Source organism: Microbacterium sp. B35-04 (genome assembly GCF_010634885.1).
Lineage (GTDB): Bacteria > Actinomycetota > Actinomycetes > Actinomycetales > Microbacteriaceae > Microbacterium.
In genome coordinates this window covers 56,770-108,878 of the sequence record NZ_MWLP01000023.1, presented here as the reverse complement: position 1 = coordinate 108,878, position 52,109 = coordinate 56,770, and the positions used below count along the sequence as shown (strand labels likewise).

The following is a 52,109-nucleotide window of genomic DNA, read 5'->3' as shown; positions in this document are numbered from 1 at the left end:
TTCCGGGCGTTTCGTCTCGCTCGTTCCTCGCTCGCTCAACGACCGGAAGTTGGGCCTGGCCGATCGCTGCCTGAGCCCGGCCGGCGCCGCGCTGCCGGGCGGCATCCAGCACGTCGAACACATCGTCGGTCGCGGCGATGCCCTCGGCCGCCGCGTGGAACTGCACGCCGACCTGCCGGAGCGGCAGGTACGCCTCGGGCGCCAGCAGCAGCACGAACAGGCCGACCGCGAGTGTGAGCGACCCGTCGATGAGGCGGAACCCGATCGACACCGCGACGATCGCGACCGAGATCGACGCGAGGAACTCCAGCGCGAAGCCCGACAGGAACGACACGCGCAGCACGCGCATGGTCTCGCGGCGGTAGTCGTCGGTGACGCGCTCGATGGATGCAGCGGCGCGATGCTGGCGGCCGAACACCTTGAGCGTCGACAGCCCCTGCACGGTGTCGGCGAAGCGTGAGGCCAGGCGCTGCAGGGTTCGCCACTGCCGCTGCTGCACCGTGCGTGTCGCAAGGCCGATGAGCACCATGAAGATCGGGATGAGGGGGAGGGTGAGCACCACCGTCAGCCCCGAGATCCAGTCCTGCCACCACATCACTGCGACGATCAGCGGCGTCGCCACCACCGTCTGCACCAGCTGCGGCAGGTAGCGGCCGAAGTACGCCTCGAGCGCGTCGAGGCCGCGCCCCGCGGTGATCGCGAGGGCGGCGGAGTTGCGGGAGCCGAGCCACTCCGGCCCGAGGACGCCGATCGCCGCGACGAGCGCCGTGCGCAGCTGCGTCTGCACTCCCGCGGCAGCGCGGGCGGCGACCGCCTCGCGGGCCCACAGCAGCGCGGCACGCAGCGCGACCGCCAGGGCGAGGGCGCCGAGCGTGGGCAGGAGGTCGGCCGGCGGCATCCCGTCGATCGCTCCGGTGATCGCGCGCGTCAGCAGCCACGCGAACGCGACGATCACGGCCGTCTGGGCCACGGCGATCGCACCGATCGCGACGAAGAACCACCGCGAGGCGCTCGCGTACCTCAAGAGCCGCGGGTCGACAGGCTTGCCCGAGGTCTGGCCCGGGCCGCCGCCGTTGTTCTCGTCCATCGCTCCTCCGACCCTACCGATCCGCCCCGCGCTCCCCTCCCACCCCGTTCACTTGCGCTGAACGTACGGGATGCGGTGCATTTCGCGGACGTTCAGCGCAAGTGAACTCGTCACGACGAGGGTGACGGATGCCGCGGGCCGCGGCATCCGCTCTCGACAGGTCAGTGCGCGGGCGCCGCCGCGGCCGCCTCGATGTGCGAGCGGGTGATGCGCTTGCGGAAGATCCAGTAGGTCCAGCCCTGGTAGGCGAGCACGAGCGGCAGGAAGATCAGCGCCGCCCACGACATGATCGTCAGCGTGTAGTCGGTGCTCGAGGCGTTCTCGATCGTGAGCGAGCCGGCCGGATCGCCGGTCGAGGGCATCACGAACGGGAACAGGGCGAACCAGACGGCGAGAACGGCGCTGACGATCGTGAAGGCGCCGAAGCCGAAGGCCCAGCCCTCGCGGCCGCGGGCGTTGGAGATCCACGACGCGATGAGCAGCACGGCCGCCGCCGCCGACAGGGCCGCCGTGACGAGGGCGAATTCGCGGTCCTCGCCGAACGCCATGCCGACCGTCCACACCAGGAAGATCGCGGCCACGACGATCGTGAGAAGACCCGAGCGGCCCGCCAGCCGGCGCGCGTCGGCGGCGACCTGGCCGTCGGTCTTCAGCGCCACGAAGTACACCCCGTGCGTGAAGAAGAGCAGCAGCGTCGTGAGCCCGCCGAGCAGCCCGTACGGGTTGAGCAGGGTCAGGAACGACCCGATGAACTCGTGGTCCGCGTCCAGAGGCACACCCTGCACGATGTTGGCGACCGCGACGCCCCACAGCAGCGCCGGCACGGCGGAGCCGACGACGATCATCGTGTCGAAGCCCCTCTTCCACCGCAGCGAGTCGCGCTGATGGCGGTACTCGAACGAGACGCCGCGCAGGATGAGCGCCAGCAGGATCAGCAGCAGCGCGAGGTAGAACCCGCTGAACAGCGTCGCGTACCACTCGGGAAAGGCGGCGAACAGGCAGGCGCCGGCGACGATGACCCAGGTCTCATTCAGGTCCCACACCGGGCCGATGGTGTTGATGACCTGGCGGCGGCTGACGTCGTTCTTGCCGAGGAACGGCAGCGACATGCCGACGCCGAAGTCGAACCCGTCGAGCACGAAGTAGCCGACGAAGAGGAATCCGACGATCCAGAACCAGAGGTAGGCGAGATCCATGACGTTTCTCCTGGGCTCCTAGTAGACCGTGGTCGGGGTGTCTGCGACCGCGAGTTCCCGGGGGTCGGGGTCATCCGGGCCGGGCAGTGGATCGGGGCCCTGCTTCGAGGTCTTCATGATGAGCCCGAACTCGACCACCGCCAGCGCCGCGTAGATCAGGGTGAACGCGGTGAGCGAGATGAGCACGGTCCATCCCGGCACCGACGGCGAGACCCCGTCCTCGGTCAGCATCAGGCCGAACACGATCCAGGGCTGGCGGCCCATCTCGGTGAAGACCCAGCCCACGAGGATTGCGAGGAGGGACGCCGGCCACGCCCAGATCGCCAGTCGCCAGGCCCACGCGGGCACCTCGCGCTTGGCGTTCTTGCGGGTGAACCAGAGGCCCGCCACCGCGACGAGCGCGGCGACGCCGCCCAGGCCGATCATCCAGCGGAAGGCCCAGTAGGTGACCCAGAGGATCGGTGCGAAGTTGCCGTCGACCTGGTCGGCGAACTGCGGGAACAGCTCGGTCGTGTACTGCATGTTGAGGTCGTTGATGCCCTCGACGCAGCCGTCCAGCGAGTGCGTCGACAGCAGTGCGAGGAGGTAGGGGACGCGGATGGAGAACAGCTCGCTCGTGCCGTCGGGTGTGCCGAGGGTGAAGATCGAGAACGAGGCATCCGCTCCGCACACGGTGTTGAAGGTCGCCTCGGCGGCGGCCATCTTCATGGGCTGGGTGGCCACCATGACGAGGCTCAGCTGGTCGCCCGAGAGCGCGACGCCTGCGAACGCGGCGATCAGCCCCCAGAGGCCGAATTTCAGCGACGACCGCATCATGTCGACGTTCTGCCTGCGCAGCAGATGCCAGGCAGAGATCGACACGATGACGCCCGCGGTCATCATGAACGCCGCGAACAGCGTGTGCGGCAGGGCCGCCAGCGCGACCGGGTTGGTCAGCACCGCGAAGAAGTCGGTCATCTCGGCGCGCGAGCCGTCCTCGGCCATCTTGAAGCCGACGGGATTCTGCATGAAGGCGTTGGCGGCGAGGATGAAGTAGGCCGAGAACCAGGCGCCGATCGTGGCGATCCAGATACTCGCGAGGTGCAGCGCCTTGGGCAGCTTGTCCCACCCGAAGATCCACAGGCCGATGAAGGTCGCCTCGAAGAAGAACGCCATCAGGCCCTCGAAGGCGAGCGGTGCTCCGAAGACGTCGCCGACGAACCGGGAGTAGGACGACCAGTTCATGCCGAACTGAAACTCCTGCACGATGCCGGTGACGACGCCCATCGCGAAGTTGATCAGAAAGATCTTGCCGAAGAACCGCGTGAGGTGCAGCCATTTCAGCTTGCCGGTGCGGAACCAGGCCGTCTGGAAGATGGCGACCGTCAGGGCCATGCCGAGCGTGAGCGGCACGAAGAGGAAGTGGTACAGCGTCGTGAGGCCGAACTGCCAGCGCGCCAGGAGGAGGGGGTCCAGCAGATCCACGATGCGTTCTCCGATCGCTACGGGATTCCGTGTGGTCCGACCACAGTAACATGTGGTCAGACCACAGGGCGTGGCACTCCCGGGAAGCCGTACCCTCCTACAGGTTCCCAGCAAGCGAGCGCGGCGACGAGCCGTTGGCGCCGTGAATAAACCGTTGCACCGGAGCCGGGCGGGCTGTCGCGCGACTACCCTCGAATCATGGCGCCCCGGCAACAGCGAATGGGAGCGCCCGCGTGACCGCGATCCCGGTCACGATCGGGCGACGGCCCCTGCTGTCTCCGGCGGCGGGGGGCGCGGCTGTTCCCGCGGCACGCGCCGGCATGGACGCTTTCGCTTCCGGCCATGCACCGGCCGGCGACGCACCCACGGGTATCGGCGCGCCGCTCATCGACACGCACGGACGCGTGCACCGTGATCTGCGGATCTCGCTCACCGACCGCTGCTCGCTGCGCTGCACGTACTGCATGCCCGAGCAGGGCAACGAGTGGCTCGCCCGGACAAGCATCCTGACGCTCGACGAGATCGAGCGCATCGCCCGCCTGGCCGCGGCCGACGGCATCACGACATTCCGGCTCACGGGCGGTGAGCCGCTGCTGCGCAACGACATCGTCGAGGTGGTCCGCCGCCTTGCCGCGATCACGGGACCGGCCGGCGCTCCGGTCGAGATCGCGATGACGACCAACGGCATCCGCCTTCCCGAGCTGCTGCCCGGTCTGATCGAGGCGGGTCTCAACCGCCTGAACATCTCGATCGACACGCTGCGGCGCGACCGCTTCCACGAGCTCACGCGGCGCGACCGGCTCGATGATGTGCTCGAGGGGATCGCGGCGGCCGCGGCATCCGCTCTCCGGCCGCTGAAGCTCAACGCCGTGGCGATGCGCGACGTCAACGACGACGAGCTCGTCGACCTCGTGGAGTTCGCGATCGCCCACGACGCGCAGATGCGGTTCATCGAGCAGATGCCGCTGGACGCCGGTCACACCTGGGATCGCTCGCGGATGGTGACGCAGGACGAGATCCTCGCCGCGCTCGCCGAGCGGTGGACGCTCGCCCCGGTGCCGGGTCGTGGCGGCGCCCCCGCCGCGCGGTGGACGCTCGACGGCGGTCCGCATTCGGTGGGCGTCATCGCGTCGGTCACCGCGCCCTTCTGCGGCGACTGCGACCGCCTGCGGCTGACGGCCGACGGCCAGCTGCGCAACTGCCTGTTCTCGACCACCGAGTACGACGTGCTGCCAATCCTCCGCGACGGCCGCGGGGACGAGGCGGTCGACGCCGGCATCGACGGGATGCTGCGCTCCTGCGTCCGCGGCAAGCTGCCCGGGCACGCGATCAACGACCCGTCGTTCCTGCAGCCGGCGCGCGGGATGAACGCCATCGGGGGCTGACATGGGCCGCCTCACGACGCGCACGCCGGTCACCCGCATCTCGCTGAACGACGGCGACTTCGCGGTCCGCCGCCGCGCCGACACGCTCGTCGTCGAGGAGCCGCTCGAGATCCGCATCCTCGGCGAGGCGCTGACGGTCACCATGCGCACCCCCGGGCACGACCTGGAGCTGGCCGCGGGGTTCCTGGTGTCGGAGGGCGTCATCGCCACGAGCGGAGACCTCCGCTCGGCCATCCATTGCGGCGGACCCGGCACCGGCCCGGCCGCGGCGACTCCGCTGCTGACCATCGGTCCCGCGGCGGTCGGTACGCCGGCGTCGACCGAGAACACGTACAACGTCCTCGACATCGCACTAGCGCCGGGACTCGAGCCGCTGGTCACCGACATCGCCCGCAACTTCTACACGACCAGCTCGTGCGGCGTGTGCGGCACGGCGTCGATCGAGGCGATCGAGAAGCAGTCGCGCTACGACGTGGCGACGGATGCCGCAGCCGTCGACGCCGCCGTGATCACGACCCTTCCCGACGCGCTGAGGGCCGGGCAGGCGGTGTTCGAGAAGACCGGCGGCCTGCACGCCGCGGCGCTGTTCGACGCCGGGTCGGGGGAGCTCCTCGTGCTCCGCGAGGACGTCGGCCGCCACAATGCCGTCGACAAGGTCATCGGCTGGGCGGTGCTCGAAGACCGGCTGCCGCTGACCGGAACGGTGCTGCAGGTGTCGGGCCGGGCGAGCTTCGAGCTCGTGCAGAAGGCCGTGATGGCCGGCATCCCGATCTTGTCCGCCGTGTCGGCGCCCTCGTCCCTCGCGGTGGAACTCGCCGCAGCCTCGGGACTCACGCTCGTGGGGTTCGTGCGCGGATCCTCGATGAACGTCTACTCGCACCCCGAGCGGGTGCGCGTGCCGGCGGCCGCCGAGCTCTGATCCCTCCGGCCCCGACTCAGTGTCGCGCGGCGGTGAGGTGCACGACGCACTGCGTCGGGTCGCACGAGGCGGCGATGCCCTCGACCCGCAGCGGGCCGCCGGCCTGCGCCAGCACGCTGTCCATGAGGCCTACGTGCACATCGCACAGGACGCCGCGATGATCGGCCGCCGGCGCGTGCGGGCACGGCGTCAGATCCACCGTGAGCCCGCGCTCGTCGACAGCGGGGTCGAAACCGGCGTCGTTCAGGTCTTCCACGAGAGCGTCGAGCTGGTGGAGGGCGTCGGCGCCGAGCTCGGCATCCGTGTCCGATCCGTACACGCGACGCAGCAGGTCTCCGCGCCGCGCCGCGGCCTCGGCCCGGCGGATCGCCACCGGGCTGGAAGCCTCGCCCGCGCCGGTCGCCGCCGAGTAGAGCACGCGTGGGCGCCCCCGCGTGGTGCGCCGCTCGGTCTCGGCGATCACGTAGCCGGCATCGATCAGGCGCTGCACGTGCTCGCGCACCGTGTTGGCGTGGAGACCGGTGGCCTCGACCAGCTCCGAGATCGGCCGGTGCGGGCGCTCCTGGAGCAGGTGCATGATCTCGACGCGCGAGTAGCTCGAGATCGCGCTGTACCCGGCCGTCATGCACCCATTATCGCGGGAGCCTGCCGCCGATCGGGTCGCGCGGGCGCGGAGCGGATCAGAAGAGCTGGCCGAAGATCAGGATCGCGATGAAGAACACGGCCAGGATGGCGACGATGATCCCCAGCGTCCGGCCGGAGAGCTTCGCGACGCCCCACCCGATGAGCACGGGCACCGCGAACAGGAAGATCGCGACGATCCACCAGAACGTCGAGTATCCGGCGTTGCTGGCCTCTTCGAGGCGGCCGCCGAAGAGCTCCTGCGTCGCAGGGTGGGTGGCGAAGCGCACCGCGATCGAGATGGGGACCGCCACGAACACGAACACGACGAGCCCGATGAGCCAGCCCCAGAGGACGGGGCTGCCGTTGCCCGCGAGGACCCCGCCGTGAAGTTCGGGTTCGGGCTGGTGCTGCTGCTTGCCTGATGCCATGGGCATGACTCTAGCGGCGCGCGGCCGCGTCAGTCGCGAGTTGCGCCCGGACGTGGCGCTGCCCGCCGCTCATGGGGGAGGAGGCGGGCAGCGTCGGGGCGCCTGGGATCATCGCCTGGGGGTGCGATTCTCCGCGCTCACCATCCACGAGAGCTGCTCAACACGCTCGAGGACGGCGTGGAGGATGTCTGCACTCGTGGGGTCTTCTTCGTCGACGGCGTCGTGCACGTCGCGGCACGTTGCGGCCACGTCGTCCAGTCGTTCCGTCATGAGATCGATGACTTCCTTGGTCGCGATCTCGCCCTGCGGGAACTCCGGCAGGGTCGTGGTCTGTGCGACGACATCGCTGCGGCCGTCGGGGAGGGCGTGCAGCGAGCGCATCCGCTCGGCGACGGTGTCGGCGAAGTCCCGGGCCGCTTCGATGATCTCGTCGAGCTGCTGGTGGGTGTCGCGGAAATTGCGGCCCACGACGTTCCAATGCGCCTGCTTGCCCTGCAGTGAGAGCTCGATGAGGTCGACGAGCACCTTCTGCAGGTTCTCGCTGAGCGTCTCGGACGCCGTGAATCCGCGCTCGGCGTTCTGCTCGGGGGTGAGCTCCGCGCCCACTCCGCCGCGCGCCGTACGGCGCCTGCTCTTGGCCGTGCCGCTCGCGCTGCTCTTGCCGGCCGCACTCTGCGAGGTGCTCTTCTTCGCGGTGGTCGTCGCCACTGTCGCTCCGTTCCTGAGGCGCACCGGTTGGGGGACCGTCCTGGCCCGCCGTCGGGCGCCCTCGTCCAAGGATCCGCTGGGGCTAGCGGATGCCTCGACGGTAACCGGGTGGCGTCCTGTGCGCGCGGGGGTTGCCCTCCTGGCAGACGCGTGCTAGCCGTCGCCGCCGACCCGCGGTGCATGGTGGGATGGGATCGCCATGACACCGCCGAACCCCGTGCCTGACTCTGCCGGAGCGATCGCCGCCGCCGTCCGCGCCGGCGAAGCGTCCGCCCTCGAGATCGTCGAGAGTCACCTCCGGCGCATCGCCCGTTTCAATCCCGAGGTGAACGCGCTGAGCGTCGTCTTCGGCGATCGGGCGCGTGCGGCCGCCGTGGAGGTCGACGCGGCCCTCTCCGCGGGCGACGACCCGGGTCCGCTGGCGGGCGTGCCGTTCTCGGTGAAGGAGAACATCGACCTGACGTGGTCGGCGACGACGAATGGCTGGCGCGGGCTCGCCGACGCGGTGCCGGAGCGCGACGCCACGATCGTGCGCCGGCTGCGGCGGGCCGGCGCCGTGCCCGTCGGCCGCGGCAACATGCCCGACTTCGGCATGCGGTGGGACACCGACAACGATCTCTTCGGGCGCACCCTCAACCCGTGGAACCGCGACCGCAGCGCCGGCGGATCCAGCGGCGGCGACGCCGTCGCGGTCGCGACGGGCATGAGCGCGCTCGGGCTCGGCAACGACTTCGGCGGCTCGCTGCGTCTTCCCGCCTACGCCGCCGGTGTCGTCGGCCTGCGTCCTTCGCAGGGCCGGGTGCCGCGCGCGGCCGTCCGCGGGCAGTCGGTCGCACTCACGCTCCAGCAGTTCTCAGTCAACGGGCCCCTGGCGCGCACCGTCGGCGACGCCGCTCTCGCGCTCGGCGTGCTGCAGGGGTGGGATGCCGACGACCCGATGTCCGTCGTCGCCCCGCCGCCCTCGATCCACGTGCCCCGCCGCGTCGGCGTGGTGCGCGAACCCGGCGGGGGCGGAGTGCATCCCGAGGTGGCTGCCGGGATCGAACGGGCTGCGGCATCCCTCGCCCGCGACGGCTGGGATGTCGTCGACGTCGAGGCTCCGCACCTCGAGGAGGCAGCTGTGCTCTGGCGGCGGCTGTCGTGCACCGACATGCTGATGTCGCTCGATCCCGCTGTGCTGGGGCAGCCTCTCGGACGCTCAGCGACGTCGTTCCTGCGCGACAGCACGGCGGCAGCCGGCCCCTACGAGACGGCGCGCGAGTACGCCGAGGCGTGGGCGCGGCGGGCCGCGATCGCCGCGGACTGGCGCCGTCTGCAGGTCGATGTTCCGCTCCTTCTCGGCCCGGTGTCGACGTCGCGCATGCGGGAGCCCGACCACGACCTCGGCGGGCAGGAGCCGGCTGACCGTGCGTGGCGTGACCTGTGGCTCACGGTCGCCGCGAACTTCCTCGGACTACCCGCCCTGGCGCTTCCGACGGGACCCGGGACGGATGGGATGCCCACCGGCGTGCAACTCATCGGCCCGTCGTTCGGAGAGGACCTCCTCGTCGAGGCCGGACGTGCGGTAGAGGCAGGGGTGCCGCCGCTGGCCGCACTGCCGGGGCTGAGCCTGGCCTGACAGCGGCACACGCGGCTGACTACTCGCCGGCCAGGCGCCGCTGACGGCGGAGCGCGCCGGGCTCTCGGCACGGTGGCATCGGCGCGTCGACGGCGCCACGATGGGGGAGGGAGCGCGGCGTCGTCGGGTATCACAGGCACCCGCCGGTCCTCTTCCGAGACGGACAGCCGAACGGAGAGCCCATGTCTCGCACGCCCGCATCGCCGGTGGCGAGGTCCGACCTGCGCGGGCGCACCGCGCTCGTCACCGGCGCGAGCGACGGCGTCGGCGTCGAGATCGCCCGGGGCCTCGCTGCGGCGGGGGCGGACCTGGTGCTGCCGGTGCGCAACCGGGCGAAGGGTGAACGGGCGGTCGAAAGCATCCGCGCGACCGTGCCGGGCGCGCGCGTGAGCCTGCGCGACCTCGACCTCGCCCGGCTGGAGACGGTGCGCGCGCTCGCCGACGAGCTGCGCGCCGAGCGCGGCCCGCTCGACATCCTCGTGCTCAACGCGGGCATCGTGCTGCTCGGCGATCCCGAGCGCCACGTCAGCGTCGACGGGTTCGAACTGCATTTCCAGACGAACTTCCTCGGACACTTCGCGCTCACGACGGCACTGCTGCCCCTGCTGGAGGAGCGGCGCGCGCGCGTCGCCGTGCAGCTGAGTCTCGCCGCGGGCGTCTCGAGGGTGCTTTGGGACGACCTGCAGAGCGAGCGCCACTACCGCCCACTTCGGGCGTACGGCGCCTCGAAGGTGGCACTCGGTCTGTTCGGGTACGAACTGGCACGTCGCTCCCGGGCGCGCGGGTCGGACGTCACGGTCGGTTTCAGCCATCCCGGCGTCGTGCCCGGCACCGCGATCGCGCCGGCGATGCGGGCGCGCGGGGGCAACAGCGCCGGCCGCGCACTCAGCGAGCGACTCGGGGGAACTCCGGCTCAGGCTGCGCAGTGCGCGCTGCTCGCGGCGACCGCCCCCGCTGAGGAGGCCCCGAGCTTCTTCGGCCCTTCGGGCGTGTTCCACTTCGGCGGTCCCCCCGCGCCGCAGCGGCCGTATCGCCGGCTCGCCGATCCGGCGGACTGCGCCCGCCTCTGGGGGCTCGCCGAACGCCTTCTGGGCGAGCGCATCGGCACGACCGCCCCCTGACCGACGACAGCATCGTTTCGCTTGCGCTGCTTGCACGCCCCGCCCGTCTGAATCCGTACGTTCAGCGCAAGTGGATCGACTCAGTCGGGCACGGGCAGGCGGAGGTTCGCGATCTCCGCGCTACGGGAACGGCGTCTCCGGCGTCTGCGGGAACGACGGCTCCGTCGGATGCGGCGCGAGCGGCTCTTCCGGCCAGGGCGCCGGTGGTTCGGCCGGCTGGTCCGGCATGGGCTGACCGGGCGCCGGCTGGTCGGGCGCCGGTTGGTCCGGAGGCGTGGTGCCCGGCGGCATCTCGCCCGGAGGGGGCTGGCCCGGGAACGGTTCGGGGACGGTGGGATCGGTCATGGCGAGTCCTCCAATTGTTCGGGCGCGTGTCGCCTCAGGGTCGGTGCCAGCATCCCGCTTCCGAGGGTGCGCTGTGAGGGCCTTGACCGCGTGCGGCAGAGGGACTACTACGCGTCGCGCGTGCCATCGTCTCGGAGCGCGCCGTGGGCGGCCGAGTCCCCGTCGAGCGAACCCCGAGTCTGCCCTCGACGTTCGTCATAAGGGTGCAGCGGAGTCGTCGCCGGGGACGAAGACCACGCGGCGTGGGGGATCGTCGAAGTGGGCGCGGCCGGCGGGGCTGGTCCACTCGAGGGTGCCGCCGGGGAGTTGGCGGACCTTCCATTCGGTGGCGTGTTTCAACGTGTGGTGCCGAGCGCACAGGCAGGCGAGGTTGCGGATGTCGGTGGGTCCGCCGTGCGCGTGGTCGAGGGTGTGATCGTGGTCGCACCGCCGGGCTGGTCTTCGACACCCTGGGAATCGGCAATGCTGATCGCGCGCGTTCAAGAATCGCTGCTGCGCCGCGGTGGGTTGATATCGGTCGACGGCGAGCACCATCCCGGTGACAGGATCGGTCATGACGCGGTCCCACCCCGGTGCGGTGCCGGCAAGGCGGCGAGCCGTCTCGGTATCGACCGGCGCCACGCCGTCGAGTTCTGCGCCGCTGCTCGTGATTCCGGTGAGCGTCATCACCGGAACGGTGATCTGCACGATCGCGCGGATCGCCCCGAGCCCGCCGGGGGTGGCGTCGACGGTCGGGTCGATCCCCGGTGTGCCGGTCAGCAGCATGTCGGCGACGAGGTCAGCCCGGATCTGATCGATGGTCCGTTCGTCGAACCACACGTCGTCTTCCACAGCCGAGTCGCCGACGCCAGGGCCGGAGCCCAGGGCCTCACCGCCGACCTCAGCGCCGCCGACCTCAGCGCCGCCGATCCCGGCGCCGCCGATCCCGGCGCCGCCAGGTTCGGTGTCGCCGGAGGTGGACGTGGCTGGGGCCGCGGCATCCGTCCCGCCGTTCGTCGCCAGCACGGCACGACGCCGTGCGGCGTCGGTGCGCTTGATGAGTTGCGCCTGGCGCGTGGTGCGCTCGATGATGCCGTGGGCGATGACGGTCGGCAGAAGCTGGCACAGCACTGACATGCCGTCGTCGACGTCGGTGACCCAGATGCGGCGCCCCCGCGCGGCGAGGTCGTGGCGTTCCTGCATGGTAAGTGGGTTGTGGATGTCGGCCTGTTGCTTCGCGTACGCGCGCGTGCGGGTGGGCGTGGTGGTCTCGGCGTAGTCGAGGACGGCTCGTTCGAACGCGGCGCGCGCGGCGGGGTCGTCGAGTGCGGCGCCGGTGTCGAGGATCGCGCTGACATGTCCGCGCGAGATGCGGCCCTGTTCGAGGGCGGTGACCGTGGACGGGAACGACGTGGTCAGGCGGTGCGCATCCCACATGTGCGACTGCATCATGCGGTCGCCGGCCCGGACGGCGAGCCCGAGCTCGGCCGCCAGCGCCCGCAGCGGCATGTCGCGCTCCTTGGACCGCGTCGATGGGATGCGAGCCTTCTGCGTCTCAGCGAGCGCGAACGCCTCGGCCAGCAGACGAAGCCTGCGGGCGTGGAGGGCGGCCTCCTCGTCGTGGAGGCGGCGCAGCTCATCGGCCAGGGCGCCGGCGCGTTGCGCCTCGACCTCGTCGCGTTGTGCGTCGTCCACGTTGTGCCCTTTCGCCGCGCAGCGCGCGACCGCGATCCTGATGGGGATCCCACCATGCGACACGCGGGGCACAACGTGTATCGCGTCGTTCGAAGCCACCGGATCACCCGTCGCTTCGAATAGTTCCATCATGCCGGGGGCCTCCGACATGGCCGTTTCCGCGTGCGTGCCGAGGCCCAGCGCCGCCGCGGCCCCGCGGCGGAGTCATCCCAGCCCGCCAGCCGGCTGGGCCAGCGACATCCACCTCACTCATCCGAAGCACTCCCGCGCCGAGCGCGTGCAGCGCGGCATCAGCCCGGCTGACCGTTCGAATCTGGCGTGCGCCAGGCGGTGCAGCGTCAGGACGACGGTGCCCGGCTCCGGCCGTTCGCACGCCGTGGCGTCCGTAGGCTGGAGGGGTGGCATCCGTTCTCAACATCTCGGCGTATCTGTTCACGCGCATCGCCGACGCCGCCGAGCTGAAGCCGGTGCTGCGTGACCGCGCGGTGGCCGCCGGGCTCAAGGGCACGATCCTGCTCGCCGAGGAGGGCATCAACCTCTTCCTCGCGGGCGATGCCGATGCGGTGCGCGACTTCGTCGACGCGTTGCGTGCGGACCCGCGATTCGCGGGGCTGAGGACGAAGGAGAGCTGGTCCGAGACGCAGCCCTTCGGCAGGATGCTCGTCAAGGTGAAGCGCGAGATCATCCGCATGGACCACCCCGCCATCCGCCCCGAATCTGGCCGCGCGCCGTCGGTCGCGCCCGCGACGCTGCGCCGCTGGCTCGACCAGGGCCGAGACGACGAGGGGCGCGAGGTCGTGCTGCTCGACACGCGGAACGCCTTCGAGGTGGACTACGGCTCATTCGTAGGCGCACTGGACTGGCGCCTCGAGCGGTTCACCCAGTTCCCGGATGCCGCAGCCGCCGCCGCGGCGGACCTCGACGGCAAGACCGTGGTGAGCTACTGCACCGGCGGCATCCGCTGCGAGAAGGCGGCGATCTACCTTCGCGAGTCCGGCGTGGACGCGTACCAGCTGGACGGCGGGATCCTCGGCTACTTCGAGCAGGTCGGCGGCAACCACTGGAGCGGGGACTGCTTCGTGTTCGACGAGCGCGAAGCGCTCACCCCCGGCCTCGCTCCCCGGCCGGAGGTGCGCGCATGACGGGCGCCGCCCCGACGGCGCGTGCGACCGAGCGCCCCGCCCGGCGTGCGGTGGCGCTCGCGCTCGGGCTCGACATCGTGCTCGTGATCGCCTTCGCCGCGGTCGGCCGCGCGAGCCACGACTCGGACGCGTGGACGGGCCTCGGACAGACGGCGTGGCCGTTCCTCGCCGGCCTTGCGGCGGGCTGGCTCGTCACACGGGCGTGGCGTGCACCCGCAGCGCCCGTGCGGACCGGTCTCGGCGTGTGGGCGGTCACCGTGGCCGGAGGGATGCTGCTGCGCGCGGCATCCGGTCAGGGAACCGCGATCGCGTTCATCGTCGTCGCCGCCGTGACGCTGCTCGTCGCCCTCGTCGGCTGGCGCGTCATCGCCGCCGTCGTGCGCCGCGCGCGCCGGCGCTGAGACGCACAGCCCTTCGCGCAGCCGGGCGACCGAGGGGCGGCATCCGCTGTCTGCTGTCCGTGTGAAGCCGGGCGTCTGCCGACGCGCGTGGCAGCTGTTCACCTTCCGTTCCATTCGCGGTCCGGCGGTCTCGTAATTCGCCGTCACCTCGACGGGTTTGCATACCGGTGTTCTCGAAAATCCCCAGAACTCCGGAAGGAACCCCCTCATGCGCCGCGTCGCAACCCCCGCACTCGGACTCCTCAGCATCGCCGCCCTCGCCCTCACCGGCTGCTCGGCCACGGCCTCGGCCTCGGGCTCCGACGCCACCGCGGACGCCCCCATCACCGTCGCCACGCTCCCGCTCGGCGACGACCCCACCGCTGAGAACCCGATCGAGGCGTTCGCCGCCCTGATCGAGGAGGAGACCGGCCGTACGGTCGAGGTCACCGACGTCCCGGACTACCTGAGCGTCGTCGAGGCGATCCGCGCCGACCACGTCGACATCGGCATCATGAGCGGCTTCCCCTCGGCCCTCGCCGTCAACACCGGCGAGGTCGACGCGCTGCTGGCGTGGAAGGGCGACGACACCCCGGTGTCGACGTGCGTCGTTCTCGACGGCTCGCCGATCCAGGAGGTCGACGACCTCGCGGGCAAGACCATCGCGTTCGCCGACCAGGCGTCGAGCTCCGGCTACTTCATGCCGGTCTACATGCTCCACGAGGCCGGACTCGAGCAGGGCGAGGACTACGAGGCGATCTTCGCCGGCGGGCACGAGGGCAGCTTCGCCGCACTCGAGCAGGGCCAGGTGGATGCCGCCTGCACCGCGATCATGCTGACGCAGATGGGTGCTCCGTACTTCCCGTTCGCCGACGGCGAGTGGCGGGGCGTGGGTGAGAGCCCGTCGATGCCGGTCGCCGGCACGGTGCTCGTGCGGCAGTCGATCGACGACGACACCCGGACCCTACTGGAGGAGGCGCTGCCGAAGGTCTTCTCGGAACCGAACGCCGAGGCGCTCGGCGCGCTCGGAGAGGGCTTCATCGGCCGCGAGACGATCATCGCGCCGGAGCCCGGGCTCTTCGAGGGCTTCGTCGACATCGCCGCCGTCGCGGGCGTCAAGCTCGAGGACCTGCGGTGACGGTGCTGACGGCGAGGACGGTGCCGACCGCGAAGACGGATGCCGCGCCCGCCGCGCCCGGCAGGTCGAACGGGGAGCCCGCCACTGCGCCGGTGCGGCCTGAGGCTCCGCAGGACGCGCCGACCACCGCCCCGGTGGTCGCCGTCCGCGGCCTCGCGGTCACGTACGACCGCACCCCTGTGCTCAGCGACGTCGATCTCGACCTGCACCCGGGCGAGACCGTGGCACTGCTCGGCGCTTCGGGATCAGGCAAGTCCACGCTGATGCGCAGCCTCACCGGGTTCGCGCCGATCACCGCCGGCAGCGTCCACGTCGCGGGGCACGAGGTCGCGTCGATGCGCGCCGGCGATCTGCGCGCCCTGCGTGCGCAGATGGGCCAGGTCTTCCAGCAGTTCAACCTGATCCCGCGTCTCAGCGTGCTCACGAACGTGCTGACCGGGGGACTCCACCACGCGGGGCCGCTCAACCTCGTCGGCGGGTTCACGCGTGAGCAGCGCACCCGCGCCCTCGAACTGCTCGACCGGGTCGGCATCGCCCACAAGGCGACCGAGCCTGCGCGTTCTCTCAGCGGCGGGCAGCAGCAGCGCGTCGCGATCGCGCGGGCGCTCATGCAGCGGCCTCGGGTGATCCTCGCCGACGAGCCGGTCGCCTCGCTCGACCCGAAGCTCGCCGACTCGGTGCTCACCCTGCTCCGCGGCATCGCGCGGGAGGACGGCATCCCGGTGCTCGTGAGTCTGCACGTGCTACCGCTGGCGCTCGCGCACAGCGACCGGGTGATCGGCCTGAAGCACGGCGAAGTCGTCGTCTCGGCGCCGACGTCGCGGCTCGACGCCGCCGCACTGTCGGTGGTCTACGACGACGAGGAGGCGAACGATGACGACGACCACTGACCGCCCGGCCGCGGGTACGACCGGCCCGGATGAGAGGACCGCGAGCCGGCAGCGGCCCGTGCGCGACACGCAGGCGCCTCAGTTGGATCCCCACGAGCGCGAACGCCTCGAGCACGCGTTCCGCGTGCCGCGAGCCCGCTTCCTGCTGGGTGTCGTCGTCGCCGTCGCGGTGCTCATCTGGTCGTTCCAGGGAGCGGAGTTCAACTTCGCCAAGCTCGCCGAAGGCGCGGTCAACATGACCGAGTTCCTGGGACGCCTGTTTCCCCCCGACTTCTCGGACTTCGGCACGATCGTGGCGCTCCTGATCGAGACGCTGCAGATGGCGATCGTCGGAACGGTGCTGGGCGCGGTGCTGTCGCTCTTCGTCGCTTTCGCGGCCGCTTCGAACATCGCGCCGAAATGGGTGTACTACCCGGCGCGGTGGCTGATGAACATCATCCGGTCGGTACCCGACCTCGTCTTCGCGCTCATGTTCGTGTCGGCGGTGGGCCTCGGTCCGTTCGCGGGCATCCTCGCGATGACCCTCGGATCGCTCGGCTCCATCGGCAAGATCTTCGCCGAGGCGATGGAATCGGTCGATCGCGGGCCGATGGTGGCGATGGAGGCCGTCGGCGCCTCGAAACGGCAGATCATCCAGTACGGCATCCTGCCGCAGTCCGCGCCGCTGCTGGTGTCGTACACGCTGTTGCTGTTCGAGGGCAACGTGCGCGGCGCGACCATCCTCGGGCTCGTCGGCGCCGGCGGCATCGGCCTCGAGCTCACCACCGCGATGCGCATGTACGACTACGGACACCTCTGCGCGATCGTCATCTGCATCATCGTCCTGGTCACAGCGATCGACCAGGGCAGCGCATTCATCAGAAGGAGAATCACATGACCATCGCAGCCATCGACATCGAGCTGAGCGCCCCCGTGAACCTGCGCGACCTGGGCGGCATCCCGGTCGCAGGTGGTGCGCTGCGTGAAGGCTTCGCGATCCGCACCGACGATCTCGCCTACGTGACCGACGAGGTCGCCGAGCAGCTGGTCGGCGACGGCCTCACCGCGATCATCGACCTGCGCTCGCCCCTCGAGGTCGGCGTCACCGGTCGCGGCCCGTTCGCCGCGCACGCCGTGTCCTACCACCACCTGCCGCTCATCGCCAACGTGGGCGAGTCGATGGCGGCGGAGCGTCCGAGCTTCAGTCATGAGGCGATGGGCCAGATGTACGTGAACATGGTCGAAAGCGCGGCACCGCAGCTGGTCACGGCGTTGAACATCATCGCGTACACCCCGGGAACGACCGCTTTCCACTGCGCCGCCGGGCGCGACCGCACCGGGGTCCTCGCCGCGATGCTCCTGCTGGTGCTCGGCGCCGCCGACGACGATATCGTCGCCGACTACGCCCTCACCGGCGACAACATGGCGGCGATCATGCGGCGCACCCGCCCGGTGATGGCGGCGATGTGGAAGGCGTTCGGCTTCGACCCGGAGGCGGACGACGCGACGTCGTCGCTGTTGGAGGGGTCGATGGCCGTGTCGATGAGCCTCCTGCTCGCCACGCTGCGGGAGCGCCACGGCGACGCCCTCGCTCCGCTGCGCGCCGCCGGCCTCAGTGAGGCCACGGTCGCGCGCCTGCGGGAGCGGGCTGTCGCGGCATGACGGTCGTCGAGGCATCGTCCGGGACCGCGGTTCGCCGCGGTCCCGGCCGTCCCCGGGACGCCGACCTGGACGCGCAGATCCTGGCGGGCGCACTCGCCCTGATCGACGAGGGCGCGACGGTCACGGTCAGCCTCCTGGTGGCGCAGAGCGGGGTGAGCCGGGCCGCGATCTACCGGCGATGGCCGTCGCTGACGGCGCTGGTGGCGGCGGCGCTGGATGTCGGGCGCACTGTGCCGCCCGACATCCCCCTCACCGGCGACCTGCGCGATGCGGTGAGCGGTTCGCTGTTCGGCGGACAGCGCGTCAGCGTCGTCGGCTACTCCGAGGAGCGGTTCCGGCAGCGCATCCGGCTGGCGATGGCCGACCGCGACCTGCAGCAGGCGTACTGGGACTCGCACGTGTCGCGGCGCCGGGCGTCCTTGGAGCGAGCGCTGCAGGCGGGCGTCGAGCGCGGCATCCTGCGGAAGGGACTCGATCCCGCGACGTGTTTCGACCTCCTTGCGGGGGTCGTCTACTACCAGCTGGTGGTGCGCGGCGACACGCTGAGCGATCCCGTGGTCTGGAAGCGCTGTCAGGACGCGTTCGACATCGCCTGGCGCGGCATGGTCGCCGAGACCGGCTGACGACGGATGCCGGATGCCGGCGCCCCTGCTCCGTCGCAGGTGCCCGGCACCGGCTCTCACCCGGTCTTGCGCAGCCCGGTCTCGATCACGATCCGGTTGCCGTCGATCACGCCCGGGCCGTCCCCGGGGGTCGGAGCGGGGGCCGGGGTGATCTGCTCGGCCTCCCACACGGCCCGGGCGTTCTCGGCGCTCGGATGGAAGAACTCGTCGATGCCGAGCAGTCCGCCGGACGAATGCGCGGGCGCCTCGCCCTGCTTCCGCCGCCGATGGGTGTCGAACGCGAACCAGAGGAAGTACACGGGCAGCAGGGCGGCCAACGTGCCGAAGCCCCACAGCATGATCTCGCCCATGTGCATGACGACAGGCTACGTCGTCGTCACCGGCGGGCGGTCATCGGTGGGCGAAGGCCTCCACGGTCGCATCAGCGGGAAGGTCCTCGAACCAGGCTTCGAAGGCCACCGGGGTGCCGTCGCCGGGGACCGCATCGAGGTAGGTGCTGGTTGCAGCGGCGATCGTGCCGTCGGCGGCTCGGGCGAGCACCGTGACGGCGACGAATTCCTGATCGTCGGCGAAGTGCGCGCTCGTCGTTCCTGTCACGGCGACGGTACCGTCCGTGCCGGCCGGGGTCGCGTCGACCTCCACGGTGAAGAACCCGGTCTCCGTGCCGGGCGACAGTGTCGCTTGCGAGGCTTCCGGCAGGTCGGCGTCGATGCGCGCGATCTCGGCATCGCCCAGATCGAAGAAGTAGCCCACCAAGGCCGTCTTGCCGGAGAGCAGCATCGTGTACGCCGGAGCCGATCCGATCATGGACCCGTCCTCCGCGTAGGCATGGACCTCGGCGTACGCGTCGAACACGTAGTCCGCGTTCGGGTTGTCGACCACCACCGCGTACCACCAGACGTCGTCGTACTCGCGTCCGAACGCCGTCTCGGTCGCCGTCGGCTGCACCGGTGGGGCGAACTGTGCCCCCGGGTCGGGCTGCCCATCCGTTCCCGGTGCAGCGATGCCGGGGACGGAGTAGTCCTCCCCGTTGTACCCGTCGTACTCGTCGACGTCGCCGCCGGAGGAGCTGGTGAACGCACCGAAGACCCAGGCGACCGCGATCACGACGGTGAGGATGCCGCCGACGATGGAGAGCAGCAGCGCGCCGACTCCGAAGCCCTTGCCGCCCTGTTTGCGGCTGATCAGCGCGATCAGCGAGAGCACGAAGGAGACGCACAGCAGCAGCGGTGACAGCCAGCCGACTCCCGCCGAGCCGATGACCGCTGCGACGAGCAGCAGGAGGACCCCGGCACCCGCCATGGACAGCGCGACGACGGCGAGCGCCTTCGGCCGGGTGTCGATGCCTCCCGGTGGGAACGACCCGCCCGTGCCGAAGGCAGGCGCGCCCGGGTAGGACGGGGGTGGGGCGGCGGCAGCGCGTGCGTAGGGGGGCAGACCGGTGGCCGGTGCCGCGACGGGGGCCGCGTAAGCGGCGGAAGGCGCAGCGTAGGCGGTGGGGTACGCGTACGTACCGGGTCGAGGAGCGGTGCCGGGATCGGCATACGACGGCGTGGCGTACGCATGGGCGAGGGGCGGCGTACCAGGCGAGGCGGCGGACGGGGCTTCACCGGGTGCCGGGGTCACCTGTGAGGGGATGGCGTACGCGGGCATCGCATACTGCGGGGCATCCGGCGAGGGTGCCGTGTACGGGCGCGGCGACGCACCGTCCGCGACGGGACCCGTGGGTGCCCCGTCACTCGACGGCTGCTCGCCGGATGGCTGCTCGGCCGATGGTTGCTGGCCCGATGGCTGTGCGCTGGACGGCTGCTGGCCCGATGGCTGCTCGCCCGATGGCTGCGGGGGGCGGGGATCGGACATGCGGCTCCTCTTCTCGGTCCTCCGAGTCTGCCCTACGCCGCCGACGGCGCGCGGATCGGCCGCGCCGACGCGCGTCGGGCGAACAGAACGGCGCCTCCCGTGGAATCCGCAGGGATCCGGGGGAGGCGCCGCGCCGGCAGACGTTGGTTCAGCTGAGGCCGTTGTCGGCGAGCCAGTCCGCCGCGATGTCCTCGGGCGAGCGCTGCTCCTCTGTGGACTCGACGTTGAGCGCGACGAGACCCTCGGGGGTCAGCGCTGCGCTCACGGCGTTGATGACGTCAGCGATGTCATCGGCGATCTCGGCGTTCACGACCGGGACGACGTTCGACGCGAGGAAGAGGCCATCCGGGTCTTCCAGCGTCACGAGGTCTTCCGTCTCGATCCGCGGGTCGGCGCTGTACACGTTGGCGATCTGGATGTTGCCCGCGACCAGTTCGTCGACGGTGGTGTCGGCGGTGGCCTGGAACGACACCGTGACGCCGTAGAGCTCCTGGAGTCCGGTCGGCCCATACGGGCGCTCCTCCAGTTCGGGCGCGCCGCCGAGCACCAACCCGTCGATCCCCGCGAGGTCGGCGATCGTAGCCAGTCCGTTCTCGTCGGCGAAGGCGGCCGTGACGTTGTACGAGTCCTGGTCGGTCGCCGACGACTGGTCGAGCACGGTCAGGCCCTCGGGCAGTGCCTCCTGCAGCGCGGCGTAGACGTCCTCGGAGGTCGTCGCCGTGGTGTCGGGCTCGAAGTACTGCAGCAGGTTGCCGGTGTACTCGGGGAACAGGTCGATCTCGCCGTCCTCGAGCGCCGGCATGTAGGCATCCCGCTGGCCGATGTTGAAGTTGCGCTCGACCGTGAAGCCGCCGGCTTCGAGGGCCTGCGCGTAGATCTCGGCGATGATCTCGTTCGAGTAGTAGGCCTGCGAGCCGATGACGATGGCCGAGGAGTCGCCGGTGTCGCCCGTGTCGGTGCTGTCGCCGCTCAGTGGGTCGCTCGAGGCGCAGCCGGCGAGCGCGAGCGCGGCGATGGCGGTCCCGGCGAGCGCCGCGGTCAGGCGCGTGCGTGCTGTGGACATTTTCGTTACCTCCGGTGTGGTGGGATCAGCGGGAGAACTGCGGAGCGCGGGCGAGCGCGGGGACGCCGCCCTGGGAGCGTTTACGGGCGCCGTCCGTGCGAGGCACGGCGACGCGGGCGAGCAGGGCGAAGAGCCCGTCGAGGACCAGGGCGAGCGCGACGACCACGATCGACGCGCCGAGGATCTCGGCGAAGTCGCGCAGCGCGATGCCCTGCAGGATGTAGTAGCCGAGTCCGCCCACGCCGATGTACGCGCCGATGGTGACGGTGGCGACCACCTGCAGCGTCGCGGAGCGCAGCCCGCCGATGAGGAGCGAGAGTCCGAGTGGCATCTCGATCCGGAACAGGATCTGCCACTGGGTCATTCCCATTGCGCGACCGGCGTCGATCACGGTCCTGTCGATCGCCTCGATTCCTGCGTACGCGCCGGCGAGGATCGAGGGGATCGCGAGCACCACGAATGTGGCCACGGCAGCCTCGGTCTTGAACGCCACACCCAGCAGCAGGCTCAGCAGGACGACGAGTCCGAGGGCCGGGAGAGCCCGGGCGGCACCCGAGAGGAAGACTGCGAGCTCGCGCCCTCGGCCGGTGTGTCCGATGAGCCACCCGATCGGGATGGCGATCACCGCCGCGATCGCAACGGAGCCGAAGGTGAACGCGAGGTGCTGGGCGATGGCCGTGGGCAGCGGCAGCGAGCCGGTCAGCCGCGCGGGCGCGAAGATCCAGGCGAGCGCCTCGGCGAGCAGGTTCATGCCGTCACCGCCCGGAGGCGGGCCTGCTTGGGCGGCGAGATGCGCCGGGTCCAGGGCATGAGCGCGCGCCCGGCCAGGAGGAGCAGCCCGTCGATGACGACGGCGATGACCACGACCGCGACGACGCCGGCGAAGACTTCGGCGATGATGCGACGCTGCGACCCGTTCGTGAAGAGGTAGCCCAGATTCTCGACGCCGATCAGGGCGCCGACGGTCGCGAGGGAGATCGTCGACATCGCGGTCACCCGCAGGCCGGCGAGCACGACCGGGCCAGAGAGCGGAAAGTCCACCGTCCAGAACCGTCGCCACGCGCCGAAGCCGACCGCCACCGCGGCGGAGCGCGTCACCGGGTCGACCGAGCCGAGCCCCTCGGTCACCGAGCGGGTCATGATCGCGACGGCGTAGATCGTGAGAGCGATGACGAGGTTCAGCTCGGACAGGTACGGCACGCCGAACAGCGTCAGCAGAGCGAACAGGGCGAACGACGGGATCGTATAGAGGAGACCGATCACCGTCAGCACGGTGCCTCGCAGCTTCGTGTACCGGAACGCCAGCCAGCCCAGGGGAATGGACAGCAGGAACCCGGCAAGGATCGCGACCGCGCTCTGACGCAGGTGGTCGAGGGTCAGCGCCCCGATCAGGTCGAGGTTGTCGAGCACCCAGTTCACGGCTCGTCCTCCACGAGCACGCCCTGCGTGCGCCCCGCCGGGTCGACGAGCACCGTGCCGCGTGGCGTCTGCTTGGCCCGCAGGGCCCGCGCGCCGCGCTCGACCCCGATGAAGTCGGCGACGAAGTCGCTCGCCGGGTTCTCGATGATCTCGCTCGGGCTGCCGATCTGGGCGACGCGCGCGCCCTTCTCGAGGATCACGACCTGGTCGCCGAGCAGGAACGCCTCGTCGATGTCGTGGGTCACGAACACGATCGTCTTGTCGAGCTCACCCTGCAGGCGCAGGGTCTCGGTCTGCAGCTCTCTGCGGACGATCGGGTCCACGGCGCCGAACGGCTCGTCCATCAGGAGGATGTTGGGGTCGACGGCGAGGGCTCGCGCGACACCCACGCGCTGCTGCTGGCCACCCGACAGCTGGCTCGGATACCGCTTGGCCAGTCCGCGCTCGAGGCCGACGACATCCATCAGCTCGAGGGCGCGCTCGCGGGCCTTCGCGCGGGGGACGCCGCTGAGCACGGGAACCGTCGCGATGTTGTCGACGACCGAGAAGTGGGGGAGGAGGCCCGCGTTCTGCAGAACGTAGCCGATGCCGCGGCGCAGGGCCACCGGGTCCCGACCCGAGATGGGCTCGTCATCGATGGCGATGACACCCGCACTGGGCTCGACGAGCCGGTTGATCATACGCAGCAGCGTGGTCTTGCCACTGCCCGAGGAGCCGACGAGCACCGTGGTCTTGTGCGCGGGGATGAGCACGCTGAAGTCGTCGACGGCGACGGTGCCATCCGGGTACCGCTTCGAGACCCCGCGGAATTCGATCGCCATGCTGCCCTTTCGGCCGGGGTTCCCACATAACCACAGGCCGACGACATAATGACGGAGGCCGACAGGCGCCCTGATCTCCGGTATCCTCGCCCCCCGCGATGCGGCGGCATCCGTCTCGCCTGTGTCGCGCGACGCGGCTACGTTGGGGCGCATGACTTCTCGCGAGTACGACCTCATCGTGATCGGAGCCGGCCCCGTCGGCGAGAACGTGGCAGACCGGGCAACGCAGGGCGGCTTGTCGGTCGTCGTCGTCGAGAGCGAGCTCGTCGGCGGCGAATGCTCGTACTGGGCGTGCATCCCGTCGAAGGCGCTGCTGCGTCCGGGTGCAGCGCTGCGGGCCGCGCGGGCGGTCGGCGGGGCGGCACAGGCAGTGACCGGCGAGATCGATGTGGCGGCGAGCCTGCACCGCCGCGATGAGCTCGTGCATCACTGGGACGACACCTCGCAGGTCGACTGGCTGCACGGCGCCGGCATCGATCTCGTCCGCGGGCACGGGCGGCTCACCGGTGAGCGCGAAGTCACCGTCACCGACGCGGACGGCGTCGAGACGGCACTGGTCGCCCGCCACGCGGTCACCGTCTCCACCGGTTCGGCGGCGCTGCTCCCCGACATCCCCGGCCTCCGCGAGGTCCAGCCGTGGACGAGCCGCGAAGCCACCGGCGTGCAAGACGTGCCGGCATCCCTTGTGGTGCTGGGCGGCGGTGTCGTCGGCAGTGAGATGGCGACGCTCTTCACCTCGTTCGGCGCGACCGTCACGGTCATCGCGCGGTCCGGCCTGCTGGGGGGCGTCGAGCCTTTCGCGGGCGAGGCGGTCGCGAGGGCGCTGACGGATGCCGGAGCCGCCGTGCGCACCGGCGTCGAGGTCGAGCGCGCGGCGCGCGACGGCGACGGCGATGTCGTGCTGTCGCTGTCGGACGGCTCTGAGGTGCGCGCGGCCGAGGTGCTGGTCGCGACGGGACGCGTGCCCCGCACGGCCGACATCGGTCTCGAGAGCGTCGGGCTCGAGCCCGGTTCGTGGCTCGATGTCGACGACACGCTGCGCGTCCGCGGCGTCGACTGGCTCTACGCGGTGGGCGACGTCAACCACCGCGCGCTGCTCACGCACCAGGGCAAGTACCAGGCGCGCGCCGCAGGCGATGTCATCGCCGCGCGTGCGCAGGCGGCGGAGATCGACGACGCCCCCTGGGGCGCCCACGTCGCGACGGCGGATCACTCCGCGGTCCCGCAGGTGATCTTCACCGATCCCGAAGTGGCGTCGGTCGGTCACACCGAGAAGTCCGCGCGCGCGGCGGGGCTCGACGTCCGGGTCATCGACTACGACCTGTCGTGGCTCGCGGGCTCGAGCGAACTGGCCGACGACTACCAGGGGCGGGCGCGGGCGATCGTCGACGAGAAGCGGCGCGTCCTCGTCGGTGCCACCTTCGTCGGCCAGGACGTCGGCGAGATGCTGCACGCGGCGACGATCGCGATCGTCGGCGAGGTGTCGATCGAGCGCCTGTGGCACGCGGTGCCGTCGTATCCGACGATCAATGAAGTGTGGCTCCGCTGGCTCGAGGAGTTCGGCCGCTGATCGAGGTCCCATTCGAGCAGTCGGTACCGGCGGAGAGATGGATGCTGCGGCGCCGGAAAGTGCTTCGTCACTCGATCCTCGACCGCTACGGTGAGGGACATCACGACTTCCGATCGGGTGCTGGGGCGGGCCGAGGAGTTGCACACCCTCCGCGCGCTCATCACGCACGCGCGCAACGGGGTGAGCAGCGCGGTGCTCGTGCAGGGCGACCCGGGTGTGGGCAAGACGACACTGATCGAGGAGGTGATCCGCGACCTCGCCGATGTGCGGGTGCTCCGCATCACCGGCTACGAGGTCGAGTCGACCCTCGCATACGGCGCGATGCAGCGCCTGGGGCGACCGCTCGCCGGTTACGTCGATGACATCCCGCCGACGCAGCAGAGCGCACTGCGCGTGGCCGCCGGCCTGGCCGAGGGCCCCCCGCCGGAACGTGCGCTGGTGGGCCTCGCCGTGCTGTCGGTGCTCGCGCGGGCGGGGGACGACACCACCACCATCTGCGTCGTCGACGACGCGCACCATCTGGACGCGGAATCGCTCGAGGTGCTGGGGGTCGTCGCCCGGCGCCTCTCCGCAGAGGCGGTGGCGCTCGTATTCGTCTCGCGGGAGGACGACGGCGTCGACCGCGCACTCGCCGGGGTGCCGCGCCTGCGGTTGTCAGGACTGGACGCCGACACAGCGGCGACGGTGCTCCGGGCATCAGTGCGCGCCAAGATCGATCCTGCGGTCGTCGCCGAGATCGTGAGCTACACGGCGGGCAATCCACTGGCACTGCGGGACCTCGGCGAGCAGCTCTCGGCGCATGAGCTCACGTCGATCGCGATCGGCCGCGCACCGGCTCCGCTCGGTCCACGCCTTGAGGATCACTATTCGGCGCAGGTCGCGACGCTCTCACCGGCGACGCGGATGTGGCTGCTGCTGGCTGCGGCCGAGTCGACCGGCGATGCGGGCGTCGTGCGGGGGGCAGCGAGCGCACTGGGGCTCGCCGACGATGCGGCGACCGAGGCCGAGAGGCTGCGGCTGGTCGAGGTGCGTGAGCGGGTCAGGTTCCGGCATCCGCTCGTGCGATCCGCGGTGTACGGCGGCATGCCCGACGCCGACCGGCGAAGGGCGCACGCCGCGCTGCGCGACCAGACGGCCGGGCGCGGCCACCGCGAGCTCGCGGCGTGGCATGCCGCGGCGGCCTGCGCCGGCACTGATGCCGCCGTCGCCGAGGAGCTCGCCGTGGTCGCCGACCTCGCCGGCGCGCGAGGGGGTACGAAATCCCGCGCACTGCTGCTCGCGCGGGCTGCAGAGCTGGCCCCTTCGCCGCGGCTGCAGAGCGAGTGGCTCGTCGGCGCTGCCGAGGCCGCGATCGCGGCGGGCGCCGGCGTGCTCTCGCGCCAGCTGCTGGAACGCGTCGAACCGGCCTTTCTGGACCCCATCGGACGCGGTCGGATGCTGGTGGTCGAGGCGATCTGCACCATCTATCTGGCCGACCCGACCTCGATGCGAGACACACCGGCGGTGCTGATGGCGGCCGCCGACGAGTTCCGCGGCCGGGCCAGCGCCCTCGAGCAGAAGACGCTCCTTCTCGCCTTGAATTCGGCGATGTCCGTCGAGGACCGTGCTGTCGGCGCCCGCGTCGAAGAGCTCGCGGTGCGCATGCGTTCTGCTGCGGAGGGCGACGGCAGCGTGTACGCGATCGCGCTGCGGGCCATCGCCTCGTTCGCGCTCGACGACTACGTCGAGGCGCTGCCGTCGCTGCGCGAGGCGGTGGCGATGCTCGAGGGCCTCGACGACGATGTGCTGTTGGACTTCAGCTTCTACACCGTCGCTCCCTGCATCGCGACGTGGGACTGCGACGCGGCATCCCGTCTGCTCTCACGCACCGTGCGCCTGGGGCGTGAGCGCGGGGCGTTGCGAGAGGTGGACGGTGCGCTGTGGGTGCTGAGCGCGGTGGAGCTGTCGCGCATGAATCCGGCTCGGGCGAGTGAGTATCTCGCGCAGGCGGAGGAGCTTCGGCGCGCCCTCGGCTATGTCGACGAGCAGACCGTCAACGCTGCGCAGCTGGCATGGCAGGGCGCGCCGCGGGCCACCGTGGAGCAGATCATCGACGGCATGGGCGCGCTCGGCTACGGCGGTGTCGCGCGGATGGCTGTCGGCGCACTCGGCATCGTCGAGATCGCTGAAGGGGACTATGCCTCGGCGTTCGAGCGCCTGTCGCACCTGGTGGAGCATCCCTTTCTGCAGGCGAGCTTCCATCACATTCCCGAACTCGTCGAGGCCGCCGTGCGCAGCGGCAACGTTGCCGCGGCGCATACGGCGGCGGCCAGCATGCGGAGGTACGCCGCCGCGTCTGGGTCGCCGTGGGCACGCGGCCTCGCCGCACGATGCGATGCCCTTCTCGCCGGCGACGGCGACGCCGAGGCCCTCTACCTCGCGTCCATCGGGCTGCTCGACACTCCGAGCCATCGAGGCGACGCCGCCCGCAGCCGCCTCGTCTACGGCGAATGGCTGCGCCGCATGCGACGGCGCAGCGACGCGCGGGTCCCGCTGCATGCCGCCCGCGAAGCGTTCCTGGACGTCGGCGCGACAGGCTTCGCCGAGCGTGCGCGTCGCGAGCTGACCGCCGCCGGCGAGCAGATCAGCGAGCCCGCGCTACCCATGGGGCAGCTCACGCCGCAGGAGGCCGAGGTGGCGCGGCTCGCCGCGCGCGGAGCTACCAACGCCGACATCGGCTCTGCGCTGTTCATCAGCTCCAACACCGTGGACTATCACCTGCGCAAGGTCTTCCGGAAGCTCGGCGTCTCGTCGCGACGTCAGCTCACCGACCACTTCCCACCCCGCTGAGCATCGCCGGGACGGATGTCCCTGGCGCGTGGTGCCAGAGCTCTCGACGGCGGTGGCGACTACGTGCGCACGTGATGCGCGGGAGCGCTCCCGCGCCGGACCATGGCAGCACCGAAGGGAGCCGGCCATGCCTTACCTCACCACGGAAGACGGCACGCAGATCTTCTACATCGACTGGGGCGACGGGGCGCCCGTGCTGCTGAGCCACGGCTGGCCGCTCAACTCGGACGCGTGGGAGGCCTCGGCGCGGTTCCTCGCCGAGCGCGGTCACCGCGTCGTGGCGCACGATCGCCGCGGCCACGGCCGGTCGACCCGCAGCTGGAACGGCAACGACATGGACACCTACGCCGACGACCTCGCCTGTCTCGTCGATCGGCTCGATCTCTCAGGGCTGACTCTGGTCGGACACTCGACGGGTGGGGGCGAGGTCGTGCGGTACGTCGCTCGGCACGGATCCGCACGGGTGGCGAGGATGGTGCTCGTCTCTGCCGTGCCGCCGCTCATGGTGCACGCCGATGACAATCCCGGCGGGCTTCCCCTCGATGTCTTCGACGGGATCCGAGCCGGTGAGGTGGCGAATCGATCCCAGCTCTACCGCGACCTGGCCGATGGCCCGTTCTTCGGTCACAACCGTTCCGGCGCCATCGCGCAGGGCACCCGCGACGCGTTCTGGTCCCAGGGGCTCGCCTCGGGCACCCACAACGCCCACGAATGCATCGCGGCGTTCTCCGCGACGGACTTCCGGAAAGATCTTGCAGCGATCGACGTGCCCGTCCTCGTGATCCATGGCGACGACGACCAGATCGTGCCGTTCGAGATCAGCGGCCGGCTGTCGGCCCAGTTGATCCCGGATGCGCGGCTCGTGGTGTACGCCGGCGGCGCACACGGCCTGCCCGATACGGCGCGAGAGCGCCTCCACGCGGATCTGCTCGCCTTCATCGGCGAGTGAGCCGTCGCCCTCCTCGACCTGTGGTGATCGGCACCACGGCATTGCTACACGAATCCGGAAGGAAGAATCCATGTTCCGACACACGCGTCGCGTGGCGCTCGCCGCCGCGGCAGCGACCACGCTCGCCCTCCTGATCGGCGGGGCGGCGCTGCCGGCCACCGCCGAGCCGGCCGACACCGCACGGCCCTCCACTCCCAAGCCGACGATCGTGCTGGTCCACGGCGCGTTCGCCGACTCGAGCGGATGGTCGATCGTCGGCACCGCCCTGCAGGCGGAGGGCTATCCCGTGATCGCCTTCTCGAACCCGCTGCGAGGATTGACCTACGACAGCGAGTACCTGCGGCAGTTCCTGAGCACGATCGAGGGACCGATCGTCCTCGTCGGCCATTCCTACGGCGGTGCGCTGATCACGAACGCCGCCACCGGCAACCCGAACGTGAAGTCCCTCGTGTACATCGCCGCCTACGCCCTCGACGCCGGCGAGTCGGTCGCCCAGGCGAACGGGCTCGGCGGTGGTCACACCGATGTCACCGATCATCTGGTGGTGCGGCCCTTCCCGGGAGCGTCCGAGGGCGATGCCGACGCCTACATCGACCCGGCCGCCTTCCCCGAGCTGTTCGCACAGGATCTGCCGCTCGTCGTCGCGCAGAACATGGCGGCCACCCAGCGTCCGGGTGCGTTCGCCTCGCTGGTCACGCCGTCCGGCGAACCCGCGTGGAAGACGATCCCGAGCTGGTACATGGTCGCCACGCAGGACCGCATCATCCCGCCGGAGGCGGAGCGGGCGATGGCGGAGCGCGCCGGTGCGAAGGTCGTCGAGGTCAAGAGCTCCCACGTGCCGATGATCAGTCAGCCTCTGAAGGTGCTGTCGCTGATCAGATCCGCGGCCAAGTGAGGCGACGGATGCCGCGGCCCGGGTTCTCCGCCCGGGTCGCGGCATCCGTCGTTCCGGTCTCATCCCTGCGGCGGCGCGGGGTACGGGCGCTCCTGGAGGAGCTTCGCGAGATGAGCGGCGTTGCGGGCGAGGGTCGCCGTGGTCGACGCGACCTTCTCAGGCGTCTCGGGCAGGTCCTTGTAGTCGGTGGTCTGCATCGCCTCGCCGTTCCAGTAGACCCCGCCCTGCGAGGGGATGGTGAAGCCGACGTCGCCGAGCGCCTGGTAGAGATCGGCCGTGATGGCGTGAGCGCCGTCCTCATTGCCGACGACCACCGTCACCGCGACCTTGCCGGCGAGGATCGCGCGCCCCTCGTCGTCCGTCTCCGACAGCTCGGCGTCGAGGCGCTCGAGCACGCGCTGCGCGACGCTCGAGAGGTGTCCCATCCACGTCGGCGTGGCGAAGACCAGGATGTCGCTGGCCAGCACCTTCTCGCGGATCTGCGGCCACTGATCTCCGTCGCCCATGTCGGCTTCCACTCCCGGCCGGATGTCGAAGTCGACCACCCGGACCTGTTCGCCGGCGACGTCGTGCTCGGCGAGCGCGTCGAGTACCTCCTGGGCGAGCAGTTCGCCGCTCGAGGCATCCGGCGAGGGCTTCAGGGTGCAGTTCAGTGCGAGTGCGCGGAGCATGTCGATTCCTTTCGCGTCGGTGGGCACGCTACGGAACCCGCGGCGTTCCCGGCGGGGCCTTGACAGGGTCTCCCGCAGGTGGGTGGTGGTCGCGCGGGGTAGCCTTGCCCTCCCAACCGCTGCTCCTCAAGGAGGTGGCATATGAGGCCTGAGCCATCGCCGGTCGGCCCCGGTCAGGAGTCCGTCTGGGACTACCCGCGTCCGCCGCGCGTCGAACACGTGGCTCGACGTGCCGTGATCCGCCTGGGCGGTGAGGTGATCGTCGACACCGACGACGTCGTCCGCGTGCTGGAGACGAGTCATCCGCCGGTCTACTACCTGCCGATCTCCGCGTTCGCCCCGGAGGCGCTGACGCCGGGCGAGGGGTCGTCGTACTGCGAGTTCAAGGGCAGCGCCCGGTACTTCGACGTGCGCGGCGGGGATCGGCTGCGACCGCGCGCGGCGTGGGCGTATCCGCATCCCGCCGAGGGTTTCGAGTCCCTCGAAGGCCGGGTCGCGGTGTACCCCCGTGAGATGGACCTCTGCACGATCGACGGCATCGAGGTCCGGCCGCAACCTGGGCGGTTCTACGGCGGGTGGATCACCCCAGAGATCGTCGGGCCGTTCAAGGGGGAACACGGCTCCATGGGGTGGTGACGCTCCCGTCCCCGTCGGTGCGGGGCATCCGTCACCGCGATCTGCACAGCGAACACCCAGCCGGCTCCCTTGTCGAGCGATATATCGCTAGGTATCGTCGGCATATCGGCACACACTCGTTCAGGAGGTCGTCATGAGCGGTTCGTTCCCCGGATTCGGTTCCCGTCCAAGTGGTCAGGGCTCCGGTCTGCCCGGCAGTCTGTGGGATGCCATGGACCAGTTGAAGGATGCCTTCGAGCGCGGGTTCTCGCCGCGCGTCGGGCGCGGCGATGTGCGGGCCGCGGTGCTCGCGATCCTCGCCGAGAAGCCCATGCACGGCTACCAGATCATCCAGGAGATCGAGGCGCGCAGCGACGGCGCGTGGAAGCCCAGCCCGGGATCGGTTTATCCGACCCTGCAGCTCCTCGCCGACGAGGGCCTCGTGGCGGCGGAGGAGGCGAACGGCAAGAAGACGTACTCGCTCACGGAGGCCGGCCGCGCCGAGGCGGCGGCCGCCGACGGACAGTCCGCGCCCTGGGAGTCCTTCGGCTCCCGCGACACGGGGCGCACCAGCGCCCTCCCCAAGGCGGGCGCGAAGCTCGCGCAGGCGGCCGCTCAGGTCGGACGCGGGGGTACGCCCGAACAGGTGGCGCAGGCGGTCGAGGTGCTGGACGAGGCGCGGCGTAAGCTCTACTCGATCCTCGCTCAGGACTGAGGGGCAGGCCGGGTGCCGGCACGGCACCACGACCCGCGCGCCTATTGGCGCACGGTATTCCGGGCGACCGGGATCGCGGGCACGGCTGATGACCTGATCCGCACCGCCTAGGAGCTTCGATGGCCGACGTCGGGAACCCGCGCGCCCGCTATCGCCGGATCCTGCGGTTCGCCGGGCGCTATATGGTCCAGGCGTGGTGGTACGAACTGTTCCTGCCGCGGTTCGGGCTCGGCGCGCTCGCCGCCCGCGGACGCACCCGGCGGCTGCGCACCATCGCGCGCCGCTTCCACGCGCTGGCGGTCCAGTACGGCGGGCTCATGATCAAGGTGGGCCAGTTCCTGTCATCGCGCCTCGACGTCCTGCCGCCCGAGATCACGAAGGAGCTCGAGGGCCTGCAGGACGAGGTGCCGCCGGTCGCCTTCCCCGCGATCCGCGAGCTCGCGGAGGCGGAGCTGGGTGTGCCACTGAGCCGCGCGTTCGAGTGGGTCGATGAGACACCGGTGGCCGCGGCATCCCTCGGCCAAGCGCACCGTGCCCGGTTGACATCGGCAGACGCCGCGGAGACCGGGTTCGCGGACGTGGTCGTCAAGGTGCAGCGGCCGGGGATCGAGGCGATCGTCGACGTCGACCTCGCCGCCCTCCGGCGCGTGGCCGGCTGGCTCAGCCGGGTCAAGGTCGTGCGCGACCACGTCGACCTGCCGCAGCTCGTCGAGGAGTTCGCGCACACCAGCCGCGAGGAGATCGACTACCTCCACGAAGCCCAGAACGCGGAGCGGTTCGCCGCCGACGTCGCCGGTGACCCGCGCGTCGCAGCCCCCGAGATCGCCTGGGAGCGCACCACCCGTCGCGTGCTGACGCTCCAGGACGTCACCGCGATCAAGATCAACGACGTCGAGGGGCTGCGGGCGGCCGGAATCGACCCGGCCGCCGTCGCGGTCGAGTTCGCCAACGTGATGTTCGATCAGCTCTTCCTCCGGGGCTTCTTCCACGCCGACCCGCATCCGGGCAACATCTTCGTGACCCCGGTGACGCGCGCGGCCGGCGACACCCGGCATCCCTGGACCCTCACGTTCATCGACTTCGGCATGATGGGCGAGGTGCCCGACACGCTGCGGCACAGCCTGCAGCGGCTCATGATCGCGGTGGCCTCGCGCAACAGCCGGCAGATGATCGACAGCATCCGAGCGGTCGGTGTGCTGCTCCCGTCTGCCGACACCATCGAGCTCGAGCGGGCCATGACCACGCTGTTCGCCCGGTTCGGCGGCATGGGCTTCGCCGAGCTGCAGAAGGTCGATCCGCGAGAGTTCCGCGATTTCGCGAAGGAGTTCGGCGACGTCGTGCGGTCGCTGCCGTTCCAGCTGCCCGAGAACTTCCTGCTGATCATCCGGGCGGTCTCCCTCACGAGCGGGATGTGCAGCTCGCTCGACCCGGCATTCAACGTCTGGGATGCCGTGGAGCCGTATGCCGATCGCCTGCTCCGGGACGAGCGGGGCAACGTGGGCCGAGCAGTCGTAGAGGAGGCGGCGTCGATGGCGGGCGTCGTGGCTCGCCTGCCGCGGCGGCTCGACGACATGGTGACGCGCATCGAGGACGGACGGCTCGTCGCCGACGTGCCGAAGCTCGACCGGTGGCTGAAGCGCCTCGAGCGCATGGTCCGCCGCGTCGTCTCGGCCGTGCTGTTCGCCGGTCTGCTGATCAGCGGTTCGGTGCTGCGTGCGGAGGACCTCACGATCGGCACCGTGCTGATGGTCGCGTCACTGCTGCCGCTGCTGCACGCCCTGTTCGCGGGCTTCTCCGGCCGCCAGGGACCGTACGGCTGACCATTGCCCTCATGATCGGCGCGGAGGACACGCCACAGCCTCGTCCTCCGCGGGGAGGAACCGCACGGTGACGACGCCGGTCGGGGGTGACAGCTGGTCGTAACCGGTCCGTCCCGTGCGCGCAACCCCGAAGCGCGCACCGCGCCTTCCGCCTACCGTGACGGCATGGCTACCGACAGACGCGACCAGTACACGTTCACCAACCCCGCTGAGATGTACGCCGCCTTCGATCCGAAGAAGCAGCATCAGCCGGAGCCGGGACTCGACGCCGAGCTGGAGCCGAAGGCCGATCTCGGCGAGGACACCTATCGCGGCTCCGGACGACTCGCCGGCCGCAAGGCGCTCATCACCGGCGCCGACTCGGGCATCGGCGCCGCGACGGCGATCGCCTTCGCCCGCGAGGGGGCCGACGTGGCGATGTCGTACCTGCCGAAGGAGGAGAAGGACGCCCAGCGCATCGCCGGGCTCATCCAGGACGCCGGCGTCACAGCGCTCACGCTGCCGGGCGACCTGCGCGACCCCGGCTATTGCCGCGACCTCGTCGCGCGCGCCGTCGATGGGCTCGGCGGGCTCGACATCCTGGTGAACAACGGCGGCAAGCAGGTCTTCAACGAGGATCTGGCGACGCTCGACGATCAGCAGTTCGACGACACCTTCAAGACGAACGTCTACGCGATGTTCTGGATCACCAAGGCGGCCCTTCCGCACCTGAAGCCCGGCTCGACCATCATCAACACGACATCAATTCAGGCCTACAAGCCGTCCGAGATCCTCGTCGACTACGCGTCGACGAAGGCGACGATCAACGCGTTCACCAAGGCACTCGCGCAGCAGCTCGCGCCGAAGGGGATCCGCGTGAACGCGGTCGCACCCGGACCGATCTGGACCCCGCTGCAGGTGACTGACGGACAGCCGCAGGAGAAGATCGAGAGCTTCGGAGAGCAGACGCCGCTGGGTCGCGCGGGCCAGCCCGCCGAGCTCGCCCCGGCATATGTGTTCCTCGCGTCCGCGGAATCCAGCTATGTCGCCGGTGAGACGCTCGCGGTGACCGGCGGTTCGCCGACCCCCTGACCGCATCCCGGGCGAGCGGCGGGCGCCTGTGCGGATCCGGGGATGGCCGGGACCGCGGTGGCGGCATCCGTCCCGGAGAGGGGGCGGTCGTGGGCATCGGCCGGTCCGCGCCGCTGCTCTCTAGACTGCGAGAACGGATGATCGAGCCTCTGGGCTGGACGGACGAGTGGAGGAGCGGCGATGCAGCTGGGAATGGTGGGCCTGGGCCGGATGGGCGGCAACATCGTCCGGCGTCTGATGCGGGACGGCCACGAGTGCGTCGTGTACGACGTGAGCGCGGACGTCGTCAGCCGCCTGGCGGCGGAGGGCGCCGTGGGATCGGGCAGTCTGGCCGAACTGGTGGCGCAGCTCGAGGCACCGCGTGCGATCTGGCTGATGATCCCGGCGGGACTGACCGGGAAGGTCGTCGACGAGGTCGCGGCACTGCTCGAGCCCGGCGACATCATCATCGACGGCGGCAACTCGAACTACCGCGACGATGTGCGGCGCGCGGCGGCTCTGAAGGGCAGCGGCGTCCACTACGTCGACGTCGGCACGAGCGGGGGCGTCTTCGGGCTGGAGCGGGGGTACTGCCTGATGGTGGGCGGCCCCGACGAGGCGTTCCAGCGCATCGAGCCGATCCTCCGGACCATCGCGCCCGGCAGCGGCGAGGCGGGGCGCACACCCGGCCGCGCGGGAGACTTCGCTCCCGAAGAGCTCGGCTACCTCCACTGCGGGCCATCCGGCGCCGGCCACTTCGTCAAGATGGTCCACAACGGCATCGAGTACGGCGTGATGGCGGCGCTCGCGGAAGGACTGAACATCCTCGAGCACGCGGATGCCGGAGTGCAGGAGGCCGAGCATTCGGCCGAGGTGGCGCCGCTGGAGGAACCGGAGTTCTATCAGTTCACGATCGACACGCCGAAGGTCGCCGAGCTGTGGCGGCGAGGATCCGTGATCTCGTCGTGGCTGCTCGACCTGACCGCGGCGGCGCTCCAGGGAAATCCGACCCTCGAGGGCCTCGCGGGGCGCGTGTCGGACTCGGGCGAGGGTCGCTGGACGGTCAAGGCCGCGGTCGACACCGGGGTGCCGGCTCCGGTGCTCGCCGCATCGCTGTTCGAACGGTTCGCGTCGAGGGACGAGGACCAGTTCGCCAATCAGGTGCTCTCGGCGATGCGACTGCAGTTCGGCGGCCACCAGGAGCTGCCGGCGGGCGACGTGCTCGAGGCCGGCGGGCGTAAGTCCGAGTCCTCGAGCGGCGGGTCAGCGCAGATCGGACCGGCGTGACGAAGGTCGACCTGAAGAAATCGATCGACGCGTACACGGCACCGCGAGGGTCGTTCGAGATTCTCGACGTGCCGCCGATGCGCTACCTCATGATCGACGGCCACGGCGACCCGAACACCTCGGACGAGTACGGCGATGCGGTCGGAGCCGTGTTCACCGTCGCGTACAAGCTGAAGTTCCTGAGCAAGGCCGAGCTCAGCCAGGACTACGTCGTGATGCCGCTCGAGGGGCTCTGGTGGTCGGACGACTTGGCGACGTTCACGACGGAGCGCGACAAGTCGCGCTGGAGCTGGACCATGATGAGCCTGGTGCCGGGGTGGATCGACATGTCGCACTTCGAGCGGGCACGGCAGGCGGCGGCGGCGAAGGCTGCGTCACCGGCTCTGGAACAGCTGCGCATGGCGGAGCTGACCGAGGGGACGTGCGTCCAGACGCTTCACGTCGGCTCGTACGACGACGAGGCGCCCGTGCTCGACGAGATGCACCGCCGATTCATCCCCGAAGCGGGCCTGCGCATGCGGGGGCTCCACCACGAGATCTACCTGGCGGATCCGCGGCGCACCTCACCGGAGCGACTGCGGACGATTCTGCGCCAGCCGGTCGAACCGGCGTAGCCGGTCGACGCGGCCGGATGACTGTCGGCAGTCAGCCGGGGCCGAAGAGATCGGCCCCGGCTGACGACAGATCAAAGCGGCCGGATGTTCGCTGCCTGCATGCCCTTGGGGCCACGCTCGGCGTCGAATTCGACCTTCTGGTCCTCGCGGAGCTCCTTGAAGCCCTCGCCGGTGATCGCGCTGAAGTGCGCGAACAGGTCGGCCGAACCGTCGTCGGGAGCGATGAAGCCGTAGCCCTTCTCCGAGTTGAACCATTTCACGGTGCCAGTGGCCATCGTGTCTTTCCTTCTTTTTCGTGGGCCGTGTGAACGGCCGCGGGTGCCACTCGCGCGAGCGCGCAGTGGACGTGTGAGGCGCGCGTGATGCGCGGGTGCGACGGTGTGCGAGGCGAACGACGCGGCGACCGCCGCGGACGCCTGCGGGTGCGTGGAGTGCACGCCGAGCGGCGACCCGAGGGCGCTCTGCGCCTCGAAGCCGTGGGAGCCGACAGCGACGAATCCTGCATACTCGCCGGCGGCCGTCGCGACGAAGACGTCCGGGTCGGCCTGGTGCCAGGCGAGCACGGGATGTGCTGGTGCTGCGGTGGAAGTGACGGAAGTCAAGGGAACTTTCAGAAGGTGCGCCTTCGCGAGGAGGAGAGGGGCACGGAAATCGATGGGAGTGAAACCGCACGCGGCGGTGGGCGTCGGAAGCTCTGCATTCCTCGTTGATGGCAGAGGATGTCGACAAAACAGCCCGATCGGGCGTTCCAGGTTAGCACGGCTGTCTGTGCAGTGCGCACCTGTCGGTACCGGAACCGGCGGGCCGGACGAGACGCGCTCCGCCACGGCCTACTTCGCACGCCCATCGGCGGCGCCGGCGGCCGGGGCCGTGCCTGCTCCAGGGGTCGTTGCGGCGCGCGGTGCCGTCTCCGAACCGTCGCGGGGACTGCGGGAGATGAGGTTGGTCGCCCAGCGTTCGTTGAAGCCCGCGAGGAATCCGACCGAACCCCAGAAGAACCAGCTCTCCACCCGACCCTCGGGAATGGTGAACACCGTTGCGGCCAGGATCCCGCTCTTGAGCAGGAACACGACCGCCGCGGCGAAGAACCACCCGAGGAAGATGCGGTATCGCGCGGCCCCGCCGGCGGCGACCTCGATCGGGAGATCGCCGAGCTTGTGCATGCGCAGCAGCACGCTCACGCAGGCTCCGGCGGCGCCCGCCCCCACTGCGACCAGCACGTCGCGCAGCGCGTCGGCCTGTTCCGTGGGAATCGGGCCCCCTCGCCAGAGCGTGATGACGGCCGCACCGCCGCCGCCGATCAGCCCCAGAACGAGGAAGGTCAGGATCACGCCGCCGAGCAGGCCCCGCGCGTACCTCCGCCGCGCGAGCTCGCCCTCGCGGCGTTTCAGGAAGTCCTCCGCGTAATCGAGTCGGGCCTCGAGCGCCGCGATGTCGGCCGTCGGCGATCCCGGGCGTGCGAAGCCCTGTGCCGCGATCCGGACCGCTTCGCGGACGAGCTCGTCCAGCGTCGCGATGTCGTCGCCGCGCAGCACGAACTGCCCGCGCAGGAGCACCTCGTTCAGACGACCGAACTGTCGAGGCGCATAGGCGGCGACCTTGCGAGCCGCGGCCCGGAATTCGGCGTCGTCGCTGCGCAGCAGGCCGATCGGGGGTTTCTGGAGCGCCCGGCGTTCACGCTCGGCCGCTCGGGATCTGGCGCGGTTCGGAATGCGGGCCAGCTGGATCGCCGACCACGTCGACCAGGATGTGTCGCCGATCCACCCTGTCCGCAGTGGGGCTTGCGCTGCTTCGGCCACGATCGCTCCTCTCCTTGCGCCGCGCACACGTGGCGATGCTGAGATGAGGAGGCGGCGCAAGGCGCAGATACACGGATGCCGCGACCCGTCGGGTCGCGGCATCCGTCGTCTCGTGCCTGCGGTGCCCGGTCACCGACCGGGCCTGTCGTCACGCGGTGGCGTCAGCGCGCTTGGGCAGCACCCAGCCGGCACGCGGGAAGTGGCACGTGTAGCCGTTGGGGATGCGCAGCAGGTAGTCCTGGTGCTCGGGCTCGGCCTCCCAGAACGGGCCCGCGGACTCGATCGTGGTGACGGCATTGCCCGGCCACAGCCCCGACGCGTCGACGTCGGCGATGGTCTCGCGGGCGACCTGGTCCTGCTCGGGGGAGAGCGGGAAGATCGCCGAGCGGTAGCTCGAGCCGATGTCGTTGCCCTGGCGGTTCAGCGTCGACGGGTCGTGGATCTGGAAGAAGAACGCGAGGATGTCGCGGTACGTCGTCTTGGTGGGGTCGAAGACGATCTCCACCGCCTCGGCGTGCCCGGGGTGCTTGCGGTACGTCGCGTGCGCGTTCTCGCCGCCGGTGTAGCCGACGCGGGTGTCGAGAACGCCGGGCTGGCGGCGGATGAGGTCTTCCACGCCCCAGAAACAGCCGCCGGCGAGGACTGCCGTCTCGGTGCCGGGGGTGCGGGTGATCTCGCCGGTGTCGAAGGGACCGCTGGTCATGATGCGTGCTCCTGGTTCTGGGTGGTGAAGAAGTGTCGGTAGGCGCCGTAGCCCTCGTCGTCGAGCGACGAGGCGGGCACGAAGCGCAGTGCGGCCGAGTTCATGCAGTATCTCAGGCCGCCGGCCTGCCGTGGGCCGTCGGGGAAGACGTGACCGAGATGGCTGCCGGCGCCCGACGAGCGCACCTCGGTGCGAGGCAGGAGCAGCTTCCAGTCCTTCTTGGTCGCGACGGCATCCGGCTCGATCGGCTTGGTGAAGCTCGGCCATCCGGTTCCGCTGTCGTACTTGTCGGTCGACGAGAAGAGCGGCTGGCCCGAGACGACGTCGACGTAGATGCCGGGCTCGTGGTTGTTCCAGTACTCGTTGCGGAAGGGAGGCTCGGTGCCGTCCTCCTGCGTGACGTGGTACTGGGTGGCGGTGAGGCGGCTGAGCGCCTCGGAAGTCTTGCGGTAGTCGTTGCTCACGATTCCTCCTCGGATGACGTCGCTGGCTGCGGCGTCATAGAGGAAGAACGGATGCCGCACCGCTTTTGGTCCCGCGAACCTGTGAGCCAGCTTCGAGTTCGTCGGGCTCATGGAGCTCACTCCTGCTCCACCAGCCTGACCCGCGCGACGACGAGACCGGCGACGAGGCCGCCGAGCCCGCCCGCGGCCATGTCGCCGATCGAGTCCCGGTAGGTCACGAAGATGCCGGGGTCGACGAACGTCTTGCCGACCCACTCCGCCATCTCCCAGACGGCGCTCAGCGCCAGGCCGATGCTGGTGACCAGCACGATCGGCGTAACGGGGCGGGTGGTCGGTGCGAGGGGCGTCGGCACGATCGCCAGCCTCGCCAGCAGGATGTAGGCCATGGCGGCCAGTACGCCGGTGCAGACGAAGTGCACGACCAGGTCCCATCCCGGCACTGTCTCGTAGAGGCCGAGCACGTTGCTCCAGGCCGCGACGAGCACGGTGAGGCAGAAGACGACGTCGAACGCCGGGCGCACCCCGACGAACCGGGGAACGACCAGCGCCAGCAGCGTCAGAGCCAGGATGCCGGCGTCGGCCGGGCTCCACCAGACGAGGGCCGCGACGACGCTCAGCGGCCCGAGTAGCCGCACCGCGTCGGCCACCCACTCGGCGGCGCCCTGCGGCGGCCTGAGGAAGCGCGCCTTCACGCGGTGTCCCGCCGCACCGGGACGCTCACGACGGCCTGGACCGGAAGATGGTCCGAGGGCCATACGCCGCGATGCCGGAAGGTGTTGATGCCGGCGCGCTCCACCTGCACGTCCGGCGTGACGACGATCCAGTCGATGCGAGGGCGCGTCGGGCGCGGCGGACGGTAGCTGGCGAAAGTGCCGACGGATGCCGTCACCCGGCGCGCCGCGGCGGTCCACGCATCCTTGAGTCCGCCGTCGTCGAGCAGCGCTCGCAGGGTGCGCGACGTCTCACCCGCGTTCAGATCGCCGGTCAGGATGCTGGGGCCCCGGCCCACCAGCGCCCGGAGCACGTCGACCGAGCGCATGCGCGAGCGAGGGGAGAAGGGGTCCAGGTGCGTATTGAGCGCAGTGAGCGCGGCTCCCGTGCGACGGTCGCGGAAGCGCGCCGTCACCACGACGCGGGGGATGAGGTTGCCCCACGAGCGGGAGCCGGCGGCGTGCGGGTGATCCGAGAGCGCGCTCTGCTCCCAGTCCAGGAGCTCGAGCCGGTGGGTGTCGAAGAACACCGGGCAGCCCTCGCCGGCCCCGCGCGGGCCGTGACCCCGGCCGACGAACCGGTAGCGCGTGCCCAGCGCGGCCAGCACGGCTGCGGCCTGGTCCGGCATCGCCTCCTGCACGCCGAGGATCGCCGGCTGCTCCGACTCGAGCAGTGCCCGAACCGCCGGCGCGCGATGCCGCCAGCGATCCGCCCGGCGCCACCCGTGGCCCGTCATCCGGCGCCGGATGTTGAACGTCATGACGTGCAGGAAGGGCGGCTCGACGGGGCCGACGAGCGGCATGGCAGGCCCCGGGTCGACCGTCCTGTCTCGTCGGTGCATCCCTCACCGTAGGCAGATCGCGGAGCGAGGCGGGAGGGGCTTGCGTCGCGGCGGGTCTGTGGGCACCCAGCGCTCAGGCCGACCCGAGGCCACCGCTCAGCCGCCCGTGGAACGACGCCGCGGCGTCGCTCATGCCCTCGAGCACGACGGTGGTGCCGCGCTGCTCGTACTTCGTGACGATGGCGTCGAGCGCGGCGACGGTCGAGGCATCCCAGACGTGCGTGTGCGACAGGTCGATGACGACATGAGCGGGATCGGCGGCGTACTCGAACTGCGTCGTGAGGTCGTTGCTCGAGGCGAAGAAGAGCTCGCCGTCGACCCGGTACCGCGCGGTGTCGCCGTCGACCGTCCGGCTCACGGTGGTGAAGTGTGCGACCCTGCGGGCGAACAGCACCATCGCGGCGAGCACCCCCAGCACCACGCCGATGGCGAGGTTGTGTGTCCAGACGGTGGCGACGACAGTCACGAGCATCACGAAGGTCTCGCTCAGCGGCATCCGTCTCAGCGTCGCCGGCCGGATGCTGTGCCAGTCGAACGTCGAGACCGACACCAGGATCATCACGGCGACGAGCGCCGCCATCGGGATGAGGCCGACGATGTCGCCGAGAGCGACCACGAGGATCAGCACCCACACGCCCGCCAGGAACGTCGAGATGCGGGTGCGGCCGCCCGAGGTCTTCACGTTGATCATCGTCTGGCCGATCATCGCGCAGCCGCCGGTGCCGCCGAAGAAGGCCGACGCGATGTTGGCGACGCCGAGCCCCCACGCCTCGCGCGTCTTGCGGGAACGGGTGTCGGTGATGTCGTCCACGAGCTTCGCGGTCATCAGCGATTCGAGGAGGCCGACGAGCGCTGCGGCGAAGGCGTACGGCGCGACGATCTGAAGGGTCTCCCACGTCAGGGGCACCTCGGGGATGAGCAGTTCGGGAAGGCTGCGCGGCAGCTCGCCCTGGTCGGCGACGTTCGGAACGGCCGAGAGTCCGAACACGACGACGGCGGCGGTCAGCAGCACGATCGCGATGAGCGGTGCAGGGACGGCGCGCGTGATCCGCGGCCAGACGAACAGGATGCCGAGCCCCACGGCCACCAGCACGTACACCGCCCACGGCACGTCGATCAGCTGCGGCATTTGCGACAGGAAGATCAGGATCGCCAGGGCGTTCACGAACCCGACCATCACGCTGCGCGGGATGAAGCGCATGAGCCGCGCGACGCCGAGCACGGCGAACAGCACCTGGATCACCCCTGCGAGCACGATCGTCACGATGAGGTAGTCGGAGCCGTGCTCGCGCGCGACCGGGGCGATGACGAGCGCGACCGCTCCCGCGGCGGCGGTGATCATCGCGGGGCGCCCGCCGGTGAACGCGATGACGGCCGAGAGCACGAACGACGAGAACAGCCCGACCCGCGGATCGACGCCGGCGACCACCGAGAACGCGATCGCCTCGGGGATGAGGGCGAGTGCCACCACGAGTCCGGCGAGCACCTCCCGCGTGAGCAGCCGGGGGCGGCGCAGCGCCTGCAGCACGGTGGGCTCGATGCGGTAGCGATCGGCGGATTCAGCGACGGTGGACACGGGGGACGACTCTAGCCGTGCGGGATCCGCCCGCGCCTGTATCCAACACCGCAGCGGATCTCAAGGGCCTGCCCGGGACGCGAGCGGACCGGCAGACTCGCGGCATGGATTCCACGGACTCTCATGCGATCCCGGATGCCGCGGGATACGGCATCCTGCCCCACCCGAGGGGGAAGCGATGAAGATCACCGACACGAGCGACCTCTGGTGGAAGAGCGCCATCGTCTACTGCCTCGACGTCGAGACCTACCTCGACTCCGACGGCGACGGCACGGGCGACCTGCAGGGTCTGGCGCAGCGGATCGACTACCTCGCGCAGCTGGGGGTGACGTGCCTGTGGCTGATGCCGTTCTATCCGACGCCCGATCGCGACGACGGGTACGACATCACCGACTTCTATGGCGTGGATCCGCGGCTGGGCAGTCACGGCGACTTCGTGGAGGTCATCCGCACCGCCCACGACCGCGGCATGCGGGTGATCGTGGATCTGGTCGTCAACCACACCTCCGACCGGCATCCGTGGTTCCAGAAGGCGAAGCGCAGCGTGAACTCGCCGTACCGCGACTTCTACATCTGGCGCGACGATCCGCCGCCCAAGGGCCAGAAGAACACGGTGTTCCCCGGCGAGGCCGACGGCATCTGGACGAAGGACGATGCCTCCGGGCAGTGGTACCAGCACAGCTTCTACGAGCACCAGCCCGACCTCAACATCGCGAACCCCGTGGTGCGCGATGAGCTCGCCCGGGTGATCGGCTTCTGGCTGCAGCTGGGGGTGTCGGGCTTCCGCGTCGACGCCGTGCCGTTCTTCCTCGAGATGCCGCCCGGGGCGCAGATCCCCGACCCGCACGAGCTGCTGCGCGACTTCCGGCGCTTCCTGCAGCGCCGCTCGAGCGAGGCGATCCTGCTGGGGGAGGTGAACCTGCCGTACGACCAGCAGGTCGCCTACTTCGGCGGGGGCGACGCGAGCGAGCTGTCGATGCAGTTCGACTTCGTCGGCATGCAGGCGTTCTACCTCTCGCTCGCGCGGCAGGATCCGGCTCCGCTCATCAAGGCGCTGACCTCGCGGCCGCAGCTTCCCGACGAGGTGCAGTGGGCGAACTTCCTGCGCAACCACGATGAGCTGACGCTCGACAAGCTGACCGACGCCGAGCGGGAAGAGGTGTTCGACGCCTTCGCGCCGGACGAGCGGCAGCGCGTGTTCGGCCGCGGCATCACCCGCAGGCTGCCCCCGATGCTGGGTGACCCGCGACGCATCCGCATGGCCTACAGCCTCATGTTCACGCTGCCTGGCACACCGGTGATGTTCTACGGCGAGGAACTCGGCATGGGGGAGAACATCGACATCCCCGGGCGCAGCGCGGTGCGCACGCCGATGCAGTGGACCGCGGAGAAGAACGGCGGCTTCTCGCAGGCCGCACCGTCGCGGCTGATCGCCCGACCGCCGGGCGACGGCTATGCACCGCAGCACGTCAACGCCGCGGATCAGATCGAGGACCGCGAGTCGCTGCTGCACTTCTTCCGCGATCTGATCTCGCGATACCGGATCTCACCCGAGCTCGGGTGGGGGGCGTTCGAGGTGCTGGAGCAGCCTGTCGATTCGCTGCTGGTGCACTCGCTCCGCGCGGACGTCGGGCGGATGATCGCCATCCACAACTTCACCGACGTGCCCGCGGCGACGAGCTTCGCCTTGCAGGACGAGCCTGAGGGCACGCGGCTCGTCGATCTGCTGGGCTCGGACCGCATCCCGCTCGATGAGCGCGGAGGCGTGCAGCTGGAAGTGCCGGCGTACGGCTATCGGTGGCTGCGCGTGTCGAGGCCGGGGGACGGCCGGGTGTCGTAGCGGCGGCCGGCCACCCGGCGTCGCACCCCGCGCAGCAGCCGCCGCGTCCAGCGCACCGGCGGGAAGTCGTGCGGGAAGTGCACCAGTACCGTGCGCAGTCCGCGGGCCGCGCGACGGCCGAACGCCTGCCCGGGGGCGAACGGCCGCATGGAGATGCCCATCCGCGCGCCCGACAGGTGCCGGATACGGCCCCGCTCACCCAGGTGGAAGGCGAGGTCCATGTCGTCGTGCAGCTCGGCATCGAGATGCACGGACGAACGGATGCCGAGCCACGCCGCGCGACGCAGGCCCATGTTCGAGCCGAACAGCGGGAGATGCCCGAGAGTGGGGATCATCACGGCGGCGTAGGTGCCGAGGTAGAGCGTCGCCAGCGGTGTGCGCAGGAGCGCCGGACCGTCGATGAAGCGGGCGGCCCCGGTGAACGCGGCCACGCCGCGACGGGCGGCGAACGCGACCGCCATCGCCGCCGTCCATGACTCATCGGGCACGCAGTCCGCGTCCAGCCGCAGGATGAGGTCGCCCTCTGCGGCGTCGTATCCGGCGGCGCTCGCCGCGGGGATGCCAGGGGCCTCGCAACGGACCAGGCGGGCGCCGAAGGCGCGGGCGACGTCGGCGGAGGCATCCGTCGATCCGTTGTCGACGACGATCACCTCGTCCGCCGGAACGGTCTGGCGCGCCAGTGCACGCAGGCATCGTGCGAGCTCGGTGTCGTCGTCCTTCACCGGGATGACGACCGATATCCGCGCGGCGTTCGGCATGCCGCAAGTCCACCCGACGTGACCCGTCGCCGAGAAGACCCTTGACTGCCGCAGCGTTCGTGGAGCACGCGGGGAGTCGTCCGATCCAGCATCGATTCCTCGTCCCGCGCCGTTAACAGGCCGACGGCTTCGTGTCAACGGGCAGATGCCGGGGGATGCTCTGCCTACGCTGAAGGGGTAACAAAATGCAGTGCCGTACGAAGCGGTCGAGGATCGGCGTTCGGGTCGCCGTTCAAGACTCCCGCGAGCGTGCTGACGGTCCCGGTGGGAGGGCTACCCACCGGGACCGTCGCTGCATCCGCGCGGCTCGCGGCGTCTGCCGCGGCATCCATCGCGATTATCCTGGCGAGATGCACCGCATCTTCTCGCTGAGCTTCGCCGTGCTCTATCCGCTCTACGTGACGAAGGTCGAGAAGAAGGGGCGCACGACCCAGGAGCTCGACCAGGTCATCGAGTGGCTCACGGGCTTCGACGACGCCGAGCTGCAGCAGCACATCGCCGAGCACACGACGCTCGAGGACTTCTTCGCCGACGCCGACCTCAACCCGAACGCACCGCTCATCACCGGCGTGATCTGCGGGATGCGGGTCGAGGAGATCGAGGACCCGCTCATGCAGAAGATCCGCTACATGGACAAGCTCGTCGATGAGCTGGCCCGCGGAAAGGCGATGGCGAAGATCCTGCGCACCGCGTGAGCCCTTCCGGCGTCGGGGGCCCTGCTACGTTCGGAGCGACCCCGATCGAGGAGAACAGCATGGAGCGCAGCAGCTGGGTGCTGGTGGACGGCGAGAACATCGACGCCACCCTCGGTGGATCGATCCTGGGCAGGCGTCCACTTCCCGAGGAGCGGCCGCGGTGGGACCGCCTGCTGACGTTCATCTCGGATCGCTGGGGCCGGCCGGCGAAGGGACTGTTCTTCCTCAACGCGAGCACCCACCTGCCGATGCCGTTCGTGCAGGCGCTCCTCGCGCTCGGCTACCAGCCGGTGCCGCTCTCAGGGCCGGCCGACGAGAAGATCGTCGACATCGCGATCCAGCGGACGCTGCGGGCGCTCGCCGACCGTGACGACGACGTCGCCCTCGTCAGCCACGACCGCGACTTCGCCGAAGATCTTGCGCGGCTCGCCACGAACGGGCGGCGCGTCGGCGTCGTCGCGTTCCACGAGTTCCGCAGCACCGAGTTCACCGGCATCCCCGGTCTCGAGTTCTTCGACATCGAGTACGACGCCGAGGCCTTCGACGCTCCGCTGCCGCGGGTGCGCGTCATCCCGATCGAGCAGTTCGACCCGGCCGCGTTCCTGCGCTGACTCAGTACCAGCCGGTCGACTGCGAGTGGCCCCAGGCGCCGCACGGGGTGCCGTAGCGGCCAGAGATGTAGCCCAGGCCCCACGCGATCTGCGTGGCGGGGTTGGTCTGCCAGTCGGCGCCGGCGCTGCCCATCTTGCTGCCCGGGAGCGCCTGAGGGATGCCGTAGGCACCGCTCGAGCGGTTGTAAGCCTGGTAGTTCCAGCCCGACTCCTTGTTCCACAGCGACACGAGGCAGCCGAACTGGTCGTCGCCCCAGCCGTAGTTGCCGAGCATGGCGCGGGCCGTGGCCTGCGCGTCGGCGGGGCTGGTGCCGCCCACGGCGCCGCCGGTGGCGTACACCGGCCGAGGCGCCGACGACCCCGAAGACGACGACGACTTCTTCGCAGCGGCGGCGGCCTCGGCGGCCTCGGCGGCAGCCGCTTCGGCGGCGGCTGCGGCGGCGGCGGCCTCAGCCTCCTTGCGCGCCTTCTCCTCCGCCTCCTGCTGCGCCTTGAGCGCGACGGCGGCGTCGAGGCGGCCACGCAGGCCCTGCGTCTGCTCGCCGACCGACGCGGTGAGGGTGGTCACGGCATCCGCGAAGTCGGTCGAGTACATCGCCGGCAGCGACTGCGCGCGCTCGAGCTGCACGACGGCGGCTTCGAGCCCGGAGGTGTCGACAGTGGTATCGGGCGTCCCGACGTCGAGACCCGACGCGGCGATGTCCGAAGCGATGGCGCTTGCCGCCGTCACAGCGGCGTTCGCCTCGGCGACGGCCTGCTCGACGGCGGATGCGGCGGGCGCTGCTTCGACCGTCGCTGAGGGCGACGTCGTGTACGACGCCAGCGTGAAGCCGGCGAGGGAACCGGATGCCTCAGCCTGCGATGCGGGAGCTGCCGTGGTGAATCCGGCAGTGGCCAGCACGCCGATCGCGAGCGTCGCGGCCAGCAGCGCGGGGCGGCGGCGAAGGCGGCGTTCAGCGCGGCGGAGAGTGCGGCGGGCGGGCAGGTGGGGCATGTGGTTGCGCATGAAAGACCGGGTTCCGTATCAGCGAAATGCGCCATCTTGCAGCGCCTCGTGCCCGTTCGGGCGGGCACAAGTCCCCGAGTCTCCCCGGCGTTTCTGGACGGTTCCGGTGCGTTACCTGAACGTTACATGTGAGTGGAATGTTCAAAAAGGCCAGATCAACGCGCCGCATCCTGCGCCGCGCGCGGGCGGGAGAGCGCTCCGAACTACGATCGGAGAACCCCTGCACCGCTATCGAGGAGGCTCGCCCGTGCCCTCACCCACTGCTCCCGTCGCCACCGGCGCCCTCGCTCACGCCGAGGATCTCGCCGCCTTCGTGGCGGCGTCGCCGTCGAGCTTCCACGCCGCCGCCGAGGTCGCGAATCGCCTGGAGGGCGCGGGGTTCACCCGTCTCGACGAGTCGGCCGGCTGGCCGGCGCCCGCGGGCGGAAGATTCGTGGTGGTGCGCGACGGCGCTGCGATCGCGTGGGTGGTGCCGCCGACGGCGACCGCCGCCACGGGCGTGCGGGTCTTCGGGGCGCACAGCGACTCTCCGGCGTTCAAGCTCAAGCCGAAGCCGACGACCGGGCGGCTCGGCTGGCTGCAGGCGGGCGTCGAGATCTACGGCGGGCCGCTGCTCAACTCATGGCTCGACCGCGAGCTGCGTCTGGCCGGTCGTCTCGTGCTCGACGACGGAACGAGCGTGCTGGCCGCGACGGGTGCGCTGCTGCGCCTGCCCCAGCTCGCGATCCACCTCGACCGCGAGGCGAACGACCATCTCGCCCTCGACAAGCAGTCGCAGACGCAGCCGGTCTGGGGGCTGGGATCCGCCGACTCGGCCGATCTCCTGGGTGAGCTCGCCGTTCAGGCCGGTGTCGACGTGGCCCGCATCCGCGGCTACGACATCGTGACCGCCGACGCCGCGCGCGGCGCGACGTTCGGGCACGATGACGTCTTCTTCGCTTCGGGTCGCCTCGACGACCTCGCCTCGGTGCACGCGGGAGTGGTCGCGCTGGAGCGGGCGGCCGGAGGGCACGACGCCGACCACATCGCGATGCTCGCGGTCTTCGACCACGAGGAGGTCGGCTCGGCCACACGATCCGGAGCCGCCGGCCCGTTCCTCGCAGACGTGCTGGAGCGACTGTGGCTGTCGCTGGGCGCCGATCGTGAGCAGCAGCTGCGGGCACTCGCGGCATCGTGGTGCGTGTCGAGCGACGTGGGCCATTCGGTGCACCCGAACTACGCCGAGAAGCACGACCCCGTCGTCCAGCCGGTGCTCGGGTCGGGCCCGATCCTCAAGATCAACGCGAACCAGCGCTACGCCACCGACGGCGCGGGTGCCGCGGCCTGGAACGGGTGGTGCGCGGCAGCGGGTGTCACGAGCCAGGAGTTCGTCTCGAACAACGCGGTGCCGTGCGGCTCGACGATCGGCCCGATCACCGCGACGCGCCTCGGCATCCGCACCGTGGACGTCGGCATTCCGATCCTCTCGATGCACTCGGCGCGCGAGCTCGCCGGGGTCAGCGACCTGTGGGACCTCACCCGCGTCGCCGAGACGTACTTCCGCGGCTGAGGTCGCGGCGCGCTCGCCGCCGCTCTGACACTTCGGGCGCTCGAACGCAACCCCCTCCGCGGAATCCGCCCGGCGCCGCGAGGGTGTCGTGAGAGACCCAGGAGGAGCGCATGAAGGCGATGACCTACCGCGGACCGTACAAGCTCCGCGTCGAGAGCAAGCCCGAGCCGAAGATCGAGCACCCCAACGATGCGATCGTGCGCGTCGAGCTCGCCGCCATCTGCGGATCGGATCTGCATCTGTATCACGGCATGATGCCCGACACCCGGATCGGCCACACGTTCGGCCACGAGTTCATCGGCACGGTCACGCAGGTGGGCGGGTCGGTCGAGAGGCTCCGCGTCGGCGACCGGGTGATGGTGCCGTTCAACATCTACTGCGGCTCGTGCTACTTCTGTGCGCGCGGGCTGTTCTCGAACTGCCACAACGTGAACCCGAACGCCACGGCGATCGGCGGGATCTACGGGTACTCGCATTCCACCGGCGGCTACGACGGCGGACAGGCCGAGATGGTGCGCGTGCCGTTCGCGGATGTCGGACCCTCTGTGATCCCCGACGACATCGCCGACGAGGACGCACTGCTCCTCACCGACGCGTTCTCGACCGGCTACTTCGGCGCACAGCTGGCCGACATCGGCGAGGGTGACACCGTGGTCGTGTTCGGCGCGGGTCCGGTAGGGCTCGCGGCGGCGCGCTCGTGCTGGCTCATGGGCGCGGGTCGCGTGATCGTGGTCGACCATCTGGACTACCGCCTGCAGAAGGCACGGGAGTTCGCCTACGCCGAGACGGTGGCGTTCACGCAGGTCGGCGACATCGTGCGTGAGCTGAAGCGGATGACCGACGGGCTGGGAGCGGATGCCGCGATCGACGCGGTCGGCGCGGAAGCCGACGGTCACGTGATCCAGCACGTGACATCGGCGAAGCTCAAGATGCAGGGCGGCTCGCCGGTGGCGCTGAACTGGGCGATCGACTCCGTTCGCAAGGGCGGAACCGTGTCGGTCATGGGTGCGTACGGCCCGATGTTCAGTGCCGTGCGCTTCGGCGACGCGATGAACAAGGGCCTCACGCTGCGGATGAACCAGGCGCCGGTGAAGCGCCAGTGGCCGCGGCTGTTCGAGCACATCCGGGCCGGCTACCTGCGGCCCAGCGACCTCATCACGCACCGCATCCCGCTCGACCACATCGCGGAGGGGTACCACCTCTTCTCGACGAAGCTCGACGACATCATCAAGCCGGTCATCGTTCCGGCGCCCTGAGAAGGGGAGGACGACATGCCCTACACCTCGAACAAGCCTGGCTCCCCGGCCAGCCCCGACGAACTGCGCGCCCGCATCCCCGGCTGGGGAGCCGACGCCGACCCCGCGCAGCGTCCCGCGGTGCCGCGGGAGCAGCCCGGCATCGAGACCGGCGCGCATTGGAACCTGCCGGAGGACCAGCCCGGCCGCGGCGGACGCGAGAAGTCCGTCGAGCATGAGCGGCTCACGCCCGTGTTCGGCACGGCACAGCCCTTGCATGGAGTAGCCGGCAGAGTGCGCCGCTACGCGTACGACACCTACAGCGAGGGGCAGACCGCGCACTGGCTGCTGCTCCTGCTCGGCGATCGCGTCGACTCGACGACGGCCCACCTGAAATCCCTCTTCTCGCGGCGGCCCGACGATCCGATCACCCAGAGCGGCATCCTGGGGGAGCGCGGCCACCGGCCCTTCGCGTCGCGCTTCGGGCGCGGGCGAGCCGACCTGAAGCACGCGTGGCTTGATCCGCTCCTGGTGCTCGGGCCGTGGCTGCTCGCGGGAACGATGATCGTCATGCTGGGCCGGGCGATCGTGCGGCCGGCCGCCCGCCGGCGCAACGCCCAGGGGTGACGGCGTCTGCGGCCGCGACTACCGCTCCAGTGCCAGGTACTGGTGGGTGAAGGCGACGGCCATGCCGCCCTCGCCGACGCCGGCGACGACGCGCTTCACCGAGCCGGAACGCACGTCGCCGACGGCGAAGACGCCCGGAGCTGTCGTCTCGAGGGCGAACGGACGCCGCGTCTCGGCCCACCTTCCCGATTCGAGGGCATCCGCCCCCGTGAGCACGAAGCCCCGCGCGTCGAGCGCGACCCGCGACGGCAGCCAGGCCGTCTCGGCATCCGCTCCGATCATGACGAAGAGGACGTCGACGTCGCGGCGGTGCACAGCGCCGGTGCGCCGGTCGGCGATGTCGGCGGCGCGCAGGGCGTCAGCACCGTGGAGCGCCACGACCTCGCTGCGGGTCTCCACCCGGATGGCGGGGATGGCCGCGAGCTGGTCGATGAGATACCGCGACATGCTCGCCTCGAGCGACTCGCCCCTCACCAGGAGCGTGACAGAACGCGCGTGGCGGCTGAAGAACAGCGCCGCCTGGCCGGCCGAGTTTCCGGCGCCGATGATGCTCACGTCGGCCCCCTGAGCGACGGCGGAGTCGCTGCGCGCGGCGCCGTAGTAGACGCCGTTGCCGAGGAACCTTCCGACGTCGTCGAGGGGGAGCGTGCGCCACACGACCCCGGTGGCGAGGATCACCACCTCGGCGCCGACGACATCGCCACCGTCGAGCGTCAGCTCGTGAGTGACCGGGTCGAGCGCCTCGACGGTGCGCGTCACCACCAGCTCAGCGCCCAGGCGCTTGGCCTGCTTGAACGCCCGGCTGGCGAGATCGTCGCCCGAGATGCCGAACGGGAAGCCGGTGTAGTTCTCGATCCGCGTCGACGTGCCGGCCTGTCCGCCGGGTGCGAACGTCTCGACGACGAGCGTCCGCAGGCCCTCGGCCGCGGCGTTGACGGCGGCCGTCAGACCGGCCGGCCCGGCGCCGAGGATGACGACGTCGTAGTCGCGGACTGCCGGCGCCACGTCGAGCCCCACGGCTTCGGCGACCTCTCGCATCGTCGGGTTCTCGAGGCGTCGCCCGTCGGCCAGCTCGAGGACGGCGTCCCCGACTGCGTCTGCTCCGGCATCCACCGTCACGCTCTCGAAGTCGA

Annotated in this window: 52 protein-coding genes (1 of these 52 running past the window's edge); 27 read left to right on the top strand and 25 right to left on the bottom strand. The window is 70.6% G+C overall.

Annotated features, from left to right (window positions below):
* The 3 genes from B1729_RS07210 to B1729_RS07200 form a co-directional block, all read right to left on the bottom strand.
* The coding region (locus B1729_RS07210) for an ABC transporter transmembrane domain-containing protein (protein WP_275575839.1) at nt 1–1,087 on the bottom strand (1,087 nt) is incomplete at its 3' end.
* A 161-nt stretch (nt 1,088–1,248) separates the two neighbouring features.
* Nucleotides 1,249–2,283 carry a cytochrome d ubiquinol oxidase subunit II gene (cydB, locus tag B1729_RS07205; protein ID WP_163631581.1) on the bottom strand — a complete coding sequence of 345 codons (1,035 nt, stop codon included), beginning with the start codon at nt 2,281–2,283 and terminating at the stop codon, nt 1,249–1,251.
* Between the two features lie 18 nt (nt 2,284–2,301).
* Nucleotides 2,302–3,747, bottom strand: coding sequence for a cytochrome ubiquinol oxidase subunit I (locus tag B1729_RS07200; RefSeq protein WP_163631578.1), 1,446 nt, complete (start codon nt 3,745–3,747; stop codon nt 2,302–2,304).
* A gap of 320 nt (nt 3,748–4,067) precedes the next feature.
* Between B1729_RS07200 and moaA the strand changes: the two genes are divergently transcribed.
* Complete coding sequence (gene moaA / locus B1729_RS07195) at nt 4,068–5,132, top strand: GTP 3',8-cyclase MoaA (protein ID WP_239539478.1); 1,065 nt, start codon at nt 4,068–4,070, stop codon at nt 5,130–5,132.
* Between the two features lies 1 nt (nt 5,133).
* Nucleotides 5,134–6,051 (top strand): formate dehydrogenase accessory sulfurtransferase FdhD, encoded by a 918-nt coding sequence (fdhD, locus tag B1729_RS07190; protein ID WP_163631572.1) that lies wholly within the window; start codon nt 5,134–5,136, stop codon nt 6,049–6,051.
* A gap of 16 nt (nt 6,052–6,067) precedes the next feature.
* Here the strand turns inward: fdhD and B1729_RS07185 are convergent, their stop codons facing one another.
* The 3 genes from B1729_RS07185 to B1729_RS07175 all read right to left on the bottom strand — a co-directional run bounded on the left by B1729_RS07185 (nt 6,068) and on the right by B1729_RS07175 (nt 7,811).
* Entirely contained in the window at nt 6,068–6,676 is a 609-nt protein-coding gene (locus B1729_RS07185; protein ID WP_163619111.1) for an ArsR family transcriptional regulator, read from the bottom strand.
* Between the two features lie 55 nt (nt 6,677–6,731).
* Nucleotides 6,732–7,103, bottom strand: coding sequence for a hypothetical protein (locus tag B1729_RS07180; protein ID WP_239526073.1), 372 nt, complete (start codon nt 7,101–7,103; stop codon nt 6,732–6,734).
* Nucleotides 7,104–7,211: 108 nt separating this feature from the next.
* Nucleotides 7,212–7,811 carry a DNA starvation/stationary phase protection protein gene (locus tag B1729_RS07175; protein ID WP_163619115.1) on the bottom strand — a complete coding sequence of 200 codons (600 nt, stop codon included), beginning with the start codon at nt 7,809–7,811 and terminating at the stop codon, nt 7,212–7,214.
* A gap of 199 nt (nt 7,812–8,010) precedes the next feature.
* Here B1729_RS07175 and B1729_RS07170 point away from each other — a divergent pair, with 199 nt between their 5' ends.
* A complete protein-coding gene (locus B1729_RS07170) occupies nt 8,011–9,429 on the top strand; it encodes an amidase (RefSeq protein ID WP_163631569.1) in 1,419 nt (472 codons plus the stop codon).
* Between the two features lie 182 nt (nt 9,430–9,611).
* Nucleotides 9,612–10,550 carry an SDR family oxidoreductase gene (locus tag B1729_RS07165; RefSeq protein ID WP_163631566.1) on the top strand — a complete coding sequence of 313 codons (939 nt, stop codon included), beginning with the start codon at nt 9,612–9,614 and terminating at the stop codon, nt 10,548–10,550.
* Between the two features lie 120 nt (nt 10,551–10,670).
* Here the strand turns inward: B1729_RS07165 and B1729_RS07160 are convergent, their stop codons facing one another.
* Together B1729_RS07160 and B1729_RS07155 are read right to left on the bottom strand one after the other, a co-directional pair.
* Complete coding sequence (locus tag B1729_RS07160; protein WP_163619121.1) at nt 10,671–10,895, bottom strand: hypothetical protein; 225 nt, start codon at nt 10,893–10,895, stop codon at nt 10,671–10,673.
* 195 nt (nt 10,896–11,090) lie between these two features.
* Nucleotides 11,091–12,569 carry an HNH endonuclease signature motif containing protein gene (locus tag B1729_RS07155; protein ID WP_163631563.1) on the bottom strand — a complete coding sequence of 493 codons (1,479 nt, stop codon included), beginning with the start codon at nt 12,567–12,569 and terminating at the stop codon, nt 11,091–11,093.
* 398 nt (nt 12,570–12,967) lie between these two features.
* Between B1729_RS07155 and B1729_RS07150 the strand changes: the two genes are divergently transcribed.
* The 7 genes from B1729_RS07150 to B1729_RS07120 all read left to right on the top strand — a co-directional run bounded on the left by B1729_RS07150 (nt 12,968) and on the right by B1729_RS07120 (nt 18,383).
* Nucleotides 12,968–13,711 (top strand): sulfurtransferase, encoded by a 744-nt coding sequence (locus B1729_RS07150; protein WP_163631560.1) that lies wholly within the window; start codon nt 12,968–12,970, stop codon nt 13,709–13,711.
* The gene (locus B1729_RS07145) at nt 13,708–14,112 is read left to right on the top strand and encodes a DUF3054 domain-containing protein (protein WP_163631557.1); all 405 of its coding nucleotides are present in this window, start codon (nt 13,708–13,710) and stop codon (nt 14,110–14,112) included. The genes B1729_RS07150 and B1729_RS07145 overlap by 4 nt, the downstream gene beginning before the upstream one ends.
* A 208-nt stretch (nt 14,113–14,320) precedes the next feature.
* Entirely contained in the window at nt 14,321–15,229 is a 909-nt protein-coding gene (gene phnD / locus B1729_RS07140; RefSeq protein ID WP_163631554.1) for a phosphate/phosphite/phosphonate ABC transporter substrate-binding protein, read from the top strand.
* Entirely contained in the window at nt 15,226–16,119 is an 894-nt protein-coding gene (gene phnC / locus B1729_RS07135; RefSeq protein WP_239526075.1) for a phosphonate ABC transporter ATP-binding protein, read from the top strand. The genes phnD and phnC overlap by 4 nt, the downstream gene beginning before the upstream one ends.
* Nucleotides 16,103–16,996, top strand: a complete 894-nt coding sequence (gene phnE / locus B1729_RS07130; protein WP_163631551.1) for a phosphonate ABC transporter, permease protein PhnE — start codon at nt 16,103–16,105, stop codon at nt 16,994–16,996. Before phnC ends, phnE begins: the two co-directional genes overlap by 17 nt.
* Nucleotides 16,993–17,760, top strand: coding sequence for a tyrosine-protein phosphatase (locus B1729_RS07125; RefSeq protein WP_163619132.1), 768 nt, complete (start codon nt 16,993–16,995; stop codon nt 17,758–17,760). The genes phnE and B1729_RS07125 overlap by 4 nt, the downstream gene beginning before the upstream one ends.
* Nucleotides 17,757–18,383, top strand: coding sequence for a TetR/AcrR family transcriptional regulator (locus tag B1729_RS07120; RefSeq protein ID WP_163619134.1), 627 nt, complete (start codon nt 17,757–17,759; stop codon nt 18,381–18,383). The genes B1729_RS07125 and B1729_RS07120 overlap by 4 nt, the downstream gene beginning before the upstream one ends.
* 56 nt (nt 18,384–18,439) lie before the next feature.
* Here the strand turns inward: B1729_RS07120 and B1729_RS07115 are convergent, their stop codons facing one another.
* The 6 genes from B1729_RS07115 to B1729_RS07090 all read right to left on the bottom strand — a co-directional run bounded on the left by B1729_RS07115 (nt 18,440) and on the right by B1729_RS07090 (nt 23,546).
* On the bottom strand, nt 18,440–18,739 hold the full coding sequence (locus B1729_RS07115; protein ID WP_163631548.1) for a hypothetical protein: 300 nt from the start codon (nt 18,737–18,739) through the stop codon (nt 18,440–18,442).
* 34 nt (nt 18,740–18,773) lie between these two features.
* Nucleotides 18,774–20,243, bottom strand: coding sequence for a YrzE family protein (locus tag B1729_RS07110; RefSeq protein ID WP_163631545.1), 1,470 nt, complete (start codon nt 20,241–20,243; stop codon nt 18,774–18,776).
* A gap of 148 nt (nt 20,244–20,391) precedes the next feature.
* Entirely contained in the window at nt 20,392–21,306 is a 915-nt protein-coding gene (locus B1729_RS07105) for an ABC transporter substrate-binding protein (RefSeq protein ID WP_163619145.1), read from the bottom strand.
* Nucleotides 21,307–21,331: 25 nt separating this feature from the next.
* The gene (locus B1729_RS07100; protein WP_163619147.1) at nt 21,332–22,057 is read right to left on the bottom strand and encodes an ABC transporter permease subunit; all 726 of its coding nucleotides are present in this window, start codon (nt 22,055–22,057) and stop codon (nt 21,332–21,334) included.
* Nucleotides 22,054–22,725, bottom strand: coding sequence for an ABC transporter permease subunit (locus tag B1729_RS07095; RefSeq protein WP_163619149.1), 672 nt, complete (start codon nt 22,723–22,725; stop codon nt 22,054–22,056). The genes B1729_RS07100 and B1729_RS07095 overlap by 4 nt, the downstream gene beginning before the upstream one ends.
* The gene (locus B1729_RS07090) at nt 22,722–23,546 is read right to left on the bottom strand and encodes an ATP-binding cassette domain-containing protein (RefSeq protein ID WP_163631542.1); all 825 of its coding nucleotides are present in this window, start codon (nt 23,544–23,546) and stop codon (nt 22,722–22,724) included. The genes B1729_RS07095 and B1729_RS07090 overlap by 4 nt, the downstream gene beginning before the upstream one ends.
* Nucleotides 23,547–23,697: 151 nt before the next feature.
* On the opposite strand from B1729_RS07090, the gene B1729_RS07085 reads away from it, so the two are divergent.
* The 4 genes from B1729_RS07085 to B1729_RS07070 all read left to right on the top strand — a co-directional run bounded on the left by B1729_RS07085 (nt 23,698) and on the right by B1729_RS07070 (nt 29,789).
* Nucleotides 23,698–25,116: an NAD(P)/FAD-dependent oxidoreductase gene (locus B1729_RS07085; RefSeq protein ID WP_163631539.1), complete on the top strand. Its 1,419-nt coding sequence runs from the start codon at nt 23,698–23,700 to the stop codon at nt 25,114–25,116.
* Between the two features lie 90 nt (nt 25,117–25,206).
* On the top strand, nt 25,207–27,945 hold the full coding sequence (locus tag B1729_RS07080; protein ID WP_163631536.1) for a LuxR family transcriptional regulator: 2,739 nt from the start codon (nt 25,207–25,209) through the stop codon (nt 27,943–27,945).
* Nucleotides 27,946–28,072: 127 nt separating this feature from the next.
* Nucleotides 28,073–28,894 carry an alpha/beta hydrolase gene (locus tag B1729_RS07075; RefSeq protein WP_163619156.1) on the top strand — a complete coding sequence of 274 codons (822 nt, stop codon included), beginning with the start codon at nt 28,073–28,075 and terminating at the stop codon, nt 28,892–28,894.
* A gap of 70 nt (nt 28,895–28,964) precedes the next feature.
* On the top strand, nt 28,965–29,789 hold the full coding sequence (locus B1729_RS07070; protein WP_163619158.1) for an alpha/beta hydrolase: 825 nt from the start codon (nt 28,965–28,967) through the stop codon (nt 29,787–29,789).
* Nucleotides 29,790–29,848: 59 nt separating this feature from the next.
* On the opposite strand, the gene B1729_RS07065 is transcribed toward B1729_RS07070, so the two are convergent.
* On the bottom strand, nt 29,849–30,460 hold the full coding sequence (locus B1729_RS07065; RefSeq protein ID WP_163631533.1) for an NAD(P)H-dependent oxidoreductase: 612 nt from the start codon (nt 30,458–30,460) through the stop codon (nt 29,849–29,851).
* A gap of 141 nt (nt 30,461–30,601) precedes the next feature.
* Here B1729_RS07065 and B1729_RS07060 point away from each other — a divergent pair, with 141 nt between their 5' ends.
* From B1729_RS07060 to B1729_RS07035, 6 genes are all read left to right on the top strand, one after another.
* Complete coding sequence (locus B1729_RS07060) at nt 30,602–31,096, top strand: DUF427 domain-containing protein (protein WP_163631530.1); 495 nt, start codon at nt 30,602–30,604, stop codon at nt 31,094–31,096.
* 133 nt (nt 31,097–31,229) lie between these two features.
* Complete coding sequence (locus B1729_RS07055) at nt 31,230–31,790, top strand: PadR family transcriptional regulator (RefSeq protein WP_163619164.1); 561 nt, start codon at nt 31,230–31,232, stop codon at nt 31,788–31,790.
* A gap of 119 nt (nt 31,791–31,909) precedes the next feature.
* On the top strand, nt 31,910–33,610 hold the full coding sequence (locus tag B1729_RS07050; protein WP_163619166.1) for an AarF/UbiB family protein: 1,701 nt from the start codon (nt 31,910–31,912) through the stop codon (nt 33,608–33,610).
* Nucleotides 33,611–33,823: 213 nt separating this feature from the next.
* Entirely contained in the window at nt 33,824–34,681 is an 858-nt protein-coding gene (locus B1729_RS07045; RefSeq protein WP_163631599.1) for an SDR family oxidoreductase, read from the top strand.
* 180 nt (nt 34,682–34,861) lie between these two features.
* On the top strand, nt 34,862–35,947 hold the full coding sequence (gene gnd, locus B1729_RS07040) for a phosphogluconate dehydrogenase (NAD(+)-dependent, decarboxylating) (RefSeq protein ID WP_163619167.1): 1,086 nt from the start codon (nt 34,862–34,864) through the stop codon (nt 35,945–35,947).
* Nucleotides 35,944–36,561, top strand: a complete 618-nt coding sequence (locus B1729_RS07035; protein ID WP_239526078.1) for a GyrI-like domain-containing protein — start codon at nt 35,944–35,946, stop codon at nt 36,559–36,561. Before gnd ends, B1729_RS07035 begins: the two co-directional genes overlap by 4 nt.
* Before the next feature lie 71 nt (nt 36,562–36,632).
* On the opposite strand, the gene B1729_RS07030 is transcribed toward B1729_RS07035, so the two are convergent.
* From B1729_RS07030 to B1729_RS07000, 7 genes are all read right to left on the bottom strand, one after another.
* On the bottom strand, nt 36,633–36,836 hold the full coding sequence (locus B1729_RS07030; protein WP_026059428.1) for a cold-shock protein: 204 nt from the start codon (nt 36,834–36,836) through the stop codon (nt 36,633–36,635).
* A gap of 555 nt (nt 36,837–37,391) precedes the next feature.
* The gene (locus B1729_RS07025; protein WP_163631527.1) at nt 37,392–38,360 is read right to left on the bottom strand and encodes a hypothetical protein; all 969 of its coding nucleotides are present in this window, start codon (nt 38,358–38,360) and stop codon (nt 37,392–37,394) included.
* Nucleotides 38,361–38,508: 148 nt separating this feature from the next.
* Nucleotides 38,509–39,063, bottom strand: coding sequence for a peptide-methionine (S)-S-oxide reductase MsrA (gene msrA, locus B1729_RS07020; protein ID WP_163619171.1), 555 nt, complete (start codon nt 39,061–39,063; stop codon nt 38,509–38,511).
* Complete coding sequence (gene msrB, locus B1729_RS07015; protein ID WP_163631597.1) at nt 39,060–39,527, bottom strand: peptide-methionine (R)-S-oxide reductase MsrB; 468 nt, start codon at nt 39,525–39,527, stop codon at nt 39,060–39,062. Before msrB ends, msrA begins: the two co-directional genes overlap by 4 nt.
* Nucleotides 39,528–39,643: 116 nt before the next feature.
* The gene (locus tag B1729_RS07010) at nt 39,644–40,219 is read right to left on the bottom strand and encodes a hypothetical protein (RefSeq protein ID WP_163631524.1); all 576 of its coding nucleotides are present in this window, start codon (nt 40,217–40,219) and stop codon (nt 39,644–39,646) included.
* On the bottom strand, nt 40,216–41,079 hold the full coding sequence (locus B1729_RS07005; protein WP_239526080.1) for an endonuclease/exonuclease/phosphatase family protein: 864 nt from the start codon (nt 41,077–41,079) through the stop codon (nt 40,216–40,218). The genes B1729_RS07010 and B1729_RS07005 overlap by 4 nt, the downstream gene beginning before the upstream one ends.
* A gap of 73 nt (nt 41,080–41,152) precedes the next feature.
* Nucleotides 41,153–42,655, bottom strand: a complete 1,503-nt coding sequence (locus B1729_RS07000; protein WP_163631521.1) for a SulP family inorganic anion transporter — start codon at nt 42,653–42,655, stop codon at nt 41,153–41,155.
* 178 nt (nt 42,656–42,833) lie between these two features.
* Here B1729_RS07000 and B1729_RS06995 point away from each other — a divergent pair, with 178 nt between their 5' ends.
* The gene (locus B1729_RS06995; RefSeq protein WP_163631518.1) at nt 42,834–44,495 is read left to right on the top strand and encodes an alpha-amylase family protein; all 1,662 of its coding nucleotides are present in this window, start codon (nt 42,834–42,836) and stop codon (nt 44,493–44,495) included.
* Here B1729_RS06995 and B1729_RS06990 read toward each other — a convergent pair.
* A complete protein-coding gene (locus tag B1729_RS06990; protein ID WP_163631515.1) occupies nt 44,447–45,253 on the bottom strand; it encodes a glycosyltransferase family A protein in 807 nt (268 codons plus the stop codon). The two genes, B1729_RS06995 and B1729_RS06990, sit on opposite strands and share 49 nt — an antisense overlap.
* Before the next feature lie 350 nt (nt 45,254–45,603).
* Between B1729_RS06990 and B1729_RS06985 the strand changes: the two genes are divergently transcribed.
* Nucleotides 45,604–45,948 (top strand): DUF2200 domain-containing protein, encoded by a 345-nt coding sequence (locus B1729_RS06985; RefSeq protein ID WP_163619179.1) that lies wholly within the window; start codon nt 45,604–45,606, stop codon nt 45,946–45,948.
* 59 nt (nt 45,949–46,007) lie between these two features.
* On the top strand, nt 46,008–46,559 hold the full coding sequence (locus tag B1729_RS06980) for an NYN domain-containing protein (RefSeq protein ID WP_163619181.1): 552 nt from the start codon (nt 46,008–46,010) through the stop codon (nt 46,557–46,559).
* A gap of 1 nt (nt 46,560) precedes the next feature.
* Here the strand turns inward: B1729_RS06980 and B1729_RS06975 are convergent, their stop codons facing one another.
* Entirely contained in the window at nt 46,561–47,553 is a 993-nt protein-coding gene (locus B1729_RS06975) for a lytic transglycosylase domain-containing protein (RefSeq protein ID WP_239539475.1), read from the bottom strand.
* Between the two features lie 259 nt (nt 47,554–47,812).
* Between B1729_RS06975 and B1729_RS06970 the strand changes: the two genes are divergently transcribed.
* From B1729_RS06970 to B1729_RS06960, 3 genes are all read left to right on the top strand, one after another.
* On the top strand, nt 47,813–49,114 hold the full coding sequence (locus tag B1729_RS06970) for a M18 family aminopeptidase (RefSeq protein ID WP_163631509.1): 1,302 nt from the start codon (nt 47,813–47,815) through the stop codon (nt 49,112–49,114).
* 110 nt (nt 49,115–49,224) lie between these two features.
* Entirely contained in the window at nt 49,225–50,370 is a 1,146-nt protein-coding gene (locus tag B1729_RS06965) for a zinc-dependent alcohol dehydrogenase (protein WP_163631506.1), read from the top strand.
* A 15-nt stretch (nt 50,371–50,385) separates the two neighbouring features.
* A complete protein-coding gene (locus B1729_RS06960) occupies nt 50,386–50,976 on the top strand; it encodes a hypothetical protein (protein WP_163631503.1) in 591 nt (196 codons plus the stop codon).
* 18 nt (nt 50,977–50,994) lie between these two features.
* Here B1729_RS06960 and B1729_RS06955 read toward each other — a convergent pair whose 3' ends face one another.
* A protein-coding gene (locus B1729_RS06955) for a cyclic nucleotide-binding domain-containing thioredoxin-disulfide reductase (protein WP_163631500.1) crosses the window boundary here: on the bottom strand, nt 50,995–52,109 show its 3' portion. 505 nt of this gene lie beyond the right edge of the window; 1,115 of the gene's 1,620 nt are visible here — the last part of the coding sequence; its start codon lies beyond the right edge, outside the window; the stop codon is at nt 50,995–50,997.

Bases quoted from the DNA above. Each gene is read 5' to 3' on its own strand.
- B1729_RS06965 (WP_163631506.1), top strand. From the start codon at position 49,225: ATGAAGGCGATGACCTACCGCGGACCGTACAAGCTCCGCGTCGAGAGC.
- gnd (WP_163619167.1), top strand. From the start codon at position 34,862: ATGCAGCTGGGAATGGTGGGCCTGGGCCGGATGGGCGGCAACATCGTC.
- B1729_RS06960 (WP_163631503.1), top strand. From the start codon at position 50,386: ATGCCCTACACCTCGAACAAGCCTGGCTCCCCGGCCAGCCCCGACGAA.
- phnE (WP_163631551.1), top strand. From the start codon at position 16,103: ATGACGACGACCACTGACCGCCCGGCCGCGGGTACGACCGGCCCGGAT.
- B1729_RS06995 (WP_163631518.1), top strand. From the start codon at position 42,834: ATGAAGATCACCGACACGAGCGACCTCTGGTGGAAGAGCGCCATCGTC.
- B1729_RS07100 (WP_163619147.1), bottom strand. From the start codon at position 22,057: ATGAACCTGCTCGCCGAGGCGCTCGCCTGGATCTTCGCGCCCGCGCGG.
- B1729_RS07085 (WP_163631539.1), top strand. From the start codon at position 23,698: ATGACTTCTCGCGAGTACGACCTCATCGTGATCGGAGCCGGCCCCGTC.
- B1729_RS06980 (WP_163619181.1), top strand. From the start codon at position 46,008: ATGGAGCGCAGCAGCTGGGTGCTGGTGGACGGCGAGAACATCGACGCC.
- B1729_RS07050 (WP_163619166.1), top strand. From the start codon at position 31,910: ATGGCCGACGTCGGGAACCCGCGCGCCCGCTATCGCCGGATCCTGCGG.
- B1729_RS07070 (WP_163619158.1), top strand. From the start codon at position 28,965: ATGTTCCGACACACGCGTCGCGTGGCGCTCGCCGCCGCGGCAGCGACC.
- cydB (WP_163631581.1), bottom strand. From the start codon at position 2,283: ATGGATCTCGCCTACCTCTGGTTCTGGATCGTCGGATTCCTCTTCGTC.
- B1729_RS07075 (WP_163619156.1), top strand. From the start codon at position 28,073: ATGCCTTACCTCACCACGGAAGACGGCACGCAGATCTTCTACATCGAC.
- B1729_RS07185 (WP_163619111.1), bottom strand. From the start codon at position 6,676: ATGACGGCCGGGTACAGCGCGATCTCGAGCTACTCGCGCGTCGAGATC.
- B1729_RS07120 (WP_163619134.1), top strand. From the start codon at position 17,757: ATGACGGTCGTCGAGGCATCGTCCGGGACCGCGGTTCGCCGCGGTCCC.
- B1729_RS06990 (WP_163631515.1), bottom strand. From the start codon at position 45,253: ATGCCGAACGCCGCGCGGATATCGGTCGTCATCCCGGTGAAGGACGAC.
- B1729_RS07165 (WP_163631566.1), top strand. From the start codon at position 9,612: ATGTCTCGCACGCCCGCATCGCCGGTGGCGAGGTCCGACCTGCGCGGG.
- phnD (WP_163631554.1), top strand. From the start codon at position 14,321: ATGCGCCGCGTCGCAACCCCCGCACTCGGACTCCTCAGCATCGCCGCC.
- B1729_RS07105 (WP_163619145.1), bottom strand. From the start codon at position 21,306: ATGTCCACAGCACGCACGCGCCTGACCGCGGCGCTCGCCGGGACCGCC.
- B1729_RS07125 (WP_163619132.1), top strand. From the start codon at position 16,993: ATGACCATCGCAGCCATCGACATCGAGCTGAGCGCCCCCGTGAACCTG.
- B1729_RS06985 (WP_163619179.1), top strand. From the start codon at position 45,604: ATGCACCGCATCTTCTCGCTGAGCTTCGCCGTGCTCTATCCGCTCTAC.
- B1729_RS07090 (WP_163631542.1), bottom strand. From the start codon at position 23,546: ATGGCGATCGAATTCCGCGGGGTCTCGAAGCGGTACCCGGATGGCACC.
- B1729_RS07065 (WP_163631533.1), bottom strand. From the start codon at position 30,460: ATGCTCCGCGCACTCGCACTGAACTGCACCCTGAAGCCCTCGCCGGAT.
- B1729_RS06975 (WP_239539475.1), bottom strand. From the start codon at position 47,553: ATGCCCCACCTGCCCGCCCGCCGCACTCTCCGCCGCGCTGAACGCCGC.
- B1729_RS07060 (WP_163631530.1), top strand. From the start codon at position 30,602: ATGAGGCCTGAGCCATCGCCGGTCGGCCCCGGTCAGGAGTCCGTCTGG.
- B1729_RS07170 (WP_163631569.1), top strand. From the start codon at position 8,011: ATGACACCGCCGAACCCCGTGCCTGACTCTGCCGGAGCGATCGCCGCC.
- B1729_RS07030 (WP_026059428.1), bottom strand. From the start codon at position 36,836: ATGGCCACTGGCACCGTGAAATGGTTCAACTCGGAGAAGGGCTACGGC.
- B1729_RS07005 (WP_239526080.1), bottom strand. From the start codon at position 41,079: ATGCACCGACGAGACAGGACGGTCGACCCGGGGCCTGCCATGCCGCTC.
- B1729_RS07055 (WP_163619164.1), top strand. From the start codon at position 31,230: ATGAGCGGTTCGTTCCCCGGATTCGGTTCCCGTCCAAGTGGTCAGGGC.
- moaA (WP_239539478.1), top strand. From the start codon at position 4,068: ATGGACGCTTTCGCTTCCGGCCATGCACCGGCCGGCGACGCACCCACG.
- B1729_RS07145 (WP_163631557.1), top strand. From the start codon at position 13,708: ATGACGGGCGCCGCCCCGACGGCGCGTGCGACCGAGCGCCCCGCCCGG.
- msrA (WP_163619171.1), bottom strand. From the start codon at position 39,063: ATGACCAGCGGTCCCTTCGACACCGGCGAGATCACCCGCACCCCCGGC.
- B1729_RS07180 (WP_239526073.1), bottom strand. From the start codon at position 7,103: ATGGCATCAGGCAAGCAGCAGCACCAGCCCGAACCCGAACTTCACGGC.
- B1729_RS07160 (WP_163619121.1), bottom strand. From the start codon at position 10,895: ATGACCGATCCCACCGTCCCCGAACCGTTCCCGGGCCAGCCCCCTCCG.
- B1729_RS07110 (WP_163631545.1), bottom strand. From the start codon at position 20,243: ATGTCCGATCCCCGCCCCCCGCAGCCATCGGGCGAGCAGCCATCGGGC.
- B1729_RS07115 (WP_163631548.1), bottom strand. From the start codon at position 18,739: ATGCACATGGGCGAGATCATGCTGTGGGGCTTCGGCACGTTGGCCGCC.
- fdhD (WP_163631572.1), top strand. From the start codon at position 5,134: ATGGGCCGCCTCACGACGCGCACGCCGGTCACCCGCATCTCGCTGAAC.
- B1729_RS07045 (WP_163631599.1), top strand. From the start codon at position 33,824: ATGTACGCCGCCTTCGATCCGAAGAAGCAGCATCAGCCGGAGCCGGGA.